This is a genomic window from Nostoc sp., from assembly GCF_036919575.1.
In the GTDB taxonomy this organism is placed as follows: Bacteria; Cyanobacteriota; Cyanobacteriia; order Cyanobacteriales; family Nostocaceae; genus Nostoc.
The window spans coordinates 1-54,587 of record NZ_JBALBY010000077.1 but is presented as its reverse complement, the minus strand read 5'-3'; the positions used below and the strand labels follow the sequence as shown (position 1 = coordinate 54,587).

The window sequence follows — 54,587 nt, the reverse complement described above, 5'->3', positions numbered from 1 at the left end:
CATATCCTACGTCTGTGATTTGAGCCGCAATCATTCCATTGTCACCGAGAGTATGATTACCCAGTAAATACTCTCTATAGGGATAAGGATCGGCATTCAATAAAGAAAATGCTTGCAACTTTTGCCAAGTTGATAAATTATCCGTTTTACAAAGTATATCAAGTTGAATCCGTGCTGATTTCCATTCAAGGTTAATGGCTGCAAGTAATTTTTTTGATTCAGTATCTTCTAGTTCAAATACTGGAAACGTAATAGCAGCAAGGCTATAAATCCAACCGACTGCTTTTAAATCGTTTATTTCCAAATATTCATCGACGATTGTATACCCTGCTTTGGTGTAGGGAATGTAATTAAAAATTGGAACAATATTTGACCCAGACAAGCTATCAATTGTTACGCATAATTTTTCTTTTCTAGTTAATTGCTCAAGCATTTTTTATTGCAACTCCCCTAACTCGCAAAGATTCAATGATAATCGCTCTAGCATTAGCGGGTTCTTTCCCTACCCAAAGCGGGATTTTTTTTGTGCGAATACGGCGAAAGTCACCCGCGAGTGTGGCGTTAAATCCTGAATATTCTCTGCCTTCTTCTACCACTACTTTCTCGTAATTTAAAACACTAAAATACGCGGGGAAAACTCGCGTATCCTCTTTGTACATTCTCTTATTTTCAGCGCGTACCCCTTCCTTCTTTTCCTCAGCAACAGTTAATGTAAGTATCTTCGCGGTAGAGAAAGCTGCTAATGAGTGCATCATGTTTGCGGCAATTTCTTTATCAGCGCCATAAACTTGCATTTGGCGACCATTACTTAAGTTTGCAGTCGCTCGAAATCTTCCCCAAGTATAGCCCTCTACCCCTCCACAAGCATTTTTAATCGTCAACCAATCTAATTTAGCCTTATTTACATCAGATATGTTGTATGTTGCTCGAACAAAGCGGAAGCCATTTCTTTCTCTAAAAGGAGGAGTTTTAAAATTAAAGAAAAATACTGTTAGTTTAATTGTTTGTGATTTTGCTCTAACGTAGTCTTCAACCGGATAACCAACAAAATCACCAATATCTCTATTCTCGATCAAGTTTCTATTGGCGATGACTTGAGACACTATCGCTTTATAATTCGTTCGATTTACTGCAAGGACAATCTTCTCGCCTTTCCCCGCTAGTACAATTTCACCTGCCATTTATTGGACACAAGTTTGAGGTCTTACCTCCGTTGTATGACTTTATTAAATATAAGTAAATGTTCCAGTTTTATGTAAAAACAGAATAATTGAGTGTTTACACTGACTCAATCTCAGCAATAACATAATTAATAATAGAAAAAACTTCCACTTTAACCATGCAGGAAGATTAAAGCGGAGCTTCCCCCGAAAAGATTAGTATTTTTTCGGAGTTAATATTTATATCTAGCTAGCGATCGCTAAATCCGGCGATGGAGCAGCAGGCAGTATCGATGCTGCGGCAACATCGATTAAGGTTTTAATTCCAGGGGCACCAGCCAAAATGCTGGCTGCGGTCTGTTCGTCTGCTGCCAACAAGCTTTTAATCTCGGACAACGCTTGATCGCGTTCGGCAAGGTGTGTGGAATCGGCTTTAATTAGCTTGCTAACAATCTCCGAGTAATTATTTAGCAAAGTGGCTTGAGCCGCTAGCGCCTCATCTATTTTGGTCATAAACCTTTCATCCATGAATTACGCTTCGGTTTTAGCACACGCGATCGCATTTCCTCTCCTGAAAAGTGCGATCGCAATCCTGACAATACCACCTGGGGATATTGCCATCTTTGCGCTTATTCCAGCCATTGCGGTAAGTGCGCCATCCGAAACATCGGGGGCACTGAACGCGGGTTAGGTTTTGGGTCATGGTTTAATTTCTGGGTGGTTCACTAAGTTGGTTCGCCTTGACGTACAGAAAACGACCAGAGGGAAATTCAATTTGCCACTTTCTCCCGTCCCCACCAACGATTTTGATCATCTCCCCACCATACATTGCTTCCTTGTTTACTTGAGGTTTCCACGGTTTTTGTGCTTCAAGCCATTCTTTGACTATCTTTTTGGCCCCGTCCTCGAAATGCCCTGCTGCTGTCAGTTCTGCCTTGATGGTAGCTCCTCCGCCCGTTGGCCATTCCCAGACCATAGAGCATTCGTAACCGCAGAGGTTATTCGCTTTGTTCAAAATCTTTGCTTCTGGTTTGGCAGTACATATTATGTCTCCAAGGTGAGTGGCGATATGAAGACTGAGGAGCGAAGGATTTATCAGCCAAAAATCGAAATCTTTTTTAGTGCTAATGGTGTTGAGGTTTTGAGCGGGTTCATCAATTGGCGAGATCCGATCTTGATTTTCTGTTTTTTCCTCTACATAATTTGTAGTTACTTCATCGCCACCCGTCACCGCCTTATCTGGCAAGGCTTCTGACCCGTCACCTGACCCGTCACCTGACCCGTCACCTGACCCGTCACCTGACCCGTCACCTGACCCGTCACCTGACCCGTCACCTGACCCGTCACCACCCGTCACCCGTTCCATAAGTGAGTAATCGTAAGTAGGCAGGTGGTCATCAAAAGCAGTACGTAGTCGCAAACCCTTAATAAACTTGCCGGTCTTTGTGTGCTGTTTTTCGACTGGCCATTTTAAGATTGTGTGGCAAAGCTCGATTAAGTCGGGGGTAAAAACTTTACTACTTTTGGCTAAATCGCCAGAAGCTTGGCAGTGGCGGACATAAGATCCGAACAAGGTATGAACTTGTTCCCCATTAGCACCCTCGTTTCTATCGTTCCCGACTGGAGTGATAGCGTTTAGATCATAAATAACTCTGTCGTTAATCCAAGATGCTACAGAATCGCCTTTCATCTGGTTATTCCAGAATTCTAAGGTACATTCTGGGATCTCTTTTTTGCCCCCCAGTATGGCAGTGACGTGTGCATCAGTGAGGGATAGTAAGTGATTTGTGAATGCTGCTAATTCTGGCTCAAATACATTGGATAGCTGTTTGCGCCTAGCTTCAGGAACAGTATTGTTACAGGGGACTGTGATAGTCCGACGCTTGGCACGGCTGCTACTGCCACCACTGAAAACGGGGAAATTGGATACAACTAAGGTCATTCCCTGGTAATCAAAGTTAAAAGATTTCTTTCTCTTCTCCTCAGCCCGCACCTGATCTTCACCAGTCAAGCTCAGAAATCTACCTACACTTCCTCTGTAGGGATCTTCATCCGGGAATATCACCAGCCGCTTGCCAAAAGCGTTAGCTCCCTCAAACTGGTTGCTGCACCAGATAGGGAGATTGGTTACTAGAACGTTTTGCTTTCCAACCAACTCAGTGAGCAATCTGGTGAATGTTCCTTTACCTGTTCCTCCCAATCCAATCAGGTGAAGAAATTTCTGTAAGTCGTAACGACCCTTGATTACAGCGTTGCAATAACAAATTAGCAACTCCTTGATGTCAGCATTGCCAGCCGAGAGGTGTTCTAGGAATCTGTTGATATTTTCCCAACTTCCAGCCTCGTCAGAGTAATCTCTGGGAAGACACCACGTCAGCCGATATTCCGATGAGTGTGGCAATAGCTTGCCGGTGCTAATTTCTGCTACCCCATTCCTAAATGGCAGGAATTCGCGGGATGAAACTTGGTTCCATTCGCGTTCGATCAGTTCGTGGCGTAGTATTTTGACGATGCCCGTGACATAATCAGGCCCAAAATTGCAAGCACCTTCATCGTTAATAATTTTGTAGATCAAGGATTCTACGTATTCCGGCGATTCATTAGACCAAACCCCGTCAAAATCCGCCGCGTATCTGCGCCATTGCTTTGTCTCGTTGTCAAAAGCCAACCGTTCACGATAACCGTCGGCTATTTTTCTCGCCATCTGGTCAGGCGGTGGGTTTTTGTGTTTCTCTGACTTATTAGAGTCAGAGGCGTTGCTGCCTAATTGAAATTGCTTTTCTAATCGGGCAATGGTTCGATTGTATGCTGCGTCAAACGCTCCAAATCCTTTATTCACGATGAGGTCATCTGCTCCTTTACCATCTGCTGATGACCATACAATATCGTCTCTATAGGTCTTAAATCCATCCCTGTCGATAACATCTCCCAAAGCTCGTTTAGCAGCGTTTACCCGATGTCTGGTTTTTTCTTTGCTGTCACGATCCAGGGCGAATAGCCAAATTGCATCTTCCTGGTTAAATCGGTGCAAATCGGGGGTTAGCTTTTCTCTGCCGCCACAGCTACAGCCATAAAGAGGTAGTGGGACATAACCCTGACTGAGCATAGATAAGCCTTTTTTGCCACCTTCGCCGATGATGCGGGGAATGTCCGAGGTTTCATACCACTCCCAAAAACTACCATCTACGGGAACTTGTACCCCATATCGGGAACCTATGCGCTTTCTGATCGATGGGGGGATAGGGGGTAGATAGACGCGATCGCCATTGCCGTTCGGTGCCCTGTAGATGTAAGGTCGCTGCTGGTCTTCGTCCCAGGAGGAGACGATAGCTTGCCAAACTGTGCCGTCTTCGTTCATGAAGAAGGCAGCGTACATTGGCTCTTTGACTTGTTGGGTAAATCGGGTAAACGTCCAATTTAATGCCTCATGGATCGGGGTCGTAACTTCTCCGCCATAATCAAATTCTTGGTCTTCATGAAATTCGATGGAATGCTTAAACAGTTTTGGATCAATGCCACTGCCATCAATAAATGCGGTTTGAATAAACTCTTTAAATTCGCCAAAGGATTGGAATCTATTCTTTTTATTAACCTGCTGATATTCAGCACTTAACACAGAAGAACCTTGCTGCAAGAGGGTTTCGCTAATCATTTATCCCTCCAAATGTGGTATTGTTAAAAAAATTATTTTCTTTCTTGTATTTAATTGTTTTTTGTTGAGCGGGGTGGTGACATCCGCTCTTTTTTTTGTGTTTTTATACATGGCTTCCTTATGTGTGACGGGTGGTGACGGATTGGTGACGGGTGGTGACGGATTGGTGACGGGTCGGTGACGGGTCAGGTGACGGGTCAGGTGACGGGTTAGGATTCTTACTGTGTAAAGCGTTGATGGTTTAATCATTCTTAGCCGATTTTATAAGCGATTGCGATCGCACTTTTGATTTCAACTTTAGGTCATGTATTGATAACTACGGTAGAAAACTACGCACTGACTGTTTAAAAACTCTCCCCAGAAGACAGTGATCGCCGTCTCTCTGATTCATCTAGTAACTTGATAATCTGCTTGGCGGCGAAGGAGCGATCGTAGTGAGCAAGCCCCGACGCTGCCATTGCCATGAGTAGAAACTGGACTGGTTCAGTGTGATCAAGGAATAAGTCTGGGACTACACGTAGCATCAGCCTTGCATAGGCTCTTACCTCTTTATGGGTCAGTGGGCTACCTTCCTTGTTGTTGGCAATTTGTTTTAGGAAGTGGGTCATCGCTTTGATTTGAGCGGATGAATCAAACATCTAAGTTTGGGGTATCAGTAAGTTGCAGGAACAGGAGAAAGTTGTCTAGCTCCTCTTCGGTCAGGAGCAAGCGCGATCGCACCCCAAAACATTTCATCAAATGTTCTCGACCCTGGGCTTTCGTCCAGCCTAGTCGCTGCATCTCGGCGTCTGTCTTGCTTATTAGGTCGTCGAACTTTGGGTATGTTGGCTTTTCAGTCATTGGGCATCGGGCATTGGGTGTTCGGCGTGGGAATCCTGGATGCATCATTTTTAAGAAGTGCGATCGCAGTTAGGAGTTAGGAGTTAGGAGTTAGGAGTTAGGAGTTATGAGTTACGGGGGTGAAATCAACGTAATAGTCATGCCCCACACGAAATTGCTCTGATGCCTGTGGGTTAGTGATTTGCAGTGATATCTGACCGGCTGGCGTCGCCTTCCAGAAAGCTAGATTCTCCTCACTGGGTGGATTGGTGGTTACAGGATGAAGGATAACCATCGCTATCTTGGTTTCTCGGTCAGGTAAGTTTTGTTGACAGGTGAATTTAGCTCTGATAGTCATTGTTTTGATTCCTTAGTAATTGGTGGGAAATGGGAAAGCTTAGGGAAGGCGGATCGAGCGTCAACTTGATCCGCCAGTTTCTATACCGAAAGAGAAAATCGAAATGAGCGACGAAATTTTCTTGAATGATGATGATGTTGTGTCTTTTCAGGACATGGCTTATAGCCTTACGAATGTACAGACGGTAAAAGTTAATGAAGTCAAAAGTTCATTGATACAAACTTGGTTTAAATCGAATCTGTCTGGCTGGATTACTCACGGGATACCTTGTAAGGTCTTATTGGAAGAAGGAGGGGGATGGCAAGCTGGGAAAATTCGATTTCGGCTGGAGTTTATCCCTAGTCAGCCAAAAGTGCCTGGGCTAAAGCCTTCGACAGTTACCAGTGAGCCACAATCGCCGCTAGCTGATCTCCGATCGCAACTCAATCCCGAATAATCACAGATGCGTCGCCTAGTGCGGGGATTCTCCAGCTAAAAGCATCGGAGAATCCCCGCATTGTCGTTAGTTTTGCTTATTTGTCCGGGTCATAACATTTTTTACTTGTTTTACTAATTGGCTTCGATCTTCACGGCAACAAGTAGGTTGTTGAACCGTGGGCATCGCCGTCTCTGGTTTGTTGTGGGATTCTAGAGAATGAGCGGTGATATTGACCGCTCATGTTGTTTATGGAATTGGCGCTTTTATCAACAGGTTCCTAAGACCGCTTGATTTAAGCGCCTCTTATGATATTATGACTGTAGAACAGAAAAGGCAACAACTAGCCCCTAAATCAGTGTTAAAAGCGCTTAGAGAAAATGCAGGTTTGTCACAGGAGCAGCTCGCTGTTTACCTTGGCATTGCTGTCTCCACTCTCAGACGATGGGAGAACGAGGGCATGGAACCTTCAATGACTAGAAACCAATGGCAAGTTTTCTGCCAAAGCATTGGAGTATCGTTTGATGCACTGCCTCAGAGCTTGGCTGCTCCTGCTGAAGCGAACGCCTAAGTAAAAGCAAGGAAAATTAACAGTAGATGGATGCAAGGCTAATCAGAGCATAGGTCTTGAAGTATCGCTATGCGAGTAATTCTTGCCAATTCCGTACCTGACTTTCACCCCCAAACCCGGTAGAGATAGCAGCCTGCCAGCCACAAGCGAACACCAAAGACCTGCTAGGGGAACAGATAACCGACAACTTACCTAGGAGAAAACCGACATGAAAGTAAAAGTCAAAGAACTAATTGAGAAGCTGCACGAGTTTCCGCCAGATGCAGAGGTTGCGATCGAAGACTTAGACGATGACACAGAATATTACATCGCCAGTTTTGCGGCTGGCGACGGCAAGATGACCATTGTGATCACCAGCGAGGAGGAAGAAGAAGAAGAGGAGAAAGGTTAAATTTTCAGCGCCAGGGCTAAATAATTCCTGGCAAATTAAAACTCCAGAGCGCATAGATGCCCCAGAGTCCTTTCACAAACTTATTACAGAGACGAGAAAAGGACAGCTTAACAGATGTCTAGTCAAACAGCAAAAAGCGATCGCCGTTTAACACGTAGCTTTCATCCAGACTGAATGTTTCTTTTACAACTGCATTCACCCGTAAGTCGTAGCGATCGCAGGGTTAGCGGTTCCAATTAAAAATCCAGAGCAAAAGCCCTGGACATCCTAAACCCGATCGGCACAAGAAAAATAACATTGAAAGAGGACAGCATGAATATAACAGACATCAAACCACCTGATATCATCACCCACATCGAGCAGAACTTTAGCCGCACTCAAGCCACTGGGTTAAACTGCCTAATTTTCCTCTCACTGAGGGAGCAGACCACGGTTGCCTACCAGAGAAAGGAGTGGGGCTTTGAAGATATCCCCGAACAGATAATTACTTGGTGCGATTCTCTTAAAGAATGTGAACTGATTCAACTAGCAGAAGAGATTGCGTCCGGCTTGTTAGACGAAATTATTGGGGCTGCGGTCGAGCCAACAAACGCTCAAATCGTTACCATGCAAGCGATTGAGGCAAAAGCCAACACCCCACTATTGAGCGACTATTAACGCAGTATGACTGACCAACAGATTACCGACAAACCCATTAACGGGCGGCTACCCAGCATTGATAACAGCCGCAAGGGGAGGAAGAAGGAATGGAAAGACCTAACTGTTGACCCACTCTCGGAGGGGTCTGATAGCCATCAAGCCGAGTATGTGACCGGCAAAGCTCCGATGACTTGGGCATTGCTCGAAGTCGGTCAATTATTTTCTCGCTCCAAGAGCGGGAAGAATCTACACGTCAAGCTAAACCATGGCCGCGCCATTTGCTTGGATACACGTCAAGCGATTGAGGTGAAGCCGTCCATTCGCAACTCCCTACAGGTTTGGATTGTGACCAACTTCAACTCAACCTCTGCCGCGAAACCAGATTTTTAAAGGCAATCGCCTGTCTGTCAGGATTGCGATCGCCCACAGAGATTAGTCTCCACCGACGAAAACTAAACATCATCCAAATTATATGCCCCAAAGACCAAATCCCAGTAACGAAATTCACCGCGTAGGCTTCCCCGAGGGACAGCTACTAGGCAATGGTGCAACTGAAAAGGAGTGCGCCGAAATCTCAGCCGCCTACCTCCAAGGAAAACCACTACCCGCCACTGATAACGAAGTTATCAACCGAATATCAGATCGTCTGACCGAAACCACTGGCTACGGCTTGTACAGCGACTGGGGGAATAAAAATGAGTGAAGATACCACTTGTAGCCCTTGGTTAGAAGGAGCTAAAGCGATGTCCCTTGACTTAAAAACCCAACCGCCAGAGGTGCAAGCAGAGATTCGGCGACTAAGCAAGAAAACTTACCCCGAAACCTGGAGAGCCATACGAGAGACGGAGGATCAGAAGTGAATCAAATAAGTATTCTTATTTGCATCATTGGGGCTCTAATCATTGCGATGGCAATGTGTAAGCACGAGAGTAATCGCCCTTTCTACCTCAAAATCGAGGTGCAGTATGGCAGATGAGCAAAAAATCGTCGTTGAGGTTCCGAGCGATCGCGGTTACTCCCCACTCCCCACTCCCCAATTATCCAAGTTGGAGAAATTTAAGAAGGGGTGGATAAACGCGATCGCCCTACCAGATAACCTTGCTGACCTAGCATTTGACCTCACAAGCTGTGTCGCCATCCCGGCCTTATTTGCGAGTTGCTGGGTTAGCATCCCCTTTCCTGGTTTTCTCCGGCTTGGGGTACTGGTAGTAATAGGCGTGATCGCTGGATGTTCATTGTATCTGCGGCAAGCAATCCCAGAAGTAAAAGACTTACTTCTGTTGCGTGTGGGGTTAGTCGCTGTGGGGGTGTTAATCGGATTATGACCAGCAATTCACTGCACCCATCACAATTGCACCAGCACTTACAGATGTATACTCGCGCCAAGTGGTCATACTGGGGCAGTTTGGTTATTAGCGTCAGCTTACTGTCATTCGGGGTTAGTCAAAAATCGGGTGTTAAACCTTGGATGCTAGCCGCGTCTGTCGGTACGCTGGAAGTAGGGCGTAAACATCGCCAAACAGCGAAGCTCCTGCAAGAGTCTCTAGGCGATATCGACCGCGCATCACGTTTAAATTATCAGGCATGGGTTAAAACCCAAACTCAGCCCACGGCACAGTTAGCGGTAACTGTTGGTGCTATTGATGCCAACTGGAAACCGGAGAATCTGATTACAGATCCAGTTGAGTACATCCAGAAAAAACAAAAACACGTCGCCTTAGTCGGTGGAACTGGTGACGGGAAATCGACTTTTACCCAGTATCTATCCTCCAAAATCGGTGGTAGGGTCGTCGTCTACGACAGCGACGCTAAACCTGATGATTGGTCATGGATTGATCAAGCTGATGTCATTGGCAGAAAAGGGAACTTCAAAGCCATCGACACCGCAATGGGTAACGACCTCAAAACCTTAGAAGAACTTGTAGAGCTTCGCGGAGAGGGGGGAGATAACGCGATCGCTGGTCGTGAGAGGTTCCTGATTGCTGAGGAATTCCCAATATTAGTAGATGAGTGTGACCACGCTGCTAACTGGATCAAGCGTCACGCCAAACGGGGACGGCGATACAAACAGTTTGTCTGTGCATTGGCCCAAAACGACACCGCCGAAAACTTCGGTTTACAAGGGGATAAAGACACCCTTTACAGCTGCTTTGTGCTGGTGCGCCTGGGCCAGTTCGGGCGTGACCACGCCAGAGCCAAACTTAAAGATCCTCAGTTAGAGCAGTGGTTAAAAGCCGGTGGTAAAAAGCGGTTTATGGTCGATGACTGCCCCTGTGAACTTGACCTGAGCAATTGGGGAGTAGGGAGTATGGGTCAGCCGGAAACCAACTCAGAGGGAAAAGAGGAGGACCGATCGCAGTCCCAACCCATGAATGAGTACGAGCAATTCATACTTGACTGGGGTCAACAGCACCCAGGCGAGGTTTTAAAAGCCGCTCATCTCAGTCGGGCTACGCGGTTATTTGACAATATGCAGCCAGACGAAATACGGATTTTCTTCGTTTCTATGGCTGATAGGGGATTGGGGGAAGTGGAAGGAAATGGCGATCGTTTGGGCTGGAGGTGGTCAAAGTAATGTCTACACCTTGCCTACAGTCCGTCTACAGGCTGTAGGCAAAGCTTTGTAGGCGAATTGGTTATCAAGCTTCAAATACTTTGAGAGTTGCAATTAGTGCTTAAAAGCTAATCGCTAATTGAGTTATAAACCGTCTACACCGACTACAATTTTTTAACCCCAAGAATTCGGCTGTAGACGCTAAAAATAGCCGCCAGAGCGGATTTTGGCGACTGTAGACAAAATTTTTGGGGTTTAAAAAACTTAAAAATTCCAAATAATTTTTAACTCTGCGATGAATTATCTCACTTATCACGACCTAGAGAAAGAAGACAAACACGGATTTACTGCTGGGGACAAATCCCTAACTGAAGAATCTTTGGTAGTTCGTGAGATGGTTGTCCCTGGAATGTTTGACTATCCAGATATGTACGTCAGGCACATATATCTGACCTTTAGAACACAGCAATATCTCATCATCAGCATGACGGATTATGAATTAGATGAAGCCAAAAAATTAGAGATATGTACTGGTGCTGGGAAGTTTTTGAAGGAAAGAAGCGAAAGAAATTGATGCAATGACTCAAACAAATTGTCCTCGATGCGATTCTACGCGACTGGAATACCAGGAAAATTATGGTTACTGGGGGTGTGACGACTGCGGTCACGCCTGGGCATTAGATGCTGACGATCCAGATTATGACGAAGAGCAAATTGAACCACTGTCACCGGCAGAATTAGCCGATTATGACGATTCGGTTTCTTGTTGGGACTGCCACGGGACGGGGAGAGTTTACATCCTCGATTCCCCAATAGAATGCACCGAATGCAAAGGAACTGGGTACATTTAATGGATGCTCTTACCAAAATTAACGATCGCCTCAAACTGGCTCAAGTGGGCGTTCGCGTCGAACAAGTATCAAATCGGCTTTATCTGCGAGCCACCCTACCCCCAAAACCCAACTCTACTAAAACCCAACCCTATCAGCAACGGATCGCCCTGGGAATCTATGCCAGCACAGAAGGATTCAAACGAGCCGAAGCTGAAGCAAGGCTTTTGGGCGGGTTAATTGCCTGCAAAAATTTTCAGTGGGAAGCTTACCTAAAAGTCCCCGCCGGGGAATCGCTGGCAGTTGAAACCATTGAAAATGTGATCCAACGATTTGAGAAATATTATTTTCAAACCAGAGATCGCAACCAGCAAAGCCAGACAACTTGGCGGATAGATTACTGGCGAGTGTTTCAGAAGCTGCCCCAAGGGGAAATTCTCAGTTCTCAAAATATTTTAAAAATTGTGACAGGAACTTTACCAGATACCAAGACTCGTAAGCGTACCTGTATGGCGCTTGCGTCCTTGGCTAAATTCGCCCAGGTCGAAGTGAATCTCAAACCCTACAAAGGAAAATATAATCCACGCTCAGTTACCCCACGCGACTTACCAACTGACCTAACCATCGCCAAACATTTTTACCAGATTGAATCAGAGGCTTGGCGCTGGATTTACGGAATGCTAGCAACTTATGGCTTACGTAACCATGAGGTGTTTCGCCTAGACCTGGGAGCGATCGCTAGCGGCAACTATGTTGTCAGCGTTGGCGAAAATTCAAAAACTGGAGCGCGGCGGGTCTGGCCTTGTTATCCAGAATGGTTTGAGGAATTTCAACTACAAAATGTAGTTTTACCAAAAGTTGACCTAAACCAAGCAAATCACGCCCTGGGTCATGTTGTTACGGTTTGGTTTAACCGCCATTCCATTCCCTTTGCCCCTTATAATTTGCGCCACTGCTGGGCGATTCGAGCCTTGGAATTTGGGCTAGACATCTCGCTGGCAGCCCAACAGATGGGGCATTCTGCCAAGGTTCATAGCGAACTGTATCACCACTGGATTAGCCACAAACACCACCAAAGGGCTTTTGAATTAATGTCTCATAAGTCCGAACGCCCCCAGGTTCCCCGGATTTTGGGGCATGAGAAGGGTTAAAATTTTTTGACTAAAGTTTGACTAAGCAGAATTCATGAGTCGTAGTCAAAAACTCTTGGTGGTGCGTTGTTTTGGTATGCCAGGAACCGGACTTGAACCGGTGACACGAGGATTTTCAGTCCTCTGCTCTACCAACTGAGCTATCCCGGCTGGGCTTTTTGTGAGCCACGATTACTAAATGTAGCAAACATTAAAGAATATAGCAAGACCTTGGAGAAAATAAAATATTTATGCTGCTTTCAAGCTCAACTTGAACCAGATGAAAACGGCTACAAATAGCAGAAACTGGACAAGAACAATACTTGGCCCAGAAGCAAAGTTGAAAATACCTGAGACAATGATGCCAGCAATGCTGCTGATGGAACCAACTATCACCGACATGACTAGAAAGCGGCTAAAGTGGTGACTCATCAGTTTGGCGGTGGAGGCGGGAATAACCAAAAAGGCGTTCACCAGTAAAACGCCGACAGCTTTAATTGCGACAGCAACGGCGAGTGAAAGCAAGACCACAAAAACATAGCGGTACAATTGGACGGGAATACCTTGAACTTGCGCTACATCGGGGTTAAGGGTCAATAAAATTTGCTGCTGCAGGGTTGATAGTAAAAATATGCTACCTCCCACAAGTACTAGCAGCGTCAAAATTAAATCTGTGGTATCGATCGCTAGAATATCGCCGAACAGCACCGCCATCAAGTTACCACGATATCCTTTAATCAGGCTCGTGAGAATTACACCGATCGCTAATGCCCCAGATAGCACTATACTAAGTACGCTATCGCTAGCTAAGTCGGTTTTGTCGATAAAATAGAGGACAATAACCCCAAAAACCAAGGTAAAAGGTAACAGCATCCAAGTAGGATTTATTTGTAGCAGCACACCTAACGCCACACCTACTAATGCTGCATGACCAACCGCATGGCTGAAAAAGGATAACTGGCGCAAGGTGACAAAACTACCCAACATACCGCCAAGTATTCCCATTAATACAGCACCTACGATCGCACGCTGCATAAAGGGGAATTCTAACAACTTTACCAAGTCATTACCATTAGCGATCGCAAGCCAAGCTATCTGACAATCATTGCAGAAATCTATAATTACTGGCATCTTTCATTTTTTAATTACGAATTACGAATTACGAATTACGAATTATTTTAATGTTGGTGCTGATAACGGCTGAAACCTGGGCCATAAGTTGCTAACAGGTTTTGTGGTGAAAGAGCAATTTCCGGCTTACCAGTACAAACAATGCTTTGATTCAGACAAAGCACGCGATCGCAATGGCGATTTACCATATCAATATCATGAGAAACTTGCAATACCGTCCAACTCTCTTCCCGCTTTAATTCATTTAGCAAAGCATAAAAATCTGCTGTACCTTGCACATCAACACCAGCAAAGGCTTCATCTAGTACCAACAGTTTCCGAGGCATTACCAAACAATAAGCCAATAAAACCCGCTTCAGTTGACCACCGCTAAGAGTACCAATAGCTTGATGTTGTAAACGATAAGCATCAGTTCGCCGTAAAGCTTCTGTTACTGCTGCCGATTTTTCTCGGTCTTGTCTCCACAACCCGGAGAAAAATGAATCCTTTCTTTTCCTTTCATTAGTCCATCCCAGCCCCACCAATTCGCTAACAGAAATGGGAAAGCTGCGGTCAAAAATAAAGTTTTGCGGCATATAGCCCAACAGGTGACGTAAACGCCCCAGCCTTGCAATTGGACGACCCAATATTTCAATCGTACCAGCACTTCGAGGTATCAAATCTAAAACCGCTTTTACCAAAGTACTTTTACCAGCGCCATTGGGGCCGACGATGGCTGTATCTGTTCCTGGCAACAATTCAAAGGAAACGTCTTTAACAGCTAGATAGCTGCCTTGATAGACAGTTAATCCTTCTACTTTCAAAATATTATTAGTCATTAGTCATTAGTCATTGGTCATTGGTCATTGGTCATTGGTCATTAGTCATTGGTCATTAGTCATTGGTCATTTGCAAAGGACAAAGGACAACTGACAAATGACAAACCTATTTACACGCCGTTTGCAGAGTTTGCAAGTTAGCTTTCATCGCCTGAAAATAATGTTGCGGATCTGTTTCGCCAGTTTCCAGAGAATCCAGAGGACGCAAAGTTAATTTCAAGTCTTTTGAGAGGCTGACCAGCAGTTTATTATCTACTCCTGGTTCACTAAATAAAGCTTTAACTTTGTACTTTTTCACAGCGTTGACTGCATTTTGCACATCGGTTGGTGAAAGTTGATCTTCGGGAATTTGCACCACAGCAACTTGCTTGAGGTTATAGCGTTTAGCTAAATATGGAAACGCATCATGAAAGGTAATAAAGGTACAACTAGGAGTTTTCTGCAAAGTCTGCTGAAATTCGCTGTTTAAACTTTCTAATTCTTTAATATAAGCCGCAGCATTGACCTCATAAGTAGCTTTATTCGCGGGGTCAGCAGCAATTAATCCATCCCGAATATTAGTTACCTGTTGTTTCGCCAAAACTGGATCTAACCAAACGTGCGGATTACCTTGGGTATGTTCGTGGTCTTTTTCATCTTGCGTCGTTTTCACAACAGGTGAAATTTCATTTAAGGGTTTAATGCCAATACTTGCATCAATTTCAGTTAATTTGGAATTTTGGGCATTTTTGACAGTATTTTCCAGAAATACCTCCAAACCTAACCCATTTTTTACTAACACATTCGCAGTGGCGATCGCTTTGACATTTTCTGGTGTCGCTTGGTATTCATGTACCTCCGTACCAGGTGGCACTAGAATTTCTACATCTGCGACATTTCCAGCCACTGCCTTAGTAAACAAATATATCGGCAAAAATGTCGTCACTACTTTAGTTTTTCCCGACTGCACCCGTAGGGTAGATGCAGCTGACTGTGCTTGCGGCGACTGTTCGGAAGTTTTTCCCTTAGGATTCGATTGACTACAGCCAGTAGCCATTGACAACATTAGCAAAGCAATTATGGGCAAAATGCCGCTTCTTTGTCTACCTGTTCTAAGTCCTCTGCAATTCACAATCACGGTGTTTTCGCCTCAAATCTGTCACAATTCCTATTCTGCATTTTATACTATAATAATTCTCATTCTCATTCAAGACACATAATATCATTCTGGGTTTGCTGTGTAATGAGTAAGGGTAGTTCACTTTTTCCTGAATAATTAGGATTTCTTGACTTTTTTGTTAAAAAGTTTCCTAACTTCTGATAAAATTACTGACAAATATTTTCAGAAAACCCACGTTTTTTTAAACGTGGTTTGGGTGTGAATTCGAGATCAGTGTGAGGAAAAAATGCAAAAATTCTGTAAATATCTGCTATTTAGTCCAGCAATCTGCGGTGTAATGCTGTTTGTGAATACTGCTGCATTTGCAGGTGAAACATCCAGCACGTCTGAAATCAATCAACCGCAAGTTTTAGCTAATCCAGACACAAGGACTACGAACATAGCGCCAGTTCAGACAATAGGGCAAGTTACCTCTGTGTCTCAATTTTCCGACGTACAACCCACTGACTGGGCATTCCAAGCATTGCAATCCTTAGTTGAGCGCTATGGCTGTATTGCAGGATACCCAAATAGCACTTATCGTGGTAATCGGGCATTAACGCGATATGAGTTTGCTGCTGGTTTGAATGCTTGTCTTGATCGGGTTAACGAACTAATTGCTACAGCCACTGGTGATTTAGTTAAAAAAGAAGATTTAGCCACATTACAAAAGCTGCAAGAAGACTTTTCAGCAGAACTGGCGACACTCCGGGGTCGTGTAGATTCAGTAGAAGTACGTACTGCTGAATTGGAGGCGAATCGGTTTTCAACCACAACCAAACTGAATGGGGAAGTGGTAATGGCGATCGCCAGTGTCATAAGTGGAAATACAGTTAATGGTCAAAAAGTCAACCAAAATACTGTCCTTGCAGATCGGGTGCGTCTGAACCTTGACACCAGTTTCACAGGTCAAGATTTACTCAGAACACGACTTCAGGCAACAAACCTAGATCCCTTCTCTCAGACTGCTACCTTTACACCAGAAGGTGATCTCCGATTTGCTGGTGGTAACAACAATAATGGAGTTGTGATAGACGCGCTGTTGTATCAATTCCCTCTCGGTAAGAAAACAGGTGTCACCCTAGAAGCAAATGCAGGTGCAATTGATGATTTCACCAACACAGTCAACCCGTACCTAGATGGGGACGGTGGTACTGGTGCTGTTTCCCATTTTGGGACTCGCAACCCAATTTATTATCTAGTCAATGGTACTGGTATAGGAATAAAACACGAATTCAGTGATAACCTCGAACTAAGCTTGGGGTATTTAGCGAATGATGCTGCTAACCCTCAGCCTGGCTCTGGACTGTTCAACGGTGCTTATGGTGCTATGGCGCAGTTAACTGTTAAGCCTAGCAACCAAATTACCCTTGGTTTGACCTACATTAACGCCTACAAAAATACTTTTTTTGCCAATGGTAGTGGTGGTAGCAATAACGCTAATGACAACATATTGCAGAATGCTTCTAGTAACTCCTATGGTATAGAAGCATCCTTTCAACCTAGCTCAAAATTCGTGATTGGCGGTTGGGCTGGTTTAACCAAAGCTCGCGTCCTTTCAGTTGGTGACGCTGAAATCTGGAACTATGCCGTTACACTGGCTTTCCCCGATTTTGGTAAAAAAGGTAACGTTGCAGGGATTATTGTGGGTATGGAACCGAAAGTTACCAGTGTGAGCAGTTCTCTGAGCAATGCAGGTATCAACAAAGATCCAGACACTTCATATCACATTGAAGGTTTCTATCAATATCAACTGAGTGACAATATCAGCATTACCCCAGGAGTTATCTGGCTAACAGCGCCAGATCATAACAATCAAAACGATGATATCGTGATTGGTACAGTGAGAACCACATTCACTTTTTAATTTAGGACTTACTCAAAACTATACGCTGTAGGGGCAATTCATGAATCATGCGTGTCAACTTAAGCCTTGGCGAATGGAATTCGCGGCTACACAAACAAAGTCCACCTTCGTGGACTAATACAAAATCAGGGATTCTTAACCCACGGAGGTGGGTTTTGTCTGTGTAGACGCGGTTTCTAACCGCCCTTTTATCTTAAGTTGACACCAATAGCAAGATGCCCACCCCACAAGAAGTAGTTGAGTATTTTTTTATTTGGAAGTCCCTTATTCACGCCCTCTACTTACTTACTTACTATTTGTTTAGCTTGTTGTCCAACTCAAAAATCAGGTTTGCACACCAAATTCTTCTGGATCAATTTCCCAATTTACCCAGCGAATTGCCTCACGCGCTGAGTTCATATTCGGTGGAACTCGCAAGGCGTGAATAAATCCTGTACTAGGGCAAGTCATTTTTAATAAATAAATCGGCTCGATATCCAGATTATTATTAATTTTTAATAGTGTATATTCTTGCCAATTATCTAATTCAATAGCTTGTAATTCTTCGCAAATTCTGGCGTAACCAATACCCTGAATTAGTACTCGCCGTAGTTCGGCATTTTCCTCTGATAAAAGCCATTCAGCTTGCCATTGCTGTGGGTGGATTTTACCGTATTTTTCAGGCAAGGTTACACCGTGATATGAGTAGAGGCTATATCCATCAATAAATTCAATGGCGGGTTCGCCTTCAGCGTGGAGGCGATTTTCATTGTCGAAGCGAAGGTGAAGCGGGCGATCGCATACTATACAAATATCATCATACGCAAACACCCAACCACATTCTTGTATTAAAGATTTAAATCTTTTCCATTCTTGTTGAGGATGAATAATGTTCAAAACAGAGATACAAAAATCATTTCCATCCATCCAATTGCCGTGATTTTCAAGTCTAAAGGAGTTATTAAGTTGAACTTCAATCAACCACGATTGATCCTCTATTTGCTCGTTTACTTGAGTGCAAAATTTTTCAATTAAGCCTTTGTGTATTTCATAATTTAACAGAGAATCTGCCATACCATAGAAACAGTTGAGGAATTGCTTACGGACTTGTTTCCCAAGCTGTTGATAGAGTTTACTCGAAAGTTCTTTAAAGATATGAGGCGAAAATAAGCTCTCTAAACTATTTGGTTCATTATTGAGGTAACTGTCTATAAATTGAGGTGACAGTCGTTTTAGCATCCAGTTGCAAGCTGCATAAGGGCTATCACAAAAAACAATTTCAGGTTCTTCAAAACCAATCGCCACATAAGCAGCTTTTACCACATTAGCAGCTTTCTCTCTATCAATTCGCTCAGTTGAAAGCGCGATCGCTCTCCACTTGTCCCGATAAACTGGAATCAAAGCCTCTTGCTCAGGCGTTAACTTTTCAATCATTATTACTACTTTAAATCCTCAAGCAATCTTTGCAAATCTTCATAGTTATAAGGTGGACGTTTTCGCACGGTTAATATATCAACGATCTTATTTGTTTCGCTAATTGCATAAACAATTCGCCAATTATCGAGTCCTAGCCGCCATAACTCAGGTTAAAAGCTAGGTACATCCAGCATTTTGCTGTTAGAAGTCCGGGGATTATCCGCCAATTAACGAATTACCTGTCTAACTCGCTGTTTGATATTACCTGGAAGATTTTTGATTTCTTGAAATGTATCGGGAGTAATGTAAACTGTATAGCGACTCACTCTAACTCCGACTCGACATCATCCCATTTTAACCAACCAGCACCTTGGCGGTTTCCATTAGCAGCTTTCAATTTATCAAAGGCTTTCCGAGCAATTTCTATATCTTCTAAAGTTTCCAACCATTCGATAAGTGCTTGCCAATCTTCAACACTGAGGACAGCAACTTGCTTTCCTTTTAAGTTGATAAATTGAACTGATTGTAAGGCTTCTATTCCAGTCATAAAGGCTACCTGTTAAATAATTCGTAATTCGTAATTCGTAATTCGTAATTAAGTAATGCATAGGGGATTTAGAAAGAGCCACAAAACTTGCTGCCTGTCTTGCTGGGGAATTAAACCCCTAAACTTTGTTAAATAATGAATGCACTTCTCAATCAGCCACATAGCGCCAACCTTCAGGCTCGTATTCTCGCTGAATTTTCACCATCCAGTCACCTTGGGGAATAGAAATAGCTTTATGCTCGTGATGAGCTAGCAATGCCGACTCGGAAAACACACGTAAATAGAGTGTGCTATCTTGTTCGTATAATTCCGCCTTGCCCTCAGTAATCCGATGTTTATGACCCGTAACTTCGCCTTCTGCCAAAGTTAAATGAGGTATTTTTTGTCCTTCAACCTGCTGCACAGGTAGTAAGATTACATCACCCTGACGAATTGCTTGCATAGTTTTGCCTCAAGCGGATAGGTATAAACCGCACTCCGCTTTTACTCTTAAGTTTGGTTTAATTTTGGCACAAGCTCTTAGGGATTGGTCATTGGTCATTTGTCATTTGTCATTTGTCATTGGGCATTGGGCATTGGTTATTTCTCCCCCATCTCCCTCATCTCCCTCATCTCCCTCATCTCCCTCATCTCCCTCATCCCCACTCCCCACTCCCCACTCCCCATTCCCCAATTAAAGGATATTTTGAAAACTTTACTCGCCAATTATGCGTTAGATAAGTTAAAGATTGAAATAGCTGGAATATTCACACCCAGCGTTTCCCTACCCTATCCTTTAGGAAGGACTGCACCCGAAGTTAAGCGGATTTTCGCCCTAACGGGCAGTTTGTGTGAGGATTAAATCACCGCCCTAAGCGTGACCTTTTATCTTGACAATTTGCAAAAATTAACTCAATTTGACTGTTTAGCTTAGTAGCTATTCTTTTTTTGAAATTTCCATGTCAACTCTCGTCATCGTCGAATCTCCAACTAAAGCTCGTACCATTCGCAACTACTTACCATCAGGCTATCGGGTGGAGGCGTCTATGGGTCATGTGCGTGACCTACCTCAGTCGGCTAGTGAAATTCCTGCTGCCGTCAAGGGGGAAACATGGGCGCAGCTAGGGGTAAATGTGGACGCCGACTTTGAACCGGTATATGTTGTCCCGAAAGACAAAAAGAAAATTGTCACTCAGCTCAAAGAAGCCCTCAAAGACGTAGATGAACTGATTCTGGCAACGGACGAAGACCGGGAAGGTGAAAGCATTAGTTGGCATTTATACCAATTGCTGAAGCCAAAAGTTCCGACTAAGCGGATGGTGTTTCACGAAATTACCGAAGAGGCTATCAAAAAAGCGTTGAAAAACTGCCGCAATATCGATGAGCAGTTGGTTCGCGCCCAAGAAACGCGGCGGATTTTAGATCGACTGGTGGGTTATACTCTGTCTCCTCTGCTATGGAAAAAAATCGCCTGGGGATTATCTGCTGGGCGAGTGCAATCTGTAGCCGTGCGACTTTTAGTTACTAGGGAACGCCAACGCCGCGCTTTCCATGAGGGTACTTACTGGGATTTGAAAGCCAGTTTGTCAAAGGAAAAAACCCCCTTTGGTGCCCAGTTGGTAACATTGGGAGGAGCCAAAATCGCTAACGGCAGCGATTTTGACGCAGCGACCGGACAAATTACCGCCGGTCGCAATGTCTTGTTGCTAAACGTTGACCAAGCGGTAGCGCTCAAGGAACGCCTAACTGGTAAAACTTGGAGTGTTAACGACATCGAAGAACGCCCAGTAACGCGCAAACCCTCGCCACCGTTCACCACCTCGACGTTGCAACAAGAATCTAACCGAAAACTGCGCCTCTCAGCCCGTGACACAATGCGGGTTGCTCAGAATTTGTACGAGCAGGGGTATATTACCTATATGCGGACAGATTCGGTACATTTGTCAGATCAAGCGATCGCAGCTGCTCGAAGTTGTGTAGAAAAGCTCTATGGTCAACAATACCTCAGTCCCCAACCTCGGCAATACACCACCAAATCCAAAGGCGCACAAGAGGCGCACGAAGCAATTCGTCCAGCAGGTAGCAGCTTCCGCACCCCCCAAGAAACTGCTTTGGGCGGTCGGGAACTTGCCGTTTACGATTTGATTTGGAAGCGGACTGTCGCCTGTCAAATGGCTGATTCCCGCCAAACTCAAATTAGTGTGCAATTGCAAGTCGAAGACGCTGGATTTCGTTCTTCTGGCAAACGAATTGAATTTCCCGGATATTTACGTGCCTACGTCGAAGGCTCAGACGACCCGGAAGCAGCACTGGAAGACCAGGAAGTAATTTTGCCGAATCTGAAAGTGGGAGATCATCCGAATTGTACAGAACTGGAAGCAGTTGGACACGAAACCCAACCGCCAGCTAGATACACCGAAGCAACTTTGGTGAAAACCTTAGAAAGCGAAGGTATCGGTCGTCCCAGTACCTATGCCAGCATCATTGGCACGATCATCGACAAGGGTTATGCCCATTTGGTTACAAACGCTCTCATTCCCACCTTCACCGCTTTCGCCGTCACCGACTTGCTGGAAAAATATTTTCCAGACATCGTTGATCCCAGTTTTACCTCGAAGATGGAGCAAACCCTCGATGACATTGCCACAGGTGAAGTGAAATGGCTACCCTACTTGCGGGAATTCTATCTGGGAGAGAAAGGGCTGGAAACCCTAGTAAAAGAACAGGAAAGTCAAATTGATGCCACCAAAGCTAGAACTGTAGTATTGGAGAATCTAGAGGCCAAAGTCCGCATTGGTAAATATGGCCCTTATATTGAAGTCGAAAATGGTGACGGAGTTATCACCGCCTCAATTCCCAAAGACCTGACACCAGCTGACCTCGACCCCAAACAGGTAGAAGTATTGCTGCGACAAAAAACCATCGGCCCTGACCAGGTTGGTCGGCATCCCGAAACTGGCGAACCGATTTATGTAAAAATTGGCGCTTATGGGCCCTATGTCCAATTGGGTGACAAAACCGACGAAAACCCCAAACCGAAACAAGCCTCTCTACTCAAAGGAGTCACCCCGGAAACCGTGACTCTGGAAATGGCTGTTGGTCTGTTGGCACTACCCCGGACATTGGGAGTTCATCCAGTCACTGGCGGCAAAATCCAAGCAAGTTTGGGGCGCTTTGGCCCTTATGTGGTTCATGACCAGGGTAAGGAGGGGAAAGACTACCGCTCCCTGAAAGTTGCTGACAATGTATTGACAATTCCCCTAGAACGTGCATTGGAATTGTTGTCCGAACCAAAAAAGGGACGCACTTCCACCAACAGCAAGTCAAAGGCAGCCTTACGCGAATTGGGTACACATCCAGAGGACGGCGAAACAATCAACATTTATGATGGCCCTTATGGCCCTTACATTAAGCATGGCAAAACTAATGTGAGTATCCCAGAAGGTGAATCGGTAGAAGATATAACGCTGGCTGCGGCGCTGAACTTGTTGGCAAGTAAAGTATCGACTGGGAAATCGACTCGCAAAACGAGTAAATCAACGAGTTCCAAATCTAAGTCAATTGCTAAGTCATCAACAACTGCTGCGAAAAAAAAGGCCCCAGAAGGTTAAATAATTCGTAATTCGTAATAGAGCCTCCGGCACGCACTCGCGTTCGTAATTCGTAATTAAGTTTTGTGACGGGGAGAAGTGCGAGGAATGCGGTCTTGGGCAAAGCCCCAAGTGGAGGGATTTCTCAAGACAGACCCCGACCCAAAACTTACCGATTATTGAACCGGGGGACTTAAACCCACGGTACTCGGTTAATTGCAAGTCAGCTAATTTTGGATTTTAGATTTACGATTTTAGATTTATTTCGTCTACCCTTCTCTACGAGACGCTACGCGAACGGCAGAGCTACGGGCATCGCAAGGGGCGGGACATGAAACCCAAAATTCTTTTAATCCAAAATCCAAAATCAAAAATTCGTAGTCAAGAGTCCAAAGTCTGATCCTTAACTCTTGACCCTTGATCTCCATCCTTGATAGGATGAAGTTCGGTAGGTTGCAAGTGTGATACTCTAAAAAGTAAGGGAGAACACAACGCCAAATTTTAGAGGTGGCTGATTTCCCAAATACGGGATTGTGTTTGGGCCCGATTGGAAGCCAGAGGTGCGAAAATATGCTATTTTCTGGTACCTGTTAATCAAAAATTGAGGTAGTATCTCAGGAGCGGTCAGTTCATGGACTATATAGAAAAGGTGCTGGAAAAGCTTAAGGAGTTAGCACGTAGGCTAATTGAGAGCCTGTTAGGGCCAGAGGGTGAACGGGAACCGGAACTGATTCCGATTCCTGTGAACGATCGCTCGCGCCGTCGCCACTAGCCCGAAAGTGCTGAACTCGACGTTGCAACCCTTAAGCATTCTGGCACTGCACGGGCCAAACTTAAATTTGCTAGGACAGCGAGAACCAGGAATTTATGGTTCGTTGACACTAGCTAAAATTAACCGCCTGTTAGAAGAAGAAGCATTCAAGCTACAGGCGAAGGTTTTTTCTATGCAGTCAAACCATGAAGGAATTTTGGTGGATACTATTCATGGCGCATTAGGACAATATCAGGGAATTCTGATTAATGCGGGGGCATATACCCACACAAGTGTGGCATTGCGAGACGCGATCGCTGCTGTTAACTTGCCCACAGTCGAAGTACATCTGAGTAATATCTACCGCCGGGAAGATTTTCGCCATCATTCGTACATCGCCCCTGTCGCGATCGGGCAAATAAGTGGTTTTGGTGTGCAAAGTTACTTGTTGGGCTTACAAGCATTAGTGAATCATTTAAGAAGCATTTAAAGAAGTCGGAAGTCGAAGTCGGAAGTCGGAAGTACAGTAATGTATAGGGGATAAAGACTCATTGCCACAAAACTTAAAGCCGTCCTACAAGGACGGGGTTTTAAACCCAAATTTCTGATAAGCATGAAAAACGAATTAATTTTAGAGTTTAGATTTTGGGTTAAATTCTTCAATCTAAAATCCAAAATCCAAAATCCAAAATTCTATGCGTTATTCTCCTATAAGTCGGTTTAGAGGTACTTTGCTGGGAGCATTTCTGGGGGAAAGTTTAGCCTCAGGTGGTGAAATCCAGTTTCAGAGTTACCTAGATTTGGGCGGAATGGCGGTTCTGGGTACCCAGAGTTTGATTGCGTTGGGTAGATTAGATTTAGATGATTGGATCGCGCGTCAGCAAGAAGAATCTCTTCATTTAATAACAACTGATGATATATCGATAAAAATAATTATTGCCACACTGCCAGTAGCACTCTTTTTTCACGAAAATCCAATTAAGCTCCGACAAAACCTGCTGCATCTGCTAAAAATCTGGGATAATGACCCAGTAGTACGGGATGGAACACTAGCAGTCGGATATGCGATCGCTCTTGCCCTAACTGAAAAACTCGACCCCTCAACCCTCATAGAGCAAATAATTTCTTTTATCGGAGAAACACCGACATCAATCCCAAAAAATTTATTAAGAGTCCAGAATTTATTAGAACAAGGGGCTGGATTGTCAAGGGCGCAAGCTGAGTTTGCTAAGGAAGAAAAACTCAGTAACATTATTCCTATGGCATTCTACTGCTTTTTGAGTACCTTGGAAGACTTTCGCCTTGCAGTTTTGCGGGCTACTTACAATGGCAATTCTCAAGTCCAAGATGCCACGCCTCTAAGCTCACAGGCTACAGGTGCAATTACTGGTGCTTTATCAGGAGCATATAACGGTACAGGTGGAATTCCCGTAAATTGGCAAGTCTTGCTGTTGCAAAGGAATTCTCCAGCATGGGGACTAACTAGCTTTTCCCAAATGTTAAAATTGACTGATGCATTTGTGGCAGTGTGGTCAGGAGTGTATAATCTTTCCTTAAATCCAAGGGAGCTAACAGAGGAGGGATTTGAGGTGGCTTTGCTTTCAGTTTACGCAGCTCCTCGCGTTATTCGATCGCGTTAACAATAATTCGTAATTCGTAATTACGAATTGTTAATTAGCAGGAGCCGCAGAGCAAACTTCCCTGATGATTGTCTTTTTTGAGCGATCAAAATTGGCAATTGCAGGCAGAGATAATGAAAATGCAGCAATTTTTGCAGTTCTTGAACCAGCAATTGACTCACTGGCGGCGACAGTACACAGGACTACGCCGTAAGGGAAAGTTAATCAGAAGTCCCAAAGGCAAAAGCCATAGAAGGGAACTTCTAAGGACTATGCTCAAGAATATAATCCTGTTTTTATCAAAAACCAATGACAAAAGCAATCGCCGAAAACAAGAAAGAGCGCTAATGTCAAAGGCAAAATCGGTCAAAACTAACAGTATTTATGCAGTCGGTTTAGATTGGGCATATAAACACCGTTACTCGGTAATTTTAGCGATCGCTGTAGTGTCCCTCACAGGTGTTATTGGGCATAAATTATACAACCAGACTCAACTCCAAGTAGGATATCCCGCGCCCCAGACAATTACAGCGCCTTACACAGCTAGCATCGAAGATCAGAAAAAAACAGAAGCCGAGCGCAAAGCCGTCAGTAATAGCTCCTTACAAATGTTGATGGTTGATGCGGGAATGAACGAACAAATCAACGGAAATTTACAACAACTTCTGGATGATGGCAACAAAATTCGTGCTATTGCTGGAGCTTTTCCTTTTTTTGATCCTGTAGTTTTGTCCATCTCTACCCAGCGTTACCTCCGCTCTTGTTCTGACTCGGAATGGCAAGCACTGCTAGTAGCTATAGAAAATAGTAAAAATCAGCAGAAGAAAAGAACAAGACAAACCCCCGCCTCATCCCGTTCATCATCGCCGAATCAGGAACGCCATGAGCGCACGACACCTAAATCTAATTCCCAGAATTCAGAAGAGACAAAGACAGTTGATTTTTCTCAAAATACTAACTTTACTCAAGCAGTGGCAGAACTAGAATCTTACCGTGTCACAACTTCTGAGAAAAGCTTGTCCTCACTGATTGCCCAAATTTCCCAAACACGCCAAAGATACACCCAAGCCACTGCCAAACTTTTACAGTTAGAGACTGTTAGCCCAGAAGCAGTATACGAGGAATCTATGCTTTTGGATTTGTTAGATGAGGAGTGGGAAAGAACAAAAATGGGAATCCATCAGAGTTCAGAGCGGATTCTCACCCAAGGCATCCCACAGGGACTGCCAAAAAATATCTTAGAGGATGCGGTGAGTTTACAATTGCAGACATTTGTACCAGAAGAGGCGGAAACTTTGGCAAAAAAGCTGTTGTTAGCTGTACTCAAGCCGAATCTGCAAAGAGATGAAGAACAAACGAGACAAAACGCTCAAAAGGCTGCTGCTGGGGTGCCATCCGTGATGGTGAAAATACGGGATGGTGAGGTGATTGTCAAAAAAGGAGAGCAGATTACTGCATGGAACTTTCAGGTGCTGGAGCATTATCACCTGATTCGCCGAGAGATAAAATGGCACGAATTGGTGAACTTAGCAGGCGTTATTGCGATCGCCATTGGCATTTTTGTTTGGGTAGAACGACATATCGATTATGAATTGCGACAACGCGATCGCTTGTTGGTGTTACTGCTAACTCTGAGTGTGCCAGGAGCGATCGCGATCGGATTACCCTATACCACCTGGAGCGCCCTTGGTTTATTGTTGGGAAGCTTTTATGGCCCGACTTTGGGATTGACAGTTGTCGGGCTGCTGTTGCCGATATTAGGCATTAGCTTGGATATGAGTAAGGCGGCGCTTTTAGCTGGTGTCGGGGGAGGAATATTAGGCAGTTACATTGCACAACGATTGCGATCGCGTGAAGAATTAGCATTATTAGGTGTTGCGATCGCTTTAACTCAGGGCGGTATTTACTTGGTTGTTAAAATCTTAATTGGTCAAGCATTTGGTTCAACCTGGTATATCGTCCTCAAAGAAGCCGGATTGTTTGCTTTATCCGGTTTAGGCTGGAGTGTTGTCGCCTTGGGCTTGAGTCCTTATCTAGAAAAAGTTTTTGATTTAGTCACTCCAATCCGTTTGGCAGAGTTGGCGAACCCTAACCGCCCTTTATTAAAACGACTCGCTACTGAGACACCCGGAACTTTTCAACATACGCTGCTTGTGGCTACCCTTGCTGAAGCTGCTGCCAAAGAACTAGGATGCAACGTTGAACTAGTCAGGGCTGGAACATTATACCATGATATTGGCAAAATGCACGACCCCCTTGGCTTTATTGAAAATCAAATGGGGAGGCCGAATAAACACGATACTGAGATTAAAGACCCTTGGAAGAGTGCAGAAATTATCAAAAAGCACGTAACTGAAGGGTTGGTGATGGCGCGTAAACACCTTTTGCCGACGGCGATTCAAGCTTTTATTCCAGAGCATCAGGGAACGATGCTGATTGCATATTTCCATCACCAAGCCCAGCAAATGGCTCAGGATGATCCAAGTTTAACGGTAGACGACGCAGATTTTCGCTACGATGGCCCGATTCCGCAATCACGGGAAACCGGAATTGTGATGTTAGCAGATTCTTGCGAAGCGGCGCTGCGATCGCTCGAAGCATCAGCTAAACCTCTGGAAAAGAAGCGATCGCTTAAAGATGTCTCGACTGAACAAGCTTTAACAATGCTGAATAATATTCTGCGTGCCAAATGGCAAGACAATCAACTCGTAGATTCAGGACTAACACGAGAAGAAATGTCACAAATTGCTCAGATATTTGTGGATGTTTGGCAGCAATTTCATCACAAACGGATTGCTTATCCGAAGTTGAAGGCTAGTAGTGTTGTGCGTAATTTGTAATGCGATGTCTACTGGGCTACGCCTACCTACTGAGAATCAATGAGGAGGTATATATGGAAATGGTAACAAGTTGGGAGCGAGAAGGCATAAAAACTGAACGACGAGCTGGTATTACTAAGCTTCTTCAGTTACGGTTTGGAGAAATAGATGCTCAATTGGAGGCAATTATTCCCAAATTGATCCAGTTATCTACTGATGAATATATGGATTTAATTTACCAAGCTACCCGTGAGGAGTTATTATCGCGGTTTCAAGGATAATTGAAAATGAAAATTGTTACAAGTTGGGAGCGAAAAGGTGCCCAGAAAGCTTTGTCACAAGTAGATGGATTGACGTTTGAATATTTGGATACCCAAGTATTCAGATATTCAGGTTATGTGTGTACCCAGTTAGCAATACCACTGCTGTCTTTTCTCTATATCTATTACAAATATTGACACCTTGATCTATCAAATGATAGATTTCATTTAATTTTAAAATATCCTGTCCTAAAAGTTCGCTATCATCTTTATCCCAAGCTTCATGAATTTTCATACTTATTTGTTTTAAACGTATTTCTTTTTCAAGATTAGGCAATTCTTCTATTCGTTTTGTAGTAATACGATCCTCTACCCAAATTAATTCATCTCCATCCTCAGTAGGATTTTCATATACATCATTTAAATCTTTTATTAATGGCAATGGATATAGCTTATTGTCTGTATGGGCAAGAGTTTTATCTCTTAAATGTTTTAGGCGGTTAACTAAAGAGTTATTTTTACTTGATACATCCTTTTTGTCTTGTTCTAAAATTACCCTGTTAACATTTGTTAATCCCCATTTTTTATGATGACTATCAAAAATTTTTAAGCATTTTAAAAGACTTAGACAGCCTTCACGTTCATCGTATACTCTAGATAGTTTTAATAATCCAATTTCATAATTAGCTGTGTATGACAAACGATAAAAAGATGGATAATCTTTTAAATACTTGTTGATATATTTGTATCTTATCCATTCAGAAAGTTTTAAATGTGAATATGACTGCTCCAAACTGTTTCCAAGCGCAACTATTTTTGATTCAAAATCCGCTATAATAACATTCATATTATTACTAAATACAAGATTTATTACTTACTTTTAGACAACTACTTTAACCTTATTGTCTAAGGAAATGCCGTCTTGTTCCGCCAGTTATCTGAATTCTTCCATCAATATCAAATCTTTTGAACAACTTAGTTTTTTCTTGTCCGTGTTCTCTGTCAAACGCATTAATTTTATTATTGAAGTTCCTCCATTGAGCTTTATAAGAATTAGAGTAGTATACGGATACGGCAAAGTAGAACTACTTTTAATTATTTAAAATGGTTGTTCAGTACACATTATACTGGATTTTTAATTAAAGTGCGTCACTTGCCTTGAAAATCAAGCCTTAAAGGGAGTTAGAGTTTCAATCTCAGAAATTTTGCCTCAAACACTAAGATTAACGGCTGTTATTATTGCCCAGCAACGGTTTTAAGCTGATTTACAGACGTATTTAGCATAAGAAGTAATGAAGATCCTTTAAAATATTTCCTCGTAAATAATTTAAATGTTAAATTTTTTCTTTAAAATCTCTCTAAGTATATGGCTTGATCGCTCTACAAACTCTTGTTCTGTTTCATTTTCCTTTGGCTTACCTATTTGTTCGCTCAGAGAAGATATAACCTCATCGCTTGTAGCATAATTGGCAACACCTTTACTAAATTCCGCTGCTTTTTGTGTATTGGCAAGTCCATACGACAATCCAATTGCAGATGATAAAACTTGTTGAACGTTACCAGCTACGATTGTTGAAAGCTCTTGGGTTGTTGAAGGTTCTTGCGTAGTGGCAGTATCGGGTAGTTGTTTTGGATTTTTATAGAAATCTTTAAAGTTACTCATTTATCCTCCCAAATATTTTTATGAGTTTTACTATTCTTTGTAGTATCTATAGTATTTTTTGAAAACTTCTACAAAGCGTGAGATGATAACATCAATAATTTCTTCCTTGATTTCATCTGATAATTCATCCCAAACGGAAAATAGCCAATTTACAATACCTCCAATAAGTGGAACTAAAATTGGAACTAAAAACCAGAACATTGATTTTACCGTGAATACATCTGTAAACTCAGAAAGTAGTATATACATTAATTGAAGTCTCCTTTGGTTAGAAACACCTCAGAAGAATCACGGTTTTTAATTAAATTATTCGCAATGAGTTCAGTATTACAACCTATGATTATCTCAGAGAACCACAAGCGGTTCTTAATTTTTGCTTTTTACTTGTTAACAAGTTTCAATTTTGCCGTTGGATTTTCCGATAATCCCAAGGCTTCTTTAATCCTGGCTGACTCCACACCCCAACTTTAGATGCGATCGCTTAATATCAAAGTAAAGAGTAGCAAGCAGTTTTATGACAGCAGCACTGAAGAGAGCAAAGCCATATATTGAACAACGAGATGGAGGATATTGGATCGAAGGGATTCGTATCTCTCTCGATTCAGTTGTGTATGCTTTTTTGAATGGTGAGTCTCCTGAAAGCATTACCCAAAACTTTCCATTACTCTCGCTGGAGCAGGTTTATGGTGCTATTACTTTTTATCTTGCCAACCGAGAGCTAATTGATGCGTATTTAAAAGAAGGTGAAAAAGAGTTTGAGAAATTGCAACAGTCCCTTAAAGAGAAAAATCCGCTACTGTATCAGAAGTTAAAAACTGCTCAAATACAGAAGCACAGCGAGGCATGACGATAGTTCGATTTCAAGCAGATGCTGACCTACGCCAAGCGATTGTAACTGGCACAATACGTAGGCAACCAGATATTGATTTTCAATCAGCCTATACAGCATTGCTCGAAGGTAAGAAAGATTCAGAGGTATTGGCGATCGCAGCACAGGATGGTAGAGTCATCGTGACCCATGATCGTAAAACCATGCCTACTGAGTTTGGTGAGTTCATAATGTCAAAAACCAGTTCTGGAATTTTGATTCTTTCCCAGAATTTGTCAGTCAGTGATGCAATTGAAGCACTCATCCTCGTTTGGGAAGCTTCTACTGCTGAGGAATGGGTCAATCAGATCATGTCTATCCCATTCTAAGTAACTCCAAGATGCGGGATTACTATGGATGTGTGTCGATTAGTTGGTGAGAAATGCGGCATAACAAGTCGTTACAGCAGAACTACAGCCTTAGATGCGATCGCTTTATGGTGAGTTAATAGGTCAAGCTTCATCAGTAGCCAGTACAATTTCTTTTCCGGGTCGATCGCCCTTTGTACCATTCAGTCGAGATGCTTCAGATTTTGCAAAAGAAGTGGAACTTCCACCCTTTCTTGCAAGTTCAGCCATCCATTTTTTAGTTCCAAATATTCCATTCATCAAAGCAGAAATACTCAAATCTACATCTAGGGTTTTCCAGTGTAATCCTTCACCAGAAGGTGTTACCTCTACTTCTGCTAAGTCCTTAATCGAAGCACCCGCTAGTCCTTCTCCTGCCTCTGAAGGGAACCCAAACATACATTTGTTGGACAAGAAAACTATAATCATTCCTAAATAAGGGTCATAAAAAGCACGAGTAGCCTCAATCATTTCTGGACTCAGTAGTTGTAAATCGGGTCTAGTATGCTTGATGTTTTCGTAAGCGTTGAAGTATAAATTACAAACCCCAATAATATGCAGGGTGGTGAGAAATGGATCGAGTTGACGGAAACAACCTTCCGCCATCCCCCGCTCTAAAATCTTGATGAGATAGGCGAAATTTTCTTGCCAATTCCCCTGTTTAAAATACTTTCCCTGATTTTGGTTTGCTTCTTGGAACCAAAGCATTCCCCGGTCTAGGTCGCTTTTTTGCAATCTCTTCAGTTTGATTTAGAAATTCTAAATGCTGAAACTCAACTAGATGAAATTGAAAAAGAAAAGCAGGAACTTCCCAATCATCCTGTCCAAAATGAGCAAAATTTTCGGCAATAATTCCCGAAAATATATCTCCAAAATAACTCTGGCGAGATATAATATTAAGACGCTCAGGATAGCCATCGCTTGGATCGCTTTCTGAAAAACCTCCAAATGGAGCGAGAGAATTTCCTGCTAATTTACGAAGACGATATCGAGCATCTTCATGGGCTTTTTGAACAATTAATATTAATTCATTGATAATTATATCTCGTTGGCTTTTATCTTCTGTGAGTAGACGATGTGTGTACCGCTTATCTTCAGATTCACTAACTGAGTTAGATAACCACTTTGATATTCCGTTAAAATTAGTGATTTTTTGTCTTTCTTTCATTTAATATACTCTCTAATATTAATCAGATTTACAATATAAGCCTTTAACTAAGATAATTTTAAACTATATGTAAAATTTAATACTAAAATAGTAATAGCATAGCAAAATGATGCCATAAGCATTGAGCCAGAGCTATAACGTCTACTCTGTCTTGCTTTTGGACTAGGGCAGGTTCTAAAATTTAGACTAAATGGGCTAATTCAACAGAACAATAAAAGAGTGTAATTGAATACAGCCCCCTGATAGTAGAAGCTGAGAGAAAAACACCAACTATCATCTGCTGTTATCTGTTTGATAACAGTGAAACAAATTTCTACATGACTGAAAATAGCTTTCTAGTAAGCATGGTAATTATTAGATGGTCAACGTAGTATGTTAACCAAGTGCTAGGCTACAGTTATCAAGTTTGAGAGGCAACTATGACTGCCCTGATTCTGAACCTCAGCCCCACCATTGAACTAACAGATGAGCAGTTCTTCCAACTGTGTCAGAATAATCGAGATTTGCGACTTGAGCGCACCGCAGACGGAGAATTAATTATCATGCCACCAACTGGATGGGAAAGCGGAAATCGAAATTCAAAACTAACAGCCCGGTTAGAATTTTGGGCTGATGCCGATGGTACAGGGCTGGCTTTTGACTCTTCCACAGGTTTCAAACTCCCTAATGGTGCAAACCGTTCTCCCGATGCGTCTTGGGTGAGCCGGGAGCGATTAGAAGCTCTGAATCCAGACCCCGACAGATTCCTACCACTCGCTCCAGATTTTGCGGTAGAATTACGCTCTGCTTCAGACAGCTTAAAGACTGTACAACAAAAAATGCAGGAGTACATTGACAACGGTGTGCGTTTAGGCTGGTTGATTGACCCTCAGAATCAACAGGTGGAAATTTACCGCCCAGGACAGGAAGTTGAGGTTTTGCGCTCGCCTACTAGCTTATCAGGAGAGGATGTATTGCCGGGGTTTGTGCTGGATTTGACGCAGATTTTGAATTAAGCGATCGCTCTTTCAAAATTCCAATTTTTGCGTCATTAAAGATGGTTTTTTAGTGACTACGACCCAGTTTGAAGTTTTGGAGTGGTAGGATTTTTCGATGTTTGATAAAAATTTGCAGGCAAAAACAAAAAATTAATATTGACTTAATATTAAAAACACTGTCTGCAATAACCCGATGACAAAACCCAAAACACCACCTAAAGTTACAATCGCCTGCAATTCATTTTTCACAATTCCTTCAATTGCAGCTTCTAAATCAGCCGGTGAAGTTGATTTTACACGGTCAACTATCACTTGATCTATCGACAAAATCGGAATCACCTGCGTCACAATTACTTCTAAATCTTTTTCTAAATACTTATCTAAAATTAGAGCCAACTCTTGACTCATCACTTCTAAAGAAGTACTTACAACAGGTGAAGTACTAAGACGGTTCAGCAGCACTACAGCAATATTTTCCCAATCAACAGAATCAGTTAATCCTTGTAAAAAATCGCTGCCACTGTTTTGCAGGTAATGGCGGACACTTTCGCGGGTGGTCTTTCGTAGTTGGCGCACCGTACCCATTGGCAAATTTTGTAATGATAAATTTTGCAGTAATTTCCGAATGCGATCGCGCATTTTCAAATCTTGAGTCAATTCCTGCAAGCGACTATTGGTAGCCTCCTTTTCATCCAAGCAAAAAGTCCGTAACCGTGTAAGAGTATTACGTAAGCCAAACAAATTTGCTACTACCCAATAAGTACCACTGGTTTTTTCGCGGAAGCCTTCATCAATAATTTGAATTGTGCGATCGGTCAAAAAATCAACTATCGCTTGGCGCAGCACATCCGGCGGTAGAACTACTTGCAACAACCAATCAGCAAGCCGCGTGGCTTGTTCTTCACTCAACTGAAATTCCAGCAATATCTGGTCAAAAATTTGATTGATTTGCGCTTCCAAAAAGTCTTCGCGTCGCGCTAAAACCTTGAGTAATCGTGGTAAGGATTCCCCTAGTAAATCCCGCAAAATTCCCGCCACAATTTTGGCGCTTTTTTGGTTTTTATCTGTTTTGATTTGTTCAATCGCCAGCCGCAACAACCAGAGAATTGCTGCTTGCACGCGTTCTGTTTGCAACAAACGCCGCGCCAGATTTTGCAATTCTTCTGGCGTTAGCAGTGACCCCATGATTGTATCGGAAATGTTTTTAGCTAGACGTTCCTGGTTGCGGGGAATCAATCCAGGGGTGAAGGGTACTCTTCGTCCAGCAATGTAAATTGCTCGGTAAGGACGGAACAACATTTTTATCGCTATATCATTTGTGAAATAGCCAATAATTCCACCCAGTACCGGGGGAGACACATAAAGCCAAAGATGAGACCAGTCCACAGGGAAGAATTAAAAAAGTTAGGAGTTTAGAGTGAGGAGTGGAGATTTAACAGAGACGCGATTAATCGCGTCTGTACAAGAGTTAGGAATGATAAATTTTCAATGAGAAATTATCACTACTGATAATTCATAACTTCTAACTTATAACTCCTAACTCATCACTCATTTTTCTTGACTACCAGCACTCCCATCATACCGTTCGCAATGGGGTAGTGTGTGGCAACAGCAAAACCAACTTGATGAGCTAACTCTATTTGCTCTTTTCCGATGGGAAAGCGGTCTAAGCTAGGACTGATGTAAGCATATTCTTCTTTTAAGCCTAAATAATTGGCAACTGGCACCACGAAGCCGTCCAGATACCACTGCTGAAAGGTACGTAGCTGAAAATTACTCGGTCGATGAAAGTCTAAAATTGCGGCTTTAGCACCCGGCTTCAAAACACGGTATAACTCTTGGAGACTGCGGGGAATATCTTTAACATTTCTTAAACCATAGCCCATTGTTGCGGCATCAAATTGGTCATCGTCAAAGGGTAAATTTAGCACATCGGCTTCTATCCAGGCGATCGCAGGTTGGGGGTACTGCGTTTGGGAGCGTAATAAAGCAGTTTCTAACAGCCTTGGGGAAAAATCTACTCCGTACACCTGTCCTGTTGCTCCTACATGCCGTGCCAAACGTAAGGCTAAATCACCACTACCGCAACACAAATCTAATGCAGTATCACCCGATTTAGCTGCGCTCCATTTCACTGCCATTTCCTTCCATATTCGATGCTGTCCCAAACTCAACCAGTCGTTCAACTGGTCATAAACTGGAGCAATACGGTTAAAAATGGACTGAATTTCGTTAGTCATTGGGCGTTGGGCATGGGGCATGGGGCACTTGTACTGAGCGAAGTCGAAGTATTGGGAATTGGGCATTAGTCATTGGTTTTTGACAAATGACTAATGACAAATGACTAATGACAACTACTAAAAGCGATCGCCAGCAGTTGCGCTAATAAATTAATTAGCACTAATTCATCTTCCCGCAAAGTGCAGGGTTGTTTCCACTGTAGCGACAATACGCCCAAAAGCTGATTATGGTAGCTAATTGGGGTAACTAAATGTGCTTGCACACCCGTATTTTGGTAGTGAATAGCATCAACTAGTTTAGTGTCTTTAAGTACATTTAAGGAAACTTGCATTTGTCCAGTGGCGATCGCTTCCTTTGTTAGTGGGTCAAGAGATAGCCAATTCTCTATTGTACCTGTATCGCTGTAAGTTCCTTGAGTCGCAACCAGAGTATTTCCATCTGTCAGTTGTAGGATACAGCCTTCTGCTCCAAAAGTCTGACTCACAGCCCTCGCAATTGGAGCGAGAGTTTCCTCTAAGCTAGAAGCTGCTTGAGTTACCTGTACCAAAACACTCAGCAGCGCCATTTGAGCATGAGCACGGCGTAATTCTTCTGTGCGTTGCTTGAGCAAGTCGTAGGTTTCTGCTGCTCTTTGCACCACTGCCTTCAGTTCCCCTGGGTCCCAAGGCTTGGTAATATATTTGTAGACTTGCCCCGCATTAATCGCCTCTACCAAGTCTTCAATATCAGTAAATCCAGTGAGAATTATTCTTACCGTATCGGGAAACTGAGGTACAGTCTTGCTGAGAAACTCAGTTCCTTTCATTTCTGGCATCCGTTGATCGGAGATAATTACCGCTACCTCGCCTTCTGCTGCCAAAACTTCTAAGGCGTTCACCCCACTATCAGCTTTCAAAACATTAAAGTCGCGTCGAAAGGTGCGATAAAGCAGATCGAGATTATCTGGCTCATCGTCAACTACCAGGATTTTCAGCTTTTTTGGTCGTTCGAGAGTCATCACTTGAGATTGGAGTTTATTAATTTCGAGACTGGACTGATCCATAAGATAGTTCCTTTAAATATTCACTCTCTTGTTATATTCCATACCAAGTTTAGTTGAGAAAAGCTAAAATTTATCAGGGGTTTTCACGGACTTAATTGGCATTTTTAAATACGCTAATTATGAGTACTACAGAGGATATTTGCCTGCCCAAACATCTCAATTAGATAGAAAAACCAACTAAATCAGCCTAACTATGGCAGTTTTGCTCATAGATCGGGTACGTTAACAAATCTCCTTTGGATGCAACGCGCAGTATGGATGCACAGATGTGCATTCGTGTCAACTTAACTCGGGTAAGGACTATGTAGGCACTATCTCAGGCTATCAGCAGCAATGATATCAGTAAAAATACCCTTTCCCAGTTCGCAATCAACGTTTCAGTACGTTGGCGGAAGCTGTCAGCTAGGGTTCGCAGGGGTACAACGTAGATAAGTTTATTGGGGAAGTCAAGGTTAAAATGTTTGGCGAAGAGGAAGGGTGCGATCGCTGTTTCTGTTTTTCCTGATCCTGTGGGCGCGCAAAAAAGGATATTTTGGTGCTGGAGGAGTTTGAGGACGGTTTCTCGTTGAAATTGGTGTGGGGCGAAGGTCGTAAGAGTTTAGAAATATTCATCAATCATCATTGATAAAACAGATTACGATAAATATCTATAAAGTGGGGCGATCGCAGTTTTGGTATTAGTCAAGCGATCGCTCTTAATGCTGTGGTGAGAATGGGAAAAAATAAACAACTTTTCTAGCTTCCTGATATGAGAAGTTAACAAAGTTGCGTAAGTTGGTAAATTAGTGTCCCCTTGCGGGGAAGTGGTGAAGACTGAAACAACTATTCAATCACCATACTAGAGGAGTGTTTCAATCCCCTCGCGGGGAAAACACAATTACTCTAGTTATTAGAATAATAGCTTGACATTTTTAATTAGTCAAGCTATTATTTACAGCCATCAAAAATAACTGCCCTTTACTCAAATTGAGCCAGAACAATTTCTTCTTCAGGAAAATCAGCTACTATTTTTAGATTCCCACCAAGAGCCTTGATATAACGGGAAAGGGTGGACACTTGAATGTCCTCTTGGTTTTCCAACTCCAAAACAGTAGACTGAACATCACTGAGGTTTTTTTCCCCATCATCATGATGTGCTAGTCCCAATGATTCTTGCAGTTCCATTAGGGTAAGATGAAGTAGTGCAATTTGAGCGCGAGTTTTGTTTTTTGCCCTTCGCTCTGGTGTCATCCGGTTTCGCAATTCACTAAAAGGCTTTGTTTTCATATCAATCCTTCATTCTCAAGTTCTTTTAGCAATTCGTCGTATATTTTATCAGCTTTCATTATTAGTTTTCAAAATATAATAAGCTCTTACTGCAACATAATAAAACCAAGATAGCTGCTGGTTACAAAGCAGTTACCTAAAGAAAATATATTTGGTTAGCTTTAGTCCCCTTGCGGGGAAAGAGATGGGTACACATAAATTATATGTAGCCTAACATCTCACGGATATTTGTTTCCGTCCCCTTACGAGGAATTTATTATTTTAAGATATCATATCCCAGAGGGATTATTAACAGACTCAACAGCTTTTTTAGCAAGGTATAATCGATAATTATTCTCTAAGTTTATCCAAGACTGAACAGAAGTACCAAAAGCTTCTGCTATTTTTTTAGCAATCTCAGGTGTAATATGCTGCCTATCTTCAACAATGGCTGAAATAATTTCAGGTAAGTCCTTATCAATTGCTACTAAATTAGCTTCCGTCCACTTTCTAGCTTCTATTTCTTTTTGTAAAATTCTTCCTGGAGTAAAAGCTTTTACTGGTATTAAACGCTGTTGCATTTTTTCATTTCCTGTAGAGATATGTAGTGCATCTTATCTATTTTAGGTTGTAGAGACACTAGTTAAGCATCTCTACAGTTAATTAATCAAGATGAAAAACTATCAGAGGTAATTTCTAGTGATGATAGTCAATAATCTCGATAATTAAGAGATATTTACTCATGTCATCCTCTTCAATCGTCACAATTAACCGCCAATTACCGGTAAGCCATACAGCATACTGTCCCCTGCGTTTTCCTTCTTCGAGCCTGTGAAACCCCAGATTGCTGTGTTGGTATAAATCCGACTGGTTGCTCATCATCTCGAGTATTTGCATCTTCTCAAAAAAGTTCTCAACAACAGCTACTGTGTATTTACGAGAACCTTCTCCAGTTTCGTACATTTTCTGGAGTTTTTTACAGTGGAAACGGGGGCATCCCCAAGACTTTTCTTTCCGAGGGCGCTTTTTATTCACTTTGTTAATTTGGGGCTGTTTACGTGCGGATGAAGTCTTCATATCATTTATGTAGGTATCTATACCTTTGAAGCCATTTATGTCTCGTGTTCGTGGTTTACCACGGTTGTGTTTAGTCATAGGGGAACATCCTGGTTAGTTATAAAACTAGATATCCATATTTTATTTTAAGCAATAAATAACACAAACGTAAATAAAGTAGATTACTCAATAAATTTCACACTTTTAATACTTCCATCATCCTTGAGAGCAGTAATTTTCACTTTTACTACCTGTCCTTCCTTTAGAGAAGCTGCTTTTTTGGGTTCTTTCTCAGTCAGCTTAATCGTTCCTAGCATCTCATAAGTAACTCTATTACCTTTAACACTAAGTACGGTGGCATCTAAAACTTGGTTAATTTCAAACTTTTGTGAGTGAAAAACTACCGCAATTTCTGCTTGACGTTCAGAGACTTGTTCAACCTGCGGACTTTCGGAAATAGACATTTCGTCAATCGGACTAACTTTGTAATACCGCATTAAACGCATCGCCCAGCCTAAAATTTTTAACATGGTCTGAGCGTTTGCTTGTTGGCTTTGTAGATATTGATTACAGGCACGTTCTATACTGCGGTAGTAGCCTGTAGTTCGGCCACTGTGTCCAATTTGCCTACCGTTAGTAACTAAAGTTTTAAGATAGCTAAAAAATCGCCGACCTGCGTCCGGTTGCTCTACAATACTACGCAGATATGCAATAACTTTTCCTACTTCATTAACATCAGTTTCCTCTTTAACCAAGGTTATTGCTAAATTGTGAGCAAGTTGAGATTCCGCTTCTGTTAAAGATTCTGTAGTCAACATTAATACATTCCTTCTGGTGGTTCGCGATCGGTTGGGTAGCGTAGAACTTCAGCGAGTTGTTGGAGTTGGGGAAGTTGAATGAGTCGGGAATGTGCTGTTTTAATTTGGGTAGCGATAAATGTTTGTAGTGCCTCTCCTGTGAGAAGATGATTATTATGGGGCGTGTAAGTGGAGTAGTGCGATCGCAAATCCTCGAAATTTTGTAATATCTTTGCTTGTGTAACTTCTACAGTCATTGTTCCCATCCCAATAGGTTTACCACCACCAACTTTTAAAGCTATGGGGTAGTTAGAATCTTGTCCCAACACAATAAACAGCGTCCCTAATTCTTCAGGCTTCATGTTTTTAAACTGCAATTGAGTAGTAAAAGTGTATTCTCTTGCTGCTTGTTGAATTGCAATTCCTTGATTTTGTGCTTTTTCAATGGCGCGAATTGTATGATAATAAAACTTACGTCCAGCAACTTTTCCCCTTGCGTCAAAATATGCGCTTCCGGGTTCAGGGCGCGGACGATATAAGGAAGGCATAAACCCCGTATTAAAACCTATACTTTCACATTTAACATCATTAAACTCAATTAATCCTTGCCAATCTAAAGCACCGAATACTTGACTAGCGGGACATAATTGTTCTTTATTTCGACATGGTAATCTTTCGTTGGGTATTTTATCCCGAAATCTTGATGTGACTACTGCAAGGGTACTATTCGTAATCGCTTCATATACTGAACGAATACAACCTTTAAGGGAACTACCTTGAATTACCAAGTGTTTATCAATCCCCTGTACCATTGTTTTAATTAAAGATACACGGATTTGAACATCGTTACCAGGGACAACAATGCCAGTAGAAATATGCAGCGATGTTTTAACTTTTAGAGTTAAAAATAAAGTTCCATGCAGGCGGTTTTTATCAAATTTATCATGTCCAGCAGGATGTTCTAAGCGGGGACGTTCCTGTGGAAAAGAAACAAATTTATATGGTTTTTGTGTATTATTTACCGCAGCATCATCACGAGATACAGGCTGAGAAGGAGTTTGTTTTCTTGGTTTAGGTTTTGGCGTGTTGGTCATTTTCGTTAACCGTTAAGGCGACAAAATGAATAGTTGCAGTATTAGAGTCTTTGAAATATCTTTGTTTTATTGGTATCTCTTCAGGCTTGATAGATTGATTATTTTCACCTTTAAAAGTGAAACCTTTAGGAAATCTTGCTTCCTTTGGGTCATACCAATAGGCATCTCTATCACAAATTATCCAATTACCAGTTAATACTTTAAATCCTTCTAAGTTAAATTTCTGTTGACTGAGGATTAAAACTTCATATCCTGATTTGTGTTTTTTCCATCGCATTTCACATATTGCATTAAATACCTGTCCTTCAATTTCTCCTCTTTCAGAAGGTAATTTCCTACAAATTCCACTCACAGCATGAGAATAACGTAAAAAATAATAACTTTGAGAGTTAGAGACTTGAGTAATTAAGGTATCGAGTTCATCAAGTGCTACCAATTGCTGATGATATATATACCCCAGAATAAATTTTTCTTTCATGCAACTAAAACCTTACTCCATGCACGAACTGAACGCATAAATAAATCTTTTACACCAGATTCTGTGTCACCTTCCCATTTAAGTTGAACACCAAAATCTAATTCCATAGACTCTGCACGAACTGGAGAATCTTGATTATCTGGTTTAGAAAAACCATATTTTCCTGCTTCTTGTTGGGATAAAAACTCTCCTACCCCTAGTAGAAAAGTTGAGTCCCATTCCTGTGAATGTCCCAGTTGGCGAATTTTTCTAGTTTCAGAGTCAAATTGACATCCTGGATACTGGACAACTGCACTATTGTATTGAACGCGAACCGTACCTAAACCGCGTGATTTGGCAAAACCTAAGCCAAACCAACCATCATTTAAATCACGCAGTACCAAACCAATTAAACCCAGTTGCGCCAATGTAAAATTTTTGAGATGAATTTTAGTACAAAATTTTCCAGCAGTGCAAACTTGATAATTGAAAGGGCCAACCGCAACCGAACCAAATACGCGGTCAATAGCGACACCATTACGTTCTTCTAATTTCAATTGCGTTAAGTCAACTGGATGTGCATCTTCAATCCGAATGCGGCTTGCTATTGAAGTATTACCAAACATTTGGTCAGTAAATGAAGATTGTTTATAGATGTCGTGACTTGCTAAATTTTTAGGTAAGTAATCACCTTTGGTAGGGTCACTTGCCCAAAGCTTCTTTGTATTATTATCACCACCAACAGTACGGACAATTCTTTCAGCATGAGCGCGAATTGCACCTTTTAAGCTACTTCCAGGCAAATAAATTGACCACCCACCCCGATGAAAAGTTCTGACAAATTCCATATCAGGATTTGTAGGGTCTGCACCTTCACGTCCCGATTTAATCAGAATCGGCCCATCTGGGATGATAGTTAAATCTATAGTACAGTGATTAACAAATTTGTTGTGCATAATCTTGAGTTTGAGAATGGAAATCTAAGCTGCAACTAAATTATTTAGCTGTATTTCACATTGTTGAAATATAAAATTAGCAGCAGCAAATAATTTATCTAGTTCATAAATCGTAAAAGGAGTCATATTTCTGGTAAAGTTATCGCCTTCTAGTTTACCAAATTGCCATGTTGCGCCATTAGAAACAATACCAAAAATAATTATTTCATATTCTCCATTTAATCTTTGAGCCGCAATCATTTCTGCTAAACATTGCGCCCAACCTGTTTCAAAGTTATCTTGTTTGGCTTCCACTAAAATAAAGTATGGTTTGTCAAATACGACCTTACCTAATGGTGAACGTTTAGCCAAAATATATTCAGGAAATCCTGATAATTTTTCATCATAATTTAAGGATTCATGACTCCATAAAATAAAATGTTGGCGGTAGGTTTTCCAAACTTCTTTAAGAACGGGATAAATCAGATTTTCACAGATAGCAAATTCTGAGTTATCAACTACAGCATCCCGCATCATCAGTTCTAAATCTTCGCGGAAGTAGTCAGGAATATTAAAGGGAATTTCGCTGATAAAAATTGCTTCGGTGTAGATAACTTGAAACGCTTTGAGAACTTCACCGATGGTTTTGTAGTTACTGAAAGCCATTTTAACCTCTTCAAGATTGTGTTTGGGTTGTGGTGGTAGAATTCTTGGGTATATTATCTCTTAAATAATTGATTAGTGCTTGAGTCCAATTATGTTTATGGGATTCTAGCTGTTCTTGATTGCAAAGATAATGATTTTTGTCTCCTTGAACTAACCTTTGTAAGTAGTCTAATAATTCTTCAGGCTTATTTTCTGGATAGTCAAACCACCACATCTCACGAATATCTAGTTTAACAACACCCAAGCCACGAGAACGTCCACCACCAAGGGGAATTTGTTCAGTTTCAAACTGATGTAACCCAATCATTAATAAACCTAGCTCCCAAGGTTTAGCATTTTCCACCACAGCTTTAAATTCAAATAAAGTTTCGGCGGGAACTACTTGGAAATCATAGAGTTTCCCATCTGCTGCTGTTTCAGTGTCTCTATCAATGGCTACACCGTCTCTTTCTTGGTATTGTCCAAACCATGTATTATCGACTATGGTTAAATCGCGTACTTGGAATTTACTAGCTATCCAAGGTGAACCAAAAAGGAGTGAAATTAAATCTGTTTCATTGATAATTTTATCTGTGAGTAACTGATCTTTTTTTGCAGCGCGTTCTTCTTGTGGATATTGCTCAAGTTCTTTTTCAACCTCTTTCTTAAGACCGTTTTCTCCATTCATACGCTCGTTGGTAATTGACCATTCTGCTTCTATTGCTGGGTTAGCCGCAAAACTGGAATCAATTCCACGGAGGAAACTTTCAAGGCGCGATCGCATTGCACCTTTGAAGCTTGATCCTGGTATTAATGGTTGTCCTAATGCATCTTTAATGACGGGTAAATCTGTTCCGATGGTTTCTGTGGAACGTCCTGCACTAATTCTTAATGCGGTGATAGTGGTAAGTTTCCCTGTAATTTCTAGGCGGTTTTTAAATGTATCAAACATAAAATTATTATGGGTTGTCGTTGACATAATTATGCTCACCATAGTGTCGAAGTCGTAAATTATTACCAACAGCGATACAACTTATGCGTCTATCCTTGGGTAAATCAAAATGATCAATATCTCTGTTCGTACCTTTACTATATCTACGAAGGCGAAAAATACCATCTTGTTTCATGGCAGTAATCCCATCTTTATTATTTAGTAGTAAACAAGCTGCTCTAGCTAAGTTTTCCTGTAAAATTACTTTTTCATGTCCAGGTTTAATTTTATAATCTTCTTCAAATACTTGCATATATTCTATTTTTGGAAATTTTAATAGTTCATTTTGAGAAAGCAATTGATTTTTACATTGACTCCAAATTAATTGTCCCCAGGTCGATAATGTCTTTTCTTCTCCATCTACAACAACCCATTCTTGAGGCACTTTTCTTCCTTCCTCCCAAGATACAGGGACATCGCCTTGTTCCATCATTGCAAGGGAAATTTTATATGGTTCAACTTCCTCGATCTTGATTTTGACAGGTAATCTAGGAATTTTGATTAACTCTTTTGAACCTTCAAATATATAAATAATTTCGTCGGCATAGAACATTCCGATAGTATTAAAATATCCCTGTAAAGCTTTAAATCCGCCAACAAGATTGAAGGAAATCCTATAATTATTTTTTTTGCTGTCAAGAATAGTTTCTTGCATTACAGGAATTAATTTAGCAATACTTTCTGTAAAAATATTACTACTAGCAAGATAAAGTTCAGGTTGAATCCACGAAGTTATATTTATTAATCCTTTGCTATTCAAAAATAATTCAATTATTTGAGCCGAAGCTATACCTTGAGCAGTATCTGTTGTAATTAGTATATGAGTGTCAGGTATAGCATCTTCAATCTTCTCATCATATAATCCATAAATGCCATTTAACTCAGCACTCATTTCTCTTATTTCTAATATATTACTATCATTTAATTTCTTTTCTACTCTAGTTACTAAAGTAGCAATTATTTTAGAGAATACATGAGAATAATCTGAACTATTTTCAATTTTTTCTTGAGTCCAGTTTGCAGTTTTATTCAAATCTGTAATCCAACTTTTAGAATCTTTTCTTTCATTTATCTCATTTGTAAGTAAACTAGTACCTACGGTAGAAATTACAAGACGACGCATATTTACTCCTTGGTGTGGATTATTAATTTTGCGAATTTTACTTAAACTTTGCTTCTCCAACTAAAGCTGTATGTTTTCTAGCAAGATAGCCTAAGTATAGCTGCGCGAGCTTGAAATAGATTTCTTTTGTAAGCTCTTTCAGATTTTGAACATTATCAACATAGTTATTTAACGGATTATTCTTAGGTATAGATTTTCTAATAGTTTTAACAATATTGTTTGCATCTTCTGTCAATTGCTCAATTTCACAAACAAGTGCTGTAGCAAAAAGTTCATTACCAATTTTCTTACTCCAAATAGGACTTGATCCACTTTTACCAATCTGACATTTTATGAAAAGTTTAACAATTTCAATCGAAGAATTAGGACTAATCGCAACGGATAAAACATTTCTAAAAGGAGATTTTTTATCTTCAGTAGCAATAGAAAATTTTTCAGCTATTGCATTTATTTTTTCAATAACATCATCCATTTGCTCTGCCATTGCTTTTTGAATTCTGAACTCTAGCTGCTGTCTCAAAAAAGGATCTAAATTATCTTGCATATTAAACCAAGTCCTCTCTCATGACTAAATGAAATTCATTACATACTTCAAATTGACCAAAACCTTCACAAGTTCTTTCTCCAACTCCTTTCAACTCTAAATTAGCTAAAGCTGCATACCATTTTTCTGGTTGAGAGGTACTAAATAAGTAAACAGCACCTTTGTTAGTTACTAACTCCACATCTTTCATTAACCCCCAAGCTGAATTCCAACCAGAACGATATTCATAACTGCTGTAAGCTGCTTCTAATTGCAATAATTTATCGTCAACACCTGTAAATTGTTCTAACATCTTTTCAGAAATCACAGTTGTTCGTTGCCATTTTTCGGTTAATATTGTATCTGCTTGTAAATTTAAAGTAAAATACTGACGATTTGGAGATAATTCTTTAATTTGAGAACCCAAAATAGACCATTCTTCCCAACGTTCCTTAAGTTTATCGGTGAATCTTTCAATCTTCTCTTGATTTTTTTTTGCTATATTATTTTGAATATCTAATATTTGGCTCTTGATTTCCACTTTACCTAAACCGCGTGAGGTTGAACCACCTAAGCGAAAATTCAATGAATTATTATCAATAAAGTGCCATAGTAAATCTGATAAATTATCTGTGACAATAATAGATGATATATAACTTACAGGTTTTGGATTTTTACCCATTGATTCTGATTCATCTAAAACCTCAATGCTATATAGGATTTCTTCTTCTGATGTAGCACGTCTTCTATTGATTCCTACCCTAGTTAATAAACGCTTTTTCGGCGAAATTCTATAGTATTTATCATTAAATACACTATAAAAAGTAATTCCAGGAGAATCAACTCTACCTCCATCAGTGGGACAATTTGGTTCGTATGCGTAACCATAGCAATCTGCACACAAACGGTCAAAAAGAGTATCAAAAACACCATTGCCCTGATCATCTGTTTTGAAACCCGGCTTTGTCTTTGAACTTAGTGCAGTACTTGGTAATATTTTTACTTCTTCTTCAATTCTAAAATCATTTTTATCGATTTTGGAAACATTAGGATAAGCATTTTTAAAAATAGCTGATTCATCACCCAAAAACAAAGCCTGAAAATCACCACCATCTTGACTCAAATCACTAAACTGTTGACCAGATTGTTTTAAGATTTCACTTGCGATCGCCCCACGAATTACGCTACCAGGAATATAATCTTCACATTCACTCACAGAACCACCTGGTTTTTGTCGAGAAATCGCTAAGGGAGATAATGCCTTAATTTCTAATTCAATACGCTTCACTTTATTTCTCCTTTTGCTAAAAACTGCCAAACTTCATCAATATCAATATCTTTTAATCCATCTTGTAATTCTTCTAATTCCCAATGCAGCCAACCTAAACCAGCCGATTTACTTCCCCCTAATGCATAAATTTGTCGCAAACCTGCCAAAATTAACACTTTTGCATAATCTGCTCTTTCAGGCGTGAGACTTGGTTGAATGTGTATCTCTCCTTTAAACTGAAGTTGTGCATTTGCAGGTGAAGTTTCTAAAAAATAAAGTTTTTTCTCTTCTGCAATACGACGACGGCGATTAATCGTGACACCAGGACGCAAAACTTCAGATAAGTTTTCTGGTTCTTCTGTACAAATCAAATCGTCAAAAATTACCCTTGAAGGTAAAACAGGATCGCCAAAAGTCTGACTAACTAAACAGTGATATGTATCTTCATATCCAGGTATTTTATATTCATCTCGATTAAATTTAGCAGGGGGATTATCTCTACGGATAACCATTCTTCCTGCATTGGGAGATTCAGCAATTTTCCATCCTAACCCTCGCAACAGTTTTTCACATTCATGGCGCACACGTCCTTTAATTTGTGAACCAGGAATTAGTAAATTACGTTCTGAGTTACGCACAATAGGTTTATCTGCTAGAGAACCAGAAGAACCTCCTGCACCTACACATAAAGCTGAATCAATGATCGCGGTAATTTTGTAAGTTTTAACTTTATTGGTTTTATTTAATAAATCGTTAAGCTGTATCATGGCGCAGTTTCCTTAATTGATGGTTGTGGAGATTTCGTATCTGAAAAATCGATCAAATCGTATAAATCAACCATTTCTCGCCAGATAGTTTCATATTTACTTTCTTCCATTGTATTTTCTTTGATCTCGCACATCCAAGGTGCAATATTACCTTTGTTAGTTTTAGCTGGACACCATATATCTTCAAAGTTCGCTTTAAGTGCATCTTGTCCTTTTTTCAATCGGTGACGAAAATAGTAATAATTCAAGCTTGCAGTTCGTCTACCCCGTTCTAAGAAACTACGAACTTGATAAAGTTGCGATTTGGGAAAGTCTGCTTCTTTCAATGCGTGAATAGATTTCAAAAATTTATCTAATTCAGGTATGGTATAAGGTGCAGCATAAAGCTTAAGTCTATCAATGTTTAAAGCTTGTTTGCGAAAGTCTTCAATATTTGACGAAATCATGGTGACTGATTTCATTGTGAAGAAATCAACTGTACCACCATAGTAAGTAATTTCTTTCTGTTTTTGTTGATCAGTGTATTTCAGCGTTTTAGCATATTTTTTTGCAGATTTTAATAATTGTGTTGTCAATTTTTCTGCATAATAAATCGGAGTATTATAAGCAGTAATCAATACACCGCTAGACATACTGAGCTTACATTGATAATGTTCCGAGATTTTTTCACAAAAGCGATGAAACTTGTTAGGTTCAGACAGTTTTTCTTCTACTTGGTAGTTGCCTTTTATTGTTACCCCTGATATCTTGACTTTCCCCAAAAGGATGTTTTCAAATTGCTCACCAATCATTTGAGCAATTTGTAAAGATTTATCAGCAGGCACTATCAATAAAATGTCATCACCACCAATAGTGATAATTTCAAATGGATGAATTAAATCACCATCTTGAATCTTTGATTCTGGTTCGGTTATACCTTTGATTTCACGGGGATGCAGATTGTATGCTAAAGCTTGATAAACAGCATATTTTGTTGCATTTTCAACATCTTTGCTAAATTCTTGATATTTTTCAGGTGTGCGGATGTTTTGAATAAAACCTCCCATATTATTACCATCTGAATATATATAGGCAATATATCCTTGACTTACTTTGCTCAATTGCGTCAAAGATTGGGGAATTTTAATTTCTTTTTTATGCCTGTAGTTAATTCCATAATATGCTTGAGACTGTTCTGGATTATTTGCCAAAAAATCCTCACATTTATCAAGCCATCCCTCAATTATTCCTGCTTCCCACTTTAATCCAGTTTCCTGATACCATTTAGGTGTACGATAATCACCAGTTTTTGCTCTATCACCTACTCGCCGTTTACGTGTTAAAGTTTCAGATAGATAAGGTTGTCCAGCAAAGTGTGTTAAATGACTAATGCTTGAGCGCTTATCACTCTCATCTCTCCTGAGATAGGGATGAGTCTCAAACATTGGCGGATAGCTACGATTGGGACGATTTTCGCTATCATTTCCACTGCGACGTTGATTAAAGCGAATTGCTAGTTTTGTGGTTAATTCGTTAAAACTTTTATGCTTTTGGAAGTTTTCTATTGCTTGAGAAACTTCCGTTATTTTACCAAAGTAGGCTTCAACTAAAGAATGTTTATAGACTTCTTGTTGTTGATATTTTTCTAGCCAAAATGTTTCATCAATATTATTTTTTAGTAAGCCTAAGCGAGTTTCTATTATTCTAAAACTTTCTCCAACTGCACAGGAATTAGCTGTTAATGTTTCCTCCGTATATCGTTTTTCAATCGCATTCGCTAAATTATCCACAAAGGCAGCAGGACAAAAAGCAAGGATGTTACCACCAGTTGAGTAAATAATAAGTTCGGGGATTAAACCATCTGAAAATTTAGGCTCATTATCGAAATTCTCATTTAGCCATTTTCTAACTTCTTGACATTGAATACTGTAGTTACAATTTGATGCTTGTGGAATTACATTAAAAAAAGCAGGTAAATCTACTAAGTTAATTCTATCTAACAGCGCAGAAGCACCGCGAATATCTGGGAGTTTTGATTCTTCAAAAACATACTGCTTAATTTTGGTAGCACCACCATAAACTAAACCAATTTTTGATTCCCAAAGAATGGGGTATTTTTCAAGTAATTGTTTTAAATTCTCTAATGTGTTAGGAAAATTTTCCGGCTTCTTTAATTTTTCCCATTGTTTTACTGCATCGATTACAAAGGATACTTCCTCTGGAACTTGTTCGCCACTCATCAATGCTTGGTGCATCTTTTGTAACACAGACAAATCATGTTGAGGTTTTTTCTCATCACCCCAAGCCAGACACCAAGCGATCGCTATACTAATAGAACTCATCTTATCCATTTTTACATTTACCTCAAATTAACTCCACCAAAACCCGTGCCAATCCTTGCACCATCGGACGACTAGAGACATTCTCCTCACCCTGCAACCGATGGACATTTCCTTTAAGAATCGGCGTTTCCCCCGAAATCGCATCACTTACACCTTCATAATCGCTGTAAATAATTGCCACCACTTGCAAACCCGGCTTTATGTGTTATTTATACATTTGATGGGTAGATCATACACGCACCTAGAAGAAGTGTCTTCCAAGACGCTGTATCTTAAAGAAAGTTATATTTATCGAGATTTGGCTAGTCTGATAACCATGTCTTTTTCTACTATTGAGAGCGATCGCAACCTGACAACTCCAATGCACCTGCATCCGCTATATTTAAGGTGTATCAGTTGCCCATTGTTGCACCGAAATTTAGCCATGACAAAGCTACTTGAACAAGCGATCGCCAAACTAAAAAACTTGCCCGCCACTGAACAAGATGCGATGGCGGCGATGATTTTGGCAGAACTAGAAGATGAACGCCGTTGGGATGAAGCTTTTGCCCGTTCTCCAGACATGCTTGCCAAACTTGCAGCCGAGGCAATGGCTGAATACCGTGCAGGTAAAACCCAAGAGTTAGATCCAGATAGATTGTGAAGTCACGTATCACCGCTCAGTTTCGTCAAGGGTTTGCTGATCTACCTGAGCAAGTTCAAGAGCAAACGCGTCAGGCATACCGCCTTTTCAAACAAGATCCGAGCCATCCAAGCTTGCGCTTCAATAAAAGTACATCCAGAACTACCAATTTATTCAGCACGGATTAGCAAAAATTATCGAGCGGTTGGACAGTTAGATGGAGATACCGTTATTTGGTTTTGGCTTGGTTCACACGCAGAATATAACAAGTTGCTCTCTGGGTTGTAGCGATACAGTGCGATCGCATTCCCGATTTGGATTAAATTTAGAAGAGTGGATTGATGAAGACACTGAACCAGAAGAACCAGCAGATTGAGAAGCCGTCCTTAGAATATTATTTAAATCTTCAGTACCCTGTAACACTTTACCCTGACCCAGAGGGTGGATATGTAGCTCAAATTAAAGATTTACCTGGATGTCTTACCCAAGGCGAAACCCTTGAAGAGACAATGGCAAATCTCAATGAGGCGCGGGAATTGTGGATTGAGACAGCTTATGAAGTCGGCGATAATATTCCCTTACCAAGTAGTAATGATAGCTATAGCGGTAAATTACTTATACGGATGCCAAAATCTTTACATCGACGTTTAGCTGAGACTTCTGAACGGGAAGGCGTTAGTCTCAACCAATATATTGTGTCTTTGCTGAGTGCGATGGAATAATTAACAGCAAACTAATCTTAAGAAATTTCCAGATGATTTATAAATATTCAAAAAATCCTTCAGGTACTAATCGTAATTCTCCAGATTTAAAGCGATAAATATCTATCCATAACGCTTTATGTTTATGAGTTTGTGATTCTGAAAAAACTAAACTTTCCAGTTGATAAAATTTGAAATCAGCAAAGTCACATTGATAAAGCTGAATAATTTCATGACCTTGCCTACCATTAAATGTAAACAAGTTCTCTAGACAACCCAAATAGCGAATATTCATTAAGTCTGCTTGAATTTCCTCTTGAAACTCCCGTTCTAAGGCGACGCGGCTGGTTTCGCCAAATTCAACACCACCGCCCAAAGCACGATAAAATGTTTCTTGCTTTACGGGATCGTAGCCTTCAGAAAGAAATATGCGATCGCCATGCCGAATTAGCCCCAAGGCTATTACCCGAATTTCGCCTGCTTTATTCATTTTTATAACTAATTATCGTAAATAGACTGAGGACGACTTTCGCTATCCTCAATAGGCCAATCTGCATTTTCGCCGCCGATGTACAATTCTTCAATGGTGACATATTCCTGACTTAGCTGGCTGAGAGCGTTGATTAAAATATCCAGAGCGATCGCATCACTGGTTCCTAAGTCAAACCAACAACGCCCCCACTGTCCCTCATATTCAAACTCACCGATGTTATGCATCAGTGCTAGCAGGCTTTTGTCATATCCTTGTTCATCATAATTCATGTAGCTGATATCGAGTCCAGTGTCCTGCACCTGAAGATTCTCTGCATTAAATGCACCCAATTTACCCAGATAAAACCAGGAATTGAAAACTTCTTCTACATATTGCTTTTCACGCGCCGAAGGATTTGTGCTGAATTTCAGCCAAATCCACATATCAAAAGGATTAATTTCGCGGAATTGAATCTCCATTTTGGTCTAATGTCTCAATTACTCTTCTGAAAATAAGCATATCAAAATGGGGAGTGGGGAGTAAGAATTTTAGATTTTAGATTTTGGATTAAAGAATTGAAATTTAATCCAAAATCTAAAATCCAAAATCCAAAATTGAATTGCCCTATTATCTAGGATTGTTCAGGCTAACAGCACGGCTGCGTTCACGCTCAATTTGTTTGACTAAATCGCCTGGGAGTTGGGATTTTTTGGTCAATGCTTTGTCAAAATTAGCGATCGCTTCCTGGAACAACTGCTGGCTTTTTTCTTTTTGCCCCAGTTCTTTCAGGATTTGGGCTTTGAGATAATAAATTTCTGGATTATCGGATGTGGTTTTGATCGCACGGTTGACATACTCTAGTGCCTGTGTATACCGTTTTAAATCTCGGTAAGCAAGAGCAATACCCCGATCCACTAGATACTTCGGAGCAGCATTTTTTTCTAAGCCTCCAATTGCCTGATCTGGGCTAGCAAAAGGCAAATTAACCGCCAACAATAAATCCATATAACCCTTGATTAAATTCAGTTCTGGATCGTTGGCAGAAATTGCTTCGGCTTTGTCTAAATATTCATAAACTTGCCGCAGCCGACTAAAAGCTTGCGGCACACCGTTGACTGTACCCTCACGGGTGAGAACTACTGCACCTTTTAAAAAATGACCAACAGCAGTGTATAAATTACCACGCAATGGATCGATGGAAATCAGTTTTTCTCCAGTTTCTAGAGTTTTCTGACTATAGGTGTCTAGTTTCGCCCAATCCTTATTTCCGTATGCTAAAGAAGCGATCATGGCATAAGCTAGAGGTTCATTTGGCTCTTTGGATATCGCTTGTTGCAGATAACGCTCTCCTGCTGGATAGTTGCCTTGTTGGAAAATCGCTTTAAAAGCTGCTTCTGTTTGGTCGCCAATTTGATGAGGTTCGCGATCGCGAAACGGATCGCCAGCCAGAGAGGGATTTATCCACAAATTAAGTGCGAACGCAGTGACAAAAGCAGTCTGAGCAAGGGTAGTAAGCCTAGCAGAAGCTACTAATCGAGGCGAAGAAAACCTTTTAGTCATTTTAACCCTCAGAATAATTGCGGTTGAAATAGTTGTATGTGTTACTTAAAATGCAAAAAATGGTTAATTTTAACACTTCGGCTTCTCTGCCAGATGCTGCGCGAACGCTCAGTGTTAAAGCCGAGCCAAGTCGAGGCTTTAACTTGCCTTTGCTTCAACCAAAATTTTCTGATATAAAAGTTGACTTTGGTAATTTTTCCATGTTCCCAGGCAAGTTATAGTCATTGTTTAAGGATGAGTCTGCCACAATAGAGGAAAAGTGGATGATTCTTGCTGCTAAATTAAGGTGTTAATCCAGCTAATGCGCGATAAATTTCTCCAGAATTTTCCAGGTACTCTCAGTGTAGCTAATCAGTAATTTGCTGACTTTTTGGTAATCTTAACAAATGCTCTATCTCCGAAATGTAATTTATCACCCCACAGCGTGCCCAACAGCGATTCTCAAATCGATCAACTTGGAATTAGCACCCCAACAGCTAGGTCTGATTATTGGCCCGAGTGGTTCAGGAAAAAGTACCTTACTAGAAATTTTGTCGGGACTAGCTGAACCGACTACCGGCGCACTCTTCTGGCGGGAACAAGAACTTATAGCCGAACAGCTACAACAATTGGCTGGGTTGGTATTTCAGTTTCCAGAGCGGCACTTTTGCGGTGGTTCAATTTTAGAAGAATTGCGTTTAGGACATCCTGAGTTAGGGTCAGAACGAGTCAGACAGGCGCTGACTGAGGTGGGATTAGAGCATTTATCGCTTTCCGCAGCCCCTCATGCATTGAGTGGTGGTCAGCAACGACGTTTAGCTTTGGCAGTGCAATTGATTCGCCAGCCAAATTTATTATTATTGGATGAACCCACAGCTGGGTTAGATTGGTCAATGCGTCGGCAACTGGTAAATTTATTAGCGAAACTGAAACAAGATTGGACGCTGTTGGTAGTGACACACGATGCTGGGGATCTGTTAGCGATCGCAGACCGTTGCTGGACACTTAACCACGGTGAACTAGAATCAGTAGACCCAAGGATACTAGAAGCCAAAATTAAAGAACCTCTACCAGCAGTATGAAAGGGGGAGTGGGGAGTGGGGAGTGGGGAGTGGGGGATGAGGGAGATGAGGGGGATGAGGGAGATGAGGGAGATGAGGGAGAATTATTGAGCAAGTTTCTTCCTTATCTCTTCCCAATGACAAATGACAAATGACAAATGACAAATGACAAATGACAAATGACAAATGACAAATGACAAATGACAAATGACAAATGACAAATGACAAA

71 protein-coding genes, 1 tRNA gene and 1 pseudogene (1 of these 73 running past the window's edge) are annotated in these 54,587 nt (G+C 41.3%); 31 read left to right on the top strand and 42 right to left on the bottom strand.

Annotated features, from left to right (window positions below; translation table 11 throughout):
• The 7 genes from V7K27_RS20295 to V7K27_RS20265 all read right to left on the bottom strand — a co-directional run.
• Positions 1-433, bottom strand: the beginning of a protein-coding gene (locus tag V7K27_RS20295; protein WP_334949886.1) for a hypothetical protein. The gene continues 506 nt to the left of window position 1, outside the view; only the first 433 of its 939 coding nucleotides appear in the window; its start codon is at positions 431-433; its stop codon lies off the left edge, out of view.
• Entirely contained in the window at positions 426-1,181 is a 756-nt protein-coding gene (locus V7K27_RS20290) for a hypothetical protein (RefSeq protein ID WP_334949885.1), read from the bottom strand. Before V7K27_RS20290 ends, V7K27_RS20295 begins: the two co-directional genes overlap by 8 nt.
• Before the next feature lie 225 nt (positions 1,182-1,406).
• The gene (locus V7K27_RS20285; protein ID WP_334943708.1) at positions 1,407-1,673 is read right to left on the bottom strand and encodes a hypothetical protein; all 267 of its coding nucleotides are present in this window, start codon (positions 1,671-1,673) and stop codon (positions 1,407-1,409) included.
• 193 nt (positions 1,674-1,866) lie between these two features.
• Positions 1,867-4,812, bottom strand: a complete 2,946-nt coding sequence (locus V7K27_RS20280; protein ID WP_334949884.1) for a DUF3854 domain-containing protein — start codon at positions 4,810-4,812, stop codon at positions 1,867-1,869.
• Between the two features lie 344 nt (positions 4,813-5,156).
• Positions 5,157-5,450 (bottom strand): hypothetical protein, encoded by a 294-nt coding sequence (locus V7K27_RS20275; protein WP_334949883.1) that lies wholly within the window; start codon positions 5,448-5,450, stop codon positions 5,157-5,159.
• Positions 5,443-5,652, bottom strand: a complete 210-nt coding sequence (locus V7K27_RS20270; protein WP_334949882.1) for a hypothetical protein — start codon at positions 5,650-5,652, stop codon at positions 5,443-5,445. The genes V7K27_RS20275 and V7K27_RS20270 overlap by 8 nt, the downstream gene beginning before the upstream one ends.
• A 97-nt stretch (positions 5,653-5,749) precedes the next feature.
• Positions 5,750-5,989, bottom strand: coding sequence for a hypothetical protein (locus V7K27_RS20265; RefSeq protein WP_334949881.1), 240 nt, complete (start codon positions 5,987-5,989; stop codon positions 5,750-5,752).
• Between the two features lie 103 nt (positions 5,990-6,092).
• On the opposite strand from V7K27_RS20265, the gene V7K27_RS20260 reads away from it, so the two are divergent.
• The 12 genes from V7K27_RS20260 to V7K27_RS20205 all read left to right on the top strand — a co-directional run bounded on the left by V7K27_RS20260 (position 6,093) and on the right by V7K27_RS20205 (position 12,540).
• On the top strand, positions 6,093-6,425 hold the full coding sequence (locus tag V7K27_RS20260) for a KGK domain-containing protein (protein WP_334949880.1): 333 nt from the start codon (positions 6,093-6,095) through the stop codon (positions 6,423-6,425).
• 205 nt (positions 6,426-6,630) lie between these two features.
• On the top strand, positions 6,631-6,975 hold the full coding sequence (locus V7K27_RS20255; RefSeq protein ID WP_334949879.1) for a helix-turn-helix domain-containing protein: 345 nt from the start codon (positions 6,631-6,633) through the stop codon (positions 6,973-6,975).
• A 208-nt stretch (positions 6,976-7,183) separates the two neighbouring features.
• Complete coding sequence (locus V7K27_RS20250; protein WP_334949878.1) at positions 7,184-7,366, top strand: hypothetical protein; 183 nt, start codon at positions 7,184-7,186, stop codon at positions 7,364-7,366.
• A 312-nt stretch (positions 7,367-7,678) separates the two neighbouring features.
• Positions 7,679-8,023: a hypothetical protein gene (locus V7K27_RS20245; protein ID WP_334949877.1), complete on the top strand. Its 345-nt coding sequence runs from the start codon at positions 7,679-7,681 to the stop codon at positions 8,021-8,023.
• 6 nt (positions 8,024-8,029) lie between these two features.
• On the top strand, positions 8,030-8,395 hold the full coding sequence (locus V7K27_RS20240) for a hypothetical protein (RefSeq protein WP_334949876.1): 366 nt from the start codon (positions 8,030-8,032) through the stop codon (positions 8,393-8,395).
• 82 nt (positions 8,396-8,477) lie between these two features.
• Positions 8,478-8,708, top strand: coding sequence for a hypothetical protein (locus V7K27_RS20235; RefSeq protein WP_334949875.1), 231 nt, complete (start codon positions 8,478-8,480; stop codon positions 8,706-8,708).
• A complete protein-coding gene (locus V7K27_RS20230) occupies positions 8,701-8,865 on the top strand; it encodes a hypothetical protein (RefSeq protein WP_334949874.1) in 165 nt (54 codons plus the stop codon). The genes V7K27_RS20235 and V7K27_RS20230 overlap by 8 nt, the downstream gene beginning before the upstream one ends.
• Before the next feature lie 105 nt (positions 8,866-8,970).
• Positions 8,971-9,330 carry a hypothetical protein gene (locus V7K27_RS20225; protein ID WP_334949873.1) on the top strand — a complete coding sequence of 120 codons (360 nt, stop codon included), beginning with the start codon at positions 8,971-8,973 and terminating at the stop codon, positions 9,328-9,330.
• A complete protein-coding gene (locus V7K27_RS20220; protein ID WP_334949872.1) occupies positions 9,327-10,580 on the top strand; it encodes a hypothetical protein in 1,254 nt (417 codons plus the stop codon). The genes V7K27_RS20225 and V7K27_RS20220 overlap by 4 nt, the downstream gene beginning before the upstream one ends.
• Before the next feature lie 274 nt (positions 10,581-10,854).
• Positions 10,855-11,133 carry a hypothetical protein gene (locus V7K27_RS20215; protein WP_334949871.1) on the top strand — a complete coding sequence of 93 codons (279 nt, stop codon included), beginning with the start codon at positions 10,855-10,857 and terminating at the stop codon, positions 11,131-11,133.
• A 4-nt stretch (positions 11,134-11,137) separates the two neighbouring features.
• Complete coding sequence (locus V7K27_RS20210; RefSeq protein ID WP_334949870.1) at positions 11,138-11,410, top strand: hypothetical protein; 273 nt, start codon at positions 11,138-11,140, stop codon at positions 11,408-11,410.
• On the top strand, positions 11,386-12,540 hold the full coding sequence (locus tag V7K27_RS20205; protein WP_334949869.1) for a site-specific integrase: 1,155 nt from the start codon (positions 11,386-11,388) through the stop codon (positions 12,538-12,540). Before V7K27_RS20210 ends, V7K27_RS20205 begins: the two co-directional genes overlap by 25 nt.
• A gap of 77 nt (positions 12,541-12,617) precedes the next feature.
• Here the strand turns inward: V7K27_RS20205 and V7K27_RS20200 are convergent.
• The 4 genes from V7K27_RS20200 to V7K27_RS20185 form a co-directional block, all read right to left on the bottom strand.
• Positions 12,618-12,690, bottom strand: a tRNA-Phe gene (locus V7K27_RS20200).
• Positions 12,691-12,768: 78 nt separating this feature from the next.
• Entirely contained in the window at positions 12,769-13,650 is an 882-nt protein-coding gene (locus V7K27_RS20195) for a metal ABC transporter permease (RefSeq protein WP_334949868.1), read from the bottom strand.
• Positions 13,651-13,697: 47 nt separating this feature from the next.
• Positions 13,698-14,468: a metal ABC transporter ATP-binding protein gene (locus V7K27_RS20190; RefSeq protein WP_334949867.1), complete on the bottom strand. Its 771-nt coding sequence runs from the start codon at positions 14,466-14,468 to the stop codon at positions 13,698-13,700.
• Positions 14,469-14,574: 106 nt separating this feature from the next.
• Positions 14,575-15,513: a metal ABC transporter substrate-binding protein gene (locus V7K27_RS20185; RefSeq protein ID WP_334949895.1), complete on the bottom strand. Its 939-nt coding sequence runs from the start codon at positions 15,511-15,513 to the stop codon at positions 14,575-14,577.
• A 340-nt stretch (positions 15,514-15,853) separates the two neighbouring features.
• On the opposite strand from V7K27_RS20185, the gene V7K27_RS20180 reads away from it, so the two are divergent.
• Positions 15,854-17,473 (top strand): iron uptake porin, encoded by a 1,620-nt coding sequence (locus tag V7K27_RS20180; RefSeq protein WP_334949866.1) that lies wholly within the window; start codon positions 15,854-15,856, stop codon positions 17,471-17,473.
• A 324-nt stretch (positions 17,474-17,797) separates the two neighbouring features.
• On the opposite strand, the gene V7K27_RS20175 is transcribed toward V7K27_RS20180, so the two are convergent.
• The 3 genes from V7K27_RS20175 to V7K27_RS20165 all read right to left on the bottom strand — a co-directional run bounded on the left by V7K27_RS20175 (position 17,798) and on the right by V7K27_RS20165 (position 19,857).
• Positions 17,798-18,886, bottom strand: a complete 1,089-nt coding sequence (locus V7K27_RS20175; RefSeq protein ID WP_334949865.1) for a DUF6745 domain-containing protein — start codon at positions 18,884-18,886, stop codon at positions 17,798-17,800.
• 304 nt (positions 18,887-19,190) lie between these two features.
• The gene (locus tag V7K27_RS20170) at positions 19,191-19,415 is read right to left on the bottom strand and encodes a hypothetical protein (RefSeq protein ID WP_334949864.1); all 225 of its coding nucleotides are present in this window, start codon (positions 19,413-19,415) and stop codon (positions 19,191-19,193) included.
• Between the two features lie 148 nt (positions 19,416-19,563).
• Entirely contained in the window at positions 19,564-19,857 is a 294-nt protein-coding gene (locus V7K27_RS20165; RefSeq protein ID WP_334949863.1) for a hypothetical protein, read from the bottom strand.
• Positions 19,858-19,861: 4 nt separating this feature from the next.
• Here V7K27_RS20165 and V7K27_RS20160 point away from each other — a divergent pair, with 4 nt between their 5' ends.
• From V7K27_RS20160 to V7K27_RS20125, 8 genes are all read left to right on the top strand, one after another.
• Complete coding sequence (locus V7K27_RS20160; protein ID WP_334949862.1) at positions 19,862-20,092, top strand: hypothetical protein; 231 nt, start codon at positions 19,862-19,864, stop codon at positions 20,090-20,092.
• An 8-nt stretch (positions 20,093-20,100) separates the two neighbouring features.
• Positions 20,101-20,256 (top strand): hypothetical protein, encoded by a 156-nt coding sequence (locus V7K27_RS20155; protein ID WP_334949861.1) that lies wholly within the window; start codon positions 20,101-20,103, stop codon positions 20,254-20,256.
• Positions 20,257-20,353: 97 nt separating this feature from the next.
• On the top strand, positions 20,354-23,005 hold the full coding sequence (topA, locus tag V7K27_RS20150; protein WP_334949860.1) for a type I DNA topoisomerase: 2,652 nt from the start codon (positions 20,354-20,356) through the stop codon (positions 23,003-23,005).
• Between the two features lie 610 nt (positions 23,006-23,615).
• On the top strand, positions 23,616-23,756 hold the full coding sequence (locus V7K27_RS20145) for a hypothetical protein (protein ID WP_292797121.1): 141 nt from the start codon (positions 23,616-23,618) through the stop codon (positions 23,754-23,756).
• A 22-nt stretch (positions 23,757-23,778) separates the two neighbouring features.
• Complete coding sequence (gene aroQ, locus V7K27_RS20140) at positions 23,779-24,225, top strand: type II 3-dehydroquinate dehydratase (RefSeq protein WP_334949894.1); 447 nt, start codon at positions 23,779-23,781, stop codon at positions 24,223-24,225.
• A 205-nt stretch (positions 24,226-24,430) separates the two neighbouring features.
• Positions 24,431-25,375 carry an ADP-ribosylglycohydrolase family protein gene (locus V7K27_RS20135; RefSeq protein WP_334949859.1) on the top strand — a complete coding sequence of 315 codons (945 nt, stop codon included), beginning with the start codon at positions 24,431-24,433 and terminating at the stop codon, positions 25,373-25,375.
• Positions 25,376-25,488: 113 nt separating this feature from the next.
• Positions 25,489-28,194: an HD family phosphohydrolase gene (locus V7K27_RS20130; protein ID WP_334949893.1), complete on the top strand. Its 2,706-nt coding sequence runs from the start codon at positions 25,489-25,491 to the stop codon at positions 28,192-28,194.
• Between the two features lie 53 nt (positions 28,195-28,247).
• Positions 28,248-28,454: a hypothetical protein gene (locus tag V7K27_RS20125; RefSeq protein WP_334949858.1), complete on the top strand. Its 207-nt coding sequence runs from the start codon at positions 28,248-28,250 to the stop codon at positions 28,452-28,454.
• Between the two features lie 100 nt (positions 28,455-28,554).
• Here the strand turns inward: V7K27_RS20125 and V7K27_RS20120 are convergent, their stop codons facing one another.
• The 3 genes from V7K27_RS20120 to V7K27_RS20110 all read right to left on the bottom strand — a co-directional run bounded on the left by V7K27_RS20120 (position 28,555) and on the right by V7K27_RS20110 (position 30,297).
• The gene (locus tag V7K27_RS20120; RefSeq protein WP_334949857.1) at positions 28,555-29,280 is read right to left on the bottom strand and encodes an AbiU2 domain-containing protein; all 726 of its coding nucleotides are present in this window, start codon (positions 29,278-29,280) and stop codon (positions 28,555-28,557) included.
• A 480-nt stretch (positions 29,281-29,760) separates the two neighbouring features.
• Positions 29,761-30,096 (bottom strand): hypothetical protein, encoded by a 336-nt coding sequence (locus tag V7K27_RS20115; RefSeq protein ID WP_334949856.1) that lies wholly within the window; start codon positions 30,094-30,096, stop codon positions 29,761-29,763.
• Positions 30,097-30,126: 30 nt separating this feature from the next.
• Complete coding sequence (locus V7K27_RS20110) at positions 30,127-30,297, bottom strand: hypothetical protein (RefSeq protein ID WP_334949855.1); 171 nt, start codon at positions 30,295-30,297, stop codon at positions 30,127-30,129.
• Positions 30,298-30,610: 313 nt separating this feature from the next.
• On the opposite strand from V7K27_RS20110, the gene V7K27_RS20105 reads away from it, so the two are divergent.
• Entirely contained in the window at positions 30,611-30,943 is a 333-nt protein-coding gene (locus V7K27_RS20105) for a DUF433 domain-containing protein (protein ID WP_334949854.1), read from the top strand.
• A complete protein-coding gene (locus tag V7K27_RS20100; protein WP_334949853.1) occupies positions 30,940-31,293 on the top strand; it encodes a DUF5615 family PIN-like protein in 354 nt (117 codons plus the stop codon). Before V7K27_RS20105 ends, V7K27_RS20100 begins: the two co-directional genes overlap by 4 nt.
• A 123-nt stretch (positions 31,294-31,416) precedes the next feature.
• On the opposite strand, the gene V7K27_RS20095 is transcribed toward V7K27_RS20100, so the two are convergent.
• Entirely contained in the window at positions 31,417-32,046 is a 630-nt protein-coding gene (locus V7K27_RS20095; protein ID WP_334949852.1) for a DUF2442 domain-containing protein, read from the bottom strand.
• A complete protein-coding gene (locus V7K27_RS20090) occupies positions 31,973-32,479 on the bottom strand; it encodes a hypothetical protein (RefSeq protein WP_334949851.1) in 507 nt (168 codons plus the stop codon). Before V7K27_RS20090 ends, V7K27_RS20095 begins: the two co-directional genes overlap by 74 nt.
• 419 nt (positions 32,480-32,898) lie before the next feature.
• Between V7K27_RS20090 and V7K27_RS20085 the strand changes: the two genes are divergently transcribed.
• Positions 32,899-33,474, top strand: coding sequence for a Uma2 family endonuclease (locus V7K27_RS20085; protein ID WP_334949850.1), 576 nt, complete (start codon positions 32,899-32,901; stop codon positions 33,472-33,474).
• A 132-nt stretch (positions 33,475-33,606) separates the two neighbouring features.
• Here V7K27_RS20085 and V7K27_RS20080 read toward each other — a convergent pair whose 3' ends face one another.
• The 20 genes and pseudogenes from V7K27_RS20080 to V7K27_RS19990 all read right to left on the bottom strand — a co-directional run bounded on the left by V7K27_RS20080 (position 33,607) and on the right by V7K27_RS19990 (position 50,144).
• Complete coding sequence (locus V7K27_RS20080; protein ID WP_334949849.1) at positions 33,607-34,842, bottom strand: DUF445 domain-containing protein; 1,236 nt, start codon at positions 34,840-34,842, stop codon at positions 33,607-33,609.
• 158 nt (positions 34,843-35,000) lie between these two features.
• Positions 35,001-35,696, bottom strand: a complete 696-nt coding sequence (gene ubiE, locus V7K27_RS20075; protein ID WP_334949848.1) for a bifunctional demethylmenaquinone methyltransferase/2-methoxy-6-polyprenyl-1,4-benzoquinol methylase UbiE — start codon at positions 35,694-35,696, stop codon at positions 35,001-35,003.
• Positions 35,697-35,800: 104 nt separating this feature from the next.
• Positions 35,801-36,739, bottom strand: coding sequence for a response regulator (locus V7K27_RS20070; protein ID WP_334949847.1), 939 nt, complete (start codon positions 36,737-36,739; stop codon positions 35,801-35,803).
• A 316-nt stretch (positions 36,740-37,055) separates the two neighbouring features.
• Positions 37,056-37,307, bottom strand: a pseudogene (locus V7K27_RS36540) (DEAD/DEAH box helicase); the annotation flags it as partial.
• 66 nt (positions 37,308-37,373) lie between these two features.
• Positions 37,374-37,502 carry a hypothetical protein gene (locus tag V7K27_RS20065; protein ID WP_334949846.1) on the bottom strand — a complete coding sequence of 43 codons (129 nt, stop codon included), beginning with the start codon at positions 37,500-37,502 and terminating at the stop codon, positions 37,374-37,376.
• 194 nt (positions 37,503-37,696) lie between these two features.
• Positions 37,697-38,005 carry a transcriptional regulator gene (locus V7K27_RS20060; RefSeq protein WP_334949845.1) on the bottom strand — a complete coding sequence of 103 codons (309 nt, stop codon included), beginning with the start codon at positions 38,003-38,005 and terminating at the stop codon, positions 37,697-37,699.
• A gap of 269 nt (positions 38,006-38,274) precedes the next feature.
• Entirely contained in the window at positions 38,275-38,565 is a 291-nt protein-coding gene (locus tag V7K27_RS20055; RefSeq protein WP_334949844.1) for a helix-turn-helix transcriptional regulator, read from the bottom strand.
• Between the two features lie 115 nt (positions 38,566-38,680).
• The gene (locus V7K27_RS20050) at positions 38,681-39,139 is read right to left on the bottom strand and encodes a type II toxin-antitoxin system RelE/ParE family toxin (protein ID WP_334949843.1); all 459 of its coding nucleotides are present in this window, start codon (positions 39,137-39,139) and stop codon (positions 38,681-38,683) included.
• An 83-nt stretch (positions 39,140-39,222) separates the two neighbouring features.
• Complete coding sequence (locus V7K27_RS20045) at positions 39,223-39,858, bottom strand: hypothetical protein (protein WP_334949842.1); 636 nt, start codon at positions 39,856-39,858, stop codon at positions 39,223-39,225.
• Positions 39,858-40,931, bottom strand: a complete 1,074-nt coding sequence (locus tag V7K27_RS20040) for an RAMP superfamily CRISPR-associated protein (protein WP_334949841.1) — start codon at positions 40,929-40,931, stop codon at positions 39,858-39,860. The genes V7K27_RS20045 and V7K27_RS20040 overlap by 1 nt, the downstream gene beginning before the upstream one ends.
• On the bottom strand, positions 40,909-41,409 hold the full coding sequence (locus V7K27_RS20035; protein WP_334949840.1) for a hypothetical protein: 501 nt from the start codon (positions 41,407-41,409) through the stop codon (positions 40,909-40,911). Before V7K27_RS20035 ends, V7K27_RS20040 begins: the two co-directional genes overlap by 23 nt.
• Positions 41,406-42,344 carry an RAMP superfamily CRISPR-associated protein gene (locus V7K27_RS20030; RefSeq protein WP_334949839.1) on the bottom strand — a complete coding sequence of 313 codons (939 nt, stop codon included), beginning with the start codon at positions 42,342-42,344 and terminating at the stop codon, positions 41,406-41,408. Before V7K27_RS20030 ends, V7K27_RS20035 begins: the two co-directional genes overlap by 4 nt.
• Positions 42,345-42,368: 24 nt before the next feature.
• Entirely contained in the window at positions 42,369-42,989 is a 621-nt protein-coding gene (locus V7K27_RS20025; RefSeq protein ID WP_334949838.1) for a hypothetical protein, read from the bottom strand.
• 10 nt (positions 42,990-42,999) lie between these two features.
• Positions 43,000-43,920 carry a type III CRISPR-associated RAMP protein Csx7 gene (gene csx7, locus V7K27_RS20020; RefSeq protein ID WP_334949837.1) on the bottom strand — a complete coding sequence of 307 codons (921 nt, stop codon included), beginning with the start codon at positions 43,918-43,920 and terminating at the stop codon, positions 43,000-43,002.
• Between the two features lie 7 nt (positions 43,921-43,927).
• The gene (locus tag V7K27_RS20015) at positions 43,928-45,082 is read right to left on the bottom strand and encodes a putative CRISPR-associated protein (protein WP_334949836.1); all 1,155 of its coding nucleotides are present in this window, start codon (positions 45,080-45,082) and stop codon (positions 43,928-43,930) included.
• A 37-nt stretch (positions 45,083-45,119) separates the two neighbouring features.
• On the bottom strand, positions 45,120-45,626 hold the full coding sequence (locus V7K27_RS20010) for a hypothetical protein (RefSeq protein ID WP_334949835.1): 507 nt from the start codon (positions 45,624-45,626) through the stop codon (positions 45,120-45,122).
• Between the two features lies 1 nt (position 45,627).
• Positions 45,628-46,893 (bottom strand): type III-D CRISPR-associated RAMP protein Csx10, encoded by a 1,266-nt coding sequence (csx10, locus tag V7K27_RS20005; RefSeq protein WP_334949834.1) that lies wholly within the window; start codon positions 46,891-46,893, stop codon positions 45,628-45,630.
• On the bottom strand, positions 46,890-47,642 hold the full coding sequence (locus V7K27_RS20000; protein WP_334949833.1) for an RAMP superfamily CRISPR-associated protein: 753 nt from the start codon (positions 47,640-47,642) through the stop codon (positions 46,890-46,892). The genes csx10 and V7K27_RS20000 overlap by 4 nt, the downstream gene beginning before the upstream one ends.
• Positions 47,639-49,972 (bottom strand): type III-B CRISPR-associated protein Cas10/Cmr2, encoded by a 2,334-nt coding sequence (cas10, locus tag V7K27_RS19995; protein ID WP_334949832.1) that lies wholly within the window; start codon positions 49,970-49,972, stop codon positions 47,639-47,641. Before cas10 ends, V7K27_RS20000 begins: the two co-directional genes overlap by 4 nt.
• A 13-nt stretch (positions 49,973-49,985) precedes the next feature.
• On the bottom strand, positions 49,986-50,144 hold the full coding sequence (locus tag V7K27_RS19990) for a hypothetical protein (RefSeq protein WP_334949831.1): 159 nt from the start codon (positions 50,142-50,144) through the stop codon (positions 49,986-49,988).
• 243 nt (positions 50,145-50,387) lie between these two features.
• Between V7K27_RS19990 and V7K27_RS19985 the strand changes: the two genes are divergently transcribed.
• The 5 genes from V7K27_RS19985 to V7K27_RS19970 are packed head-to-tail and all read left to right on the top strand — an operon-like array spanning position 50,388 to position 51,307.
• A complete protein-coding gene (locus V7K27_RS19985; protein ID WP_334949892.1) occupies positions 50,388-50,606 on the top strand; it encodes a hypothetical protein in 219 nt (72 codons plus the stop codon).
• Positions 50,603-50,773, top strand: coding sequence for a hypothetical protein (locus V7K27_RS19980; RefSeq protein ID WP_334949830.1), 171 nt, complete (start codon positions 50,603-50,605; stop codon positions 50,771-50,773). The genes V7K27_RS19985 and V7K27_RS19980 overlap by 4 nt, the downstream gene beginning before the upstream one ends.
• Complete coding sequence (locus V7K27_RS36535; RefSeq protein WP_442947631.1) at positions 50,703-50,873, top strand: ParE family toxin-like protein; 171 nt, start codon at positions 50,703-50,705, stop codon at positions 50,871-50,873. The genes V7K27_RS19980 and V7K27_RS36535 overlap by 71 nt, the downstream gene beginning before the upstream one ends.
• Positions 50,803-50,961 (top strand): hypothetical protein, encoded by a 159-nt coding sequence (locus tag V7K27_RS19975; protein WP_334949829.1) that lies wholly within the window; start codon positions 50,803-50,805, stop codon positions 50,959-50,961. Before V7K27_RS36535 ends, V7K27_RS19975 begins: the two co-directional genes overlap by 71 nt.
• On the top strand, positions 50,927-51,307 hold the full coding sequence (locus V7K27_RS19970; RefSeq protein WP_334949828.1) for a type II toxin-antitoxin system HicB family antitoxin: 381 nt from the start codon (positions 50,927-50,929) through the stop codon (positions 51,305-51,307). The genes V7K27_RS19975 and V7K27_RS19970 overlap by 35 nt, the downstream gene beginning before the upstream one ends.
• 37 nt (positions 51,308-51,344) lie before the next feature.
• Here the strand turns inward: V7K27_RS19970 and V7K27_RS19965 are convergent, their stop codons facing one another.
• The 3 genes from V7K27_RS19965 to V7K27_RS19955 form a co-directional block, all read right to left on the bottom strand.
• A complete protein-coding gene (locus V7K27_RS19965) occupies positions 51,345-51,776 on the bottom strand; it encodes an NUDIX hydrolase (protein ID WP_334949827.1) in 432 nt (143 codons plus the stop codon).
• A gap of 8 nt (positions 51,777-51,784) precedes the next feature.
• Positions 51,785-52,237, bottom strand: coding sequence for a DUF3531 family protein (locus V7K27_RS19960; protein ID WP_334949826.1), 453 nt, complete (start codon positions 52,235-52,237; stop codon positions 51,785-51,787).
• Positions 52,238-52,385: 148 nt separating this feature from the next.
• Complete coding sequence (locus V7K27_RS19955) at positions 52,386-53,318, bottom strand: Sll0314/Alr1548 family TPR repeat-containing protein (RefSeq protein WP_334949825.1); 933 nt, start codon at positions 53,316-53,318, stop codon at positions 52,386-52,388.
• Between the two features lie 59 nt (positions 53,319-53,377).
• Here V7K27_RS19955 and V7K27_RS19950 point away from each other — a divergent pair, with 59 nt between their 5' ends.
• Both V7K27_RS19950 and V7K27_RS19945 read left to right on the top strand, forming a co-directional pair.
• On the top strand, positions 53,378-53,539 hold the full coding sequence (locus V7K27_RS19950) for a hypothetical protein (RefSeq protein WP_334949824.1): 162 nt from the start codon (positions 53,378-53,380) through the stop codon (positions 53,537-53,539).
• A gap of 165 nt (positions 53,540-53,704) precedes the next feature.
• Positions 53,705-54,379 (top strand): ABC transporter ATP-binding protein, encoded by a 675-nt coding sequence (locus V7K27_RS19945; protein ID WP_334949823.1) that lies wholly within the window; start codon positions 53,705-53,707, stop codon positions 54,377-54,379.
• The last annotated feature ends 208 nt before the right edge of the window (positions 54,380-54,587 follow it).

Bases quoted from the DNA above. Each gene is read 5' to 3' on its own strand.
- V7K27_RS20290 (WP_334949885.1), bottom strand. From the start codon at position 1,181: ATGGCAGGTGAAATTGTACTAGCGGGGAAAGGCGAGAAGATTGTCCTT.
- V7K27_RS20285 (WP_334943708.1), bottom strand. From the start codon at position 1,673: ATGACCAAAATAGATGAGGCGCTAGCGGCTCAAGCCACTTTGCTAAAT.
- V7K27_RS20280 (WP_334949884.1), bottom strand. From the start codon at position 4,812: ATGATTAGCGAAACCCTCTTGCAGCAAGGTTCTTCTGTGTTAAGTGCT.
- V7K27_RS20275 (WP_334949883.1), bottom strand. From the start codon at position 5,450: ATGTTTGATTCATCCGCTCAAATCAAAGCGATGACCCACTTCCTAAAA.
- V7K27_RS20270 (WP_334949882.1), bottom strand. From the start codon at position 5,652: ATGACTGAAAAGCCAACATACCCAAAGTTCGACGACCTAATAAGCAAG.
- V7K27_RS20265 (WP_334949881.1), bottom strand. From the start codon at position 5,989: ATGACTATCAGAGCTAAATTCACCTGTCAACAAAACTTACCTGACCGA.
- V7K27_RS20260 (WP_334949880.1), top strand. From the start codon at position 6,093: ATGAGCGACGAAATTTTCTTGAATGATGATGATGTTGTGTCTTTTCAG.
- V7K27_RS20250 (WP_334949878.1), top strand. From the start codon at position 7,184: ATGAAAGTAAAAGTCAAAGAACTAATTGAGAAGCTGCACGAGTTTCCG.
- V7K27_RS20245 (WP_334949877.1), top strand. From the start codon at position 7,679: ATGAATATAACAGACATCAAACCACCTGATATCATCACCCACATCGAG.
- V7K27_RS20240 (WP_334949876.1), top strand. From the start codon at position 8,030: ATGACTGACCAACAGATTACCGACAAACCCATTAACGGGCGGCTACCC.
- V7K27_RS20235 (WP_334949875.1), top strand. From the start codon at position 8,478: ATGCCCCAAAGACCAAATCCCAGTAACGAAATTCACCGCGTAGGCTTC.
- V7K27_RS20230 (WP_334949874.1), top strand. From the start codon at position 8,701: ATGAGTGAAGATACCACTTGTAGCCCTTGGTTAGAAGGAGCTAAAGCG.
- V7K27_RS20225 (WP_334949873.1), top strand. From the start codon at position 8,971: ATGGCAGATGAGCAAAAAATCGTCGTTGAGGTTCCGAGCGATCGCGGT.
- V7K27_RS20220 (WP_334949872.1), top strand. From the start codon at position 9,327: ATGACCAGCAATTCACTGCACCCATCACAATTGCACCAGCACTTACAG.
- V7K27_RS20215 (WP_334949871.1), top strand. From the start codon at position 10,855: ATGAATTATCTCACTTATCACGACCTAGAGAAAGAAGACAAACACGGA.
- V7K27_RS20210 (WP_334949870.1), top strand. From the start codon at position 11,138: ATGACTCAAACAAATTGTCCTCGATGCGATTCTACGCGACTGGAATAC.
- V7K27_RS20205 (WP_334949869.1), top strand. From the start codon at position 11,386: ATGCAAAGGAACTGGGTACATTTAATGGATGCTCTTACCAAAATTAAC.
- V7K27_RS20195 (WP_334949868.1), bottom strand. From the start codon at position 13,650: ATGCCAGTAATTATAGATTTCTGCAATGATTGTCAGATAGCTTGGCTT.
- V7K27_RS20190 (WP_334949867.1), bottom strand. From the start codon at position 14,468: ATGACTAATAATATTTTGAAAGTAGAAGGATTAACTGTCTATCAAGGC.
- V7K27_RS20185 (WP_334949895.1), bottom strand. From the start codon at position 15,513: ATGTTGTCAATGGCTACTGGCTGTAGTCAATCGAATCCTAAGGGAAAA.
- V7K27_RS20180 (WP_334949866.1), top strand. From the start codon at position 15,854: ATGCAAAAATTCTGTAAATATCTGCTATTTAGTCCAGCAATCTGCGGT.
- V7K27_RS20175 (WP_334949865.1), bottom strand. From the start codon at position 18,886: ATGATTGAAAAGTTAACGCCTGAGCAAGAGGCTTTGATTCCAGTTTAT.
- V7K27_RS20170 (WP_334949864.1), bottom strand. From the start codon at position 19,415: ATGACTGGAATAGAAGCCTTACAATCAGTTCAATTTATCAACTTAAAA.
- V7K27_RS20165 (WP_334949863.1), bottom strand. From the start codon at position 19,857: ATGCAAGCAATTCGTCAGGGTGATGTAATCTTACTACCTGTGCAGCAG.
- topA (WP_334949860.1), top strand. From the start codon at position 20,354: ATGTCAACTCTCGTCATCGTCGAATCTCCAACTAAAGCTCGTACCATT.
- V7K27_RS20145 (WP_292797121.1), top strand. From the start codon at position 23,616: ATGGACTATATAGAAAAGGTGCTGGAAAAGCTTAAGGAGTTAGCACGT.
- V7K27_RS20135 (WP_334949859.1), top strand. From the start codon at position 24,431: ATGCGTTATTCTCCTATAAGTCGGTTTAGAGGTACTTTGCTGGGAGCA.
- V7K27_RS20130 (WP_334949893.1), top strand. From the start codon at position 25,489: ATGAAAATGCAGCAATTTTTGCAGTTCTTGAACCAGCAATTGACTCAC.
- V7K27_RS20125 (WP_334949858.1), top strand. From the start codon at position 28,248: ATGGAAATGGTAACAAGTTGGGAGCGAGAAGGCATAAAAACTGAACGA.
- V7K27_RS20120 (WP_334949857.1), bottom strand. From the start codon at position 29,280: ATGAATGTTATTATAGCGGATTTTGAATCAAAAATAGTTGCGCTTGGA.
- V7K27_RS20115 (WP_334949856.1), bottom strand. From the start codon at position 30,096: ATGAGTAACTTTAAAGATTTCTATAAAAATCCAAAACAACTACCCGAT.
- V7K27_RS20110 (WP_334949855.1), bottom strand. From the start codon at position 30,297: ATGTTCTGGTTTTTAGTTCCAATTTTAGTTCCACTTATTGGAGGTATT.
- V7K27_RS20105 (WP_334949854.1), top strand. From the start codon at position 30,611: ATGACAGCAGCACTGAAGAGAGCAAAGCCATATATTGAACAACGAGAT.
- V7K27_RS20100 (WP_334949853.1), top strand. From the start codon at position 30,940: ATGACGATAGTTCGATTTCAAGCAGATGCTGACCTACGCCAAGCGATT.
- V7K27_RS20090 (WP_334949851.1), bottom strand. From the start codon at position 32,479: ATGAAAGAAAGACAAAAAATCACTAATTTTAACGGAATATCAAAGTGG.
- V7K27_RS20085 (WP_334949850.1), top strand. From the start codon at position 32,899: ATGACTGCCCTGATTCTGAACCTCAGCCCCACCATTGAACTAACAGAT.
- ubiE (WP_334949848.1), bottom strand. From the start codon at position 35,696: ATGACTAACGAAATTCAGTCCATTTTTAACCGTATTGCTCCAGTTTAT.
- V7K27_RS20070 (WP_334949847.1), bottom strand. From the start codon at position 36,739: ATGGATCAGTCCAGTCTCGAAATTAATAAACTCCAATCTCAAGTGATG.
- V7K27_RS20060 (WP_334949845.1), bottom strand. From the start codon at position 38,005: ATGAAAACAAAGCCTTTTAGTGAATTGCGAAACCGGATGACACCAGAG.
- V7K27_RS20055 (WP_334949844.1), bottom strand. From the start codon at position 38,565: ATGCAACAGCGTTTAATACCAGTAAAAGCTTTTACTCCAGGAAGAATT.
- V7K27_RS20050 (WP_334949843.1), bottom strand. From the start codon at position 39,139: ATGACTAAACACAACCGTGGTAAACCACGAACACGAGACATAAATGGC.
- V7K27_RS20045 (WP_334949842.1), bottom strand. From the start codon at position 39,858: ATGTTGACTACAGAATCTTTAACAGAAGCGGAATCTCAACTTGCTCAC.
- V7K27_RS20040 (WP_334949841.1), bottom strand. From the start codon at position 40,931: ATGACCAACACGCCAAAACCTAAACCAAGAAAACAAACTCCTTCTCAG.
- V7K27_RS20035 (WP_334949840.1), bottom strand. From the start codon at position 41,409: ATGAAAGAAAAATTTATTCTGGGGTATATATATCATCAGCAATTGGTA.
- V7K27_RS20030 (WP_334949839.1), bottom strand. From the start codon at position 42,344: ATGCACAACAAATTTGTTAATCACTGTACTATAGATTTAACTATCATC.
- V7K27_RS20025 (WP_334949838.1), bottom strand. From the start codon at position 42,989: ATGGCTTTCAGTAACTACAAAACCATCGGTGAAGTTCTCAAAGCGTTT.
- csx7 (WP_334949837.1), bottom strand. From the start codon at position 43,920: ATGTTTGATACATTTAAAAACCGCCTAGAAATTACAGGGAAACTTACC.
- V7K27_RS20015 (WP_334949836.1), bottom strand. From the start codon at position 45,082: ATGCGTCGTCTTGTAATTTCTACCGTAGGTACTAGTTTACTTACAAAT.
- V7K27_RS20010 (WP_334949835.1), bottom strand. From the start codon at position 45,626: ATGCAAGATAATTTAGATCCTTTTTTGAGACAGCAGCTAGAGTTCAGA.
- V7K27_RS20000 (WP_334949833.1), bottom strand. From the start codon at position 47,642: ATGATACAGCTTAACGATTTATTAAATAAAACCAATAAAGTTAAAACT.
- cas10 (WP_334949832.1), bottom strand. From the start codon at position 49,972: ATGGATAAGATGAGTTCTATTAGTATAGCGATCGCTTGGTGTCTGGCT.
- V7K27_RS19985 (WP_334949892.1), top strand. From the start codon at position 50,388: ATGACAAAGCTACTTGAACAAGCGATCGCCAAACTAAAAAACTTGCCC.
- V7K27_RS19975 (WP_334949829.1), top strand. From the start codon at position 50,803: ATGGAGATACCGTTATTTGGTTTTGGCTTGGTTCACACGCAGAATATA.
- V7K27_RS19970 (WP_334949828.1), top strand. From the start codon at position 50,927: ATGAAGACACTGAACCAGAAGAACCAGCAGATTGAGAAGCCGTCCTTA.
- V7K27_RS19965 (WP_334949827.1), bottom strand. From the start codon at position 51,776: ATGAATAAAGCAGGCGAAATTCGGGTAATAGCCTTGGGGCTAATTCGG.
- V7K27_RS19960 (WP_334949826.1), bottom strand. From the start codon at position 52,237: ATGGAGATTCAATTCCGCGAAATTAATCCTTTTGATATGTGGATTTGG.
- V7K27_RS19955 (WP_334949825.1), bottom strand. From the start codon at position 53,318: ATGACTAAAAGGTTTTCTTCGCCTCGATTAGTAGCTTCTGCTAGGCTT.
- V7K27_RS19950 (WP_334949824.1), top strand. From the start codon at position 53,378: ATGGTTAATTTTAACACTTCGGCTTCTCTGCCAGATGCTGCGCGAACG.
- V7K27_RS19945 (WP_334949823.1), top strand. From the start codon at position 53,705: ATGCTCTATCTCCGAAATGTAATTTATCACCCCACAGCGTGCCCAACA.